Here is a 57671-nt window from a genome sequence, read left to right on the forward strand (position 1 = left end):
CTCGGTTGCGCGGCGGATGGGCTTACGTCGTTCGCCGCTGCATCACCTCGTCGACGTCGCGCGCCCGGCGATCCGGTTGCGGGAGATCATCCGTACGACCGGGCTGCTCGGCTCGGAGTCCGCCGTCATCGAACGCGAGCTCCGCACCGTGCGTCGCGGGCTCGGGATGGAAGTTCACGCCGGGAAACGCCGTTGACCCGCTAACTTACTGCTGATAACTTAACGCCGTAAGTCGACCGAGGCGAGGGGGACGCACGGTGGTTCGATCGACACGGCTGATCATCGCGATGCCGAGGAGGGTGCTGCTCGGCGCCTTCGTGCTGATCGTGGTGTGCGGCGCGTACGGTGCGACCGCCGCCGAACATCTCCTGGCCGGTGGCTACAGCGCTCCGAACGCCGAATCCGCGAGAGCCGACAAGGTGCTCGCCGAGACGTTCAACCGCGGCGGTATCCAGGTCGTCCTCAAACTCGACGGTCCCGACGGCGTGGACATCTCGCGCGACCCGACCGCGAAAGCCCTGGCCGACAACATTATCCGTGAACTCGATGCGAACGAGCATGTGCAAGACCAGATCCTGTCGGTCTGGGCCGACCCGGCCCTCGACTCCGCGCTGGTCAGCCGCGACCGGACGTCGACGCTGATCATCGCCGCCCTCGAGGGCGGCGAGGACCTGGCCCCCGCCCGGGCCGCGCAGATCGAAGAGGAGTTCACCGGGGAACGCGACGGGTTCTCGATCCGGGTCGGCGGCCAGGCGCTCGTCTACTCCCAGGTCAACGAGCAGACCTCGTCCGACCTGTTGATGGCCGAGGCGATCGCCATCCCCATCACCTTCCTCGTGCTGATCTTCGTGTTCGGCGGACTGATCGCGGCGGCCCTGCCCGTCGGCATCGGGATCATCTCGATCATCCTGACGTTCGCGCTGCTGCGGGCGATCGGATCGGTCACCGACGTCTCGGTGTTCGCGCTGAACCTGACCACCGCACTGGGTCTCGCGTTGGCCATCGACTACACGTTGCTGCTGCTCACGCGCTACCGGGAGGAGGTCGACCGGGGACTCGAACGTCCCGACGCGATCGTCCGTACTCTCGCGACCGCCGGTCGGACCGTGGCGTTCTCGGCCGTGACCGTGGCGCTCTCGCTCAGTGCGCTGGTGTTGTTCCCGCAGTACTTCCTGCGTTCCTTCGCCTTCGCCGGCCTGGGAGTCGTGGCCGTGGCGGCGTTCTCCGCGCTCATCATCACCCCGGCCGTGCTGATGGTCCTCGGGGATCGGATCGACGCTCTCGACGCACGGAAACCCGTGCGTCGGCTGCTGCGTCTGCCGCCGCCGCAGCCGCGCGAGCCGGAGGACACCAGGTGGTACCGCCTCGTCCAGTGGGTGCTGCGCCATGCATTGCCGGTCGCCGCGGTGGTCACCATCTTCCTGCTGGTCCTCGGCGCACCGTTCCTCTCACTCCGGATGGGCTTCCCCGACGACCGCGTGCTCCCGGAGTCCGCCAGTTCGCACGCCATCCAGCAGGAGATCCGCGACGACTACGAGGACGACCTCTCCTCGGCCATCACCATTGTCGTGCAGGGGCCGGCGGGGCCGGAATCGCTCGCCGCGTACACGAGAGCGCTGTCGCAGGTCGACGACGTCAACTCGGCCGGTTCGTCGGCGGGGACCTTCGTCCGCGGCGAGCCGCTCGCGCCCGGCAGTCCCGACGAGAGCCGCGGCGACGTGCACGTCGTCAACGTGTCCACCGATCGCGACCCGACGAGCGATGCAGGCATGGCTCAGCTCGACGCGTTGCGTGCGGTACCCGCACCCGAGAGAACCGACACCCTGTTCACCGGTCTGGCGGCGACCACCGATGACACCGTCAGTTCGATCTTCGCCCACACGCCCTGGGTGCTGGCCATCATCGCCGTCGCCACATTCGTGCTGCTGTTCCTCTTCACCGGCAGCGTTGTCCTCCCACTGAAGGCACTGGCGCTCAACATCCTCTCGTTGTCGGCGACCTTCGGTGCGATGGTCTGGTTCTTCCAGGAGGGTCACCTCGACGGCCTGGGCACGACGGCGACCGGGACACTCAACGCGACCGTGCCTGTCCTGCTGTTCTGCGTGGCGTTCGGTCTGTCCATGGACTACGAGATGTTCCTGCTCGGACGCGTGCGAGAGGAATGGCTGAAATCCGACCGCACCCGCGGGGCGAACGACCACGCGGTCGCGTTAGGCCTCGCGCGTACCGGCCGGGTGATCACCGCGGCGGCCCTGTTGATGAGTATCGTCTTCGCCGCGATCGCGGCCTCCCAGGTGTCGTTCATGCGTATGTTCGGAGTGGGGCTGGCGCTGGCCGTGGTGATGGACGCGACCCTGGTCAGGATGTTCCTGGTGCCGGCATTCATGCGCCTCGTCGGACGCGCCAACTGGTGGGCGCCGCCCCCGCTGCGGAAGCTCCACGACCGCTTCGGGTTGTCCGAGGAAGTTGCCGAAGACCTCCCGGGGGACGACACATCCCGTCGGTACCGGACTCAGGAGAAGGATCGAGCGCAGGAGAACAGTGACGACACGCAGACGGGCGAGGTCGCCTCGCGGGGCAGGTGAGATCCTCGCCGAGGAGATCATCGAGGCCGCGGGTGACCTCCTGGTCGAGCACGGAGACGACACCGCCATGTCGATCCGGGCGGTCGCCACTCGCGTCGGGGTGACCCCGCCGTCGATCTACCTGCACTTCGCCGACAAGGGCGCGTTGCTCGACGCCGTGTGCGCCCGATACTTCGAGCGACTCGACGCCCAGCTCGACGCCGCCACCGAGGACATCACCGACCCGTTGGACCGTGCGCTGCAACTCGGGCTCGCCTACATCCGATTCGCCGTCGCGACCCCGGTGCTCTACCGGGTCGCCTTTGGGAAGCCCGCCGACGCCGCACATCCCTCCAAGGTCGACCAGGTGCTGACCGCCAGCGCCTACACGCGGTTCGTGGACACGGTGACCGAGCTCGCCGACGAGGGCATGTTCGACCACGACGAGGTGAAGGACGTCGTCCTCGAACTCTGGGCCGCCGCGCATGGCATCGCCTCGCTGATGCTCGCCAAGCCCGGCCTGGGCTGGGGAGACCAGTTCGAGCGGGCCGAGTCGATGCTGAAGGCCGTGTGCCTGGGACGTGCGGTGATGACCGTGAACGCAGGAACTCGGGACTCCGAAACCGCTCGGTCCTGGCTGATGACGCTCCGTTCCCGGCAGGACGGGGAGCGGTCGTGAACGACAGAATGGTCAAGAGCCGGTAAAGTCGCATTCGACACGGTCGTCTTGTGATCCCGTCAGGGAACTCACAGGAATGACCCGACGTTGAGACGGTATACATCCGTACCGATTAAGGAGCGCTTCGTGCGAGAGAGCAGCAATCCGGTGATGCGCGGTGTGGTCCGCGACAATCAATCCGGGTACGCGGGATTCGGGGCCGGCATGGCCGGCGCCGGCGTCTCGATGAACAAATACGGTCAGGCCACTGATCCGTACAGCCCGCAGGCACCGTCGGCCACCCGCCAGCTCACGATCGACGACGTGGTCACCAAGACCGCGATCACCCTGGGTGTCCTCACGGTTGTCGCGATCGCGACCTACTTCGGCATCTCCAGCCGGGCCACCGAGGCCGCTCAGACGAGCCTCGCGCTGCCGCTGATGATGGTCGGCGCGATCGGCGGCCTCGTCCTCGTCCTGGTGGCGACCTTCGGTCGCAAGCAGGACAACCCGGCCATCGTGCTCGCCTACGCGGCATTCGAGGGTCTGTTCGTCGGTTCGATCTCGTTCGTCTTCGCGAACCTGGTCGTCGGCGGTGACATCTCGGCCGGAGCCCTGATCGGGCAGGCGGTCCTCGGTACGTTCGGCGTGTTCTTCGGCATGCTGTTCGTCTACAAGATCGGCGCCATCCGCGTCACGCCGCGCTTCACCCGCATGCTGTTCGCCGGCATGATCGGCGTGCTCGTGCTGATGCTGGGCAACCTGGTCATCGGCCTGTTCACCGGTGAGGCCGGCATCCTGCGCGACGGCGGCCCGATCGCGATCATCTTCTCGCTGGTCTGCATCGCGCTGGCGGCGTTCAGCTTCCTGCTCGACTTCGACTCGGCGGATCGCCTGATCCGCGCCGGCGCACCCGACCGCGCCGCCTGGGGCGTCGCCCTCGGTCTGACCGTCACCCTGGTCTGGCTGTACGTCGAGATCCTGCGTCTGCTGAGCTACTTCAACTCGGACTAGTTCCCGACGCGGCGACGGCCGCACCGGACCCGACGACGAACCCCGCACTCTCGAGTGCGGGGTTCGTTGTCATCTGAGCGGGGGAAATCGTCGTCAAGCGCACCTCGGCGAACCGGAAACATGCCGACCATCGAGCATGGTCTGGTTCCTGTTTCAGTTGGCGCTGATGGTCGTCGGCGCGATCGTGCACATACTGGTGGACCGGTCGGCGCGGAGACGCACCACCGGCCGCGTGGCAGAACTGGTGCTGCTGTGGATTCTCGTACCCGGCGGCGTCTTCGGCGTCCTCGCCGGCGTCGGCCATGTCGGCCCCAACGCTGCGGAGCTCGCCAAGGACATCGGACCCGACTACGTTCCCGGCATGTTCCAATGGGAACTCGGCTGGAACGACATCGCGATCGGGCTGCTGTGCGTGCTGACCTTCCGGGTCCGCAACCGCGGCGGATGGCTCGACGCCGCGGTCTGGGCGCTGGCCATCAGCTACGGCGGCGACCTCGCCGGCCACATCTCGCAGTACTACCTCCACGACAACCACGCGACGAACAACGCGTGGGCGATCCCGGCGGAGATCTACATCGTCGGCGTCACGGTCATCGCGTGGGCGATCTACCGACGAACAACCCCCCGCAGCGTTGCGATCCTGGGACCGAACGCGGCGAGGGGCGTCGAAGAAGGAGTCGAGACTCGCGTCAGCTGAGGCGCTCGAGCACCATGGCCATACCCTGACCGCCGCCGACACACATCGACTCGATGCCGAAGGTCTTGTCGTGGGTGCGGAGGTTGTTGAGCAGGGTCGTGGTGATCCGCGCGCCGGTCATACCGAACGGGTGGCCGAGGGCGATGGCGCCGCCCGACACGTTCAGCTTGTCGTGGTCGATGCCGAGCTCGTTCGCCGAGCCGAGCACCTGGACGGCGAAGGCCTCGTTGATCTCCACGAGGTCGATGTCGGACAGCGACATCCCGGAGACCTTGAGCACCTTGCGGATCGCCTCGATCGGGCCCAGGCCCATGATCTCCGGCGACAGGCCGGTGGCGGCGGTGGCGACGACCCGGGCGAGCGGGGTCAGGCCCAGCTCCTTGGCCTTGGTGTCGCTCATGATGACCAGTGCGGCGGCGCCGTCGTTGAGCGGGCAGGCGTTACCCGCGGTGATGGTGCCGTCGGGGCGGAAGACGGGCTTCAGCTGCGAGATCTTCTCGTACGTCGTACCGGCGCGCGGGCCGTCGTCGGTGGTGACCTGCGTACCGTCGGGCAGGGTGACCGGGTCGATCTCGCGCTCGAAGAAGCCGGACTTGATGGCCTCCTCCGCACGGTTCTGGCTGAGGACGCCCCAGCGGTCCTGGTCCTCACGCGAGATGCCGGTGAAGGTGGCGACGTTCTCGGCGGTCTGGCCCATCGCGATGTAGACGTCCGGGATGAGTCCGTCCTGGCGGGGGTCGTGCCAGATTCCGGCGTCGCCGGCGGCGGAGAGTTCGGTGCGCGCCATCGCGTCGTCGAACAGCGGGTTCTTGGAGTTCGGGGCGCCGTCGGCACCGCCGGAGACGCCGAAGCTCGACACGCTCTCGACGCCGCCGGAGATGATGACGTCGGCCTCTCCCGCCTTGATGGCGTGCAGCGCCATGCGGGTGGTCTGCAGCGACGACGAGCAGTAACGGTTGACCGTCACGCCGGGGACGTGGTCGTAACCGAGTTCGACGGCGATCACGCGGGCAATGTTGTAACCGCCCTGTCCGCCGGGCTGGCCGATGCCCCAGTGGATGTCCTCGATGTCAGCCGGGTCGAGTTCGGGCACCTTCGCGAGGGCCGCTTCGACCATCTGACGGGACAGTTCGTCGGGACGGACGTCTTTGAGGGATCCCTTGGCGGCGCGGCCGATCGGGGAGCGGGCGGTGGATACGATAACTGCTTCAGCCATGCGCTCACGCTACCCAACCAAGCAGATGCTTGGTCGCATTGGGTGGGAGATCACACCTGCTTGAGCAGGCGGCGGAGCCCGGTGGCCACTCGCGTCTCCTCCACGGCGGGAGATTCCTCCGGGGGCTCGGGCAGTGGGGCCGAGCCCCATTCGCCGATGGCGTCGAGGACCGGCGGCAGCAGGATCTCGGCGGCGAGCGCATACCCCGCCGCCGACGGGTGGTACTGATCCGGCGACAGCATGAAATCGTGTTGGGCCCGGAATTCCTTGGCCATCAGATCGGCGAGCGGAACCGGGTGTCCACCTGCGGCGCGGACCGCCGAGCGCTGCAGGGCTGCGAGTCGAAGGCCCCACTGCCGCAACACGGTTCGCAACGGTTGGGGGATGGCCGTGATCACCCCGAAGTCGGGACAGGTGCCGACGACGACCTTCGCGCCGCCGCCGACGAGCAGGCGCACGGCGTCACCGAGCCGACGGGCTGACGCACGGATGCCGTTGCGGGAGGTCACATCGTTCGCGCCGATCAGGATGATCGCGACGTCCGGTCGTTCGCGCGCGATGAACATCGCGTCGATCTGGGCGGCCAGACCCTTCGACGTCGCACCGACGATGGCCTTGTTGGCGTAGCGGACCGTCCTGCCGGTCTCGGCCGCGACGCGCCGAGCGACCTGGACGCCGGGTGTCTCGTCGGCGGTGTCGACGCCGAGCCCGGCCGCGGTGGAATCGCCGAAGACGGTCAGGAACAGGTCGATCGGGGTGTCGCGGGTGTAGCGCGTGACCCGGCCGTCCGGGTGGTAGACGCCGTCGCCGTCGGGTGCGTTGTCGGTGCGGTGGGGGATCACCGTGCGGGCGGTCGCGGCCTGGCCGATGAGGTAGTTCCACACCGCCCAGCCGGCGCCTGCTCCAGCCGCGGTGGCTGCCGCCGTGGCCCCGACGTCGCGGGCGACCCGACCCCAGAATCGACCGTCGGTACCGACCCTGCGACTCAAACCGGACACGGCCGCCAGTCTAGAGGGAACGGCAGGCCGGCAGAGGGACCCGCGGGTTGACGACGGCCGAGTGACGGGGACGACGGCGGTTCTGGGACCATGGAGACATGCGCATCGCCAATCACGTTGTGGACCTGGTGGGCAACACCCCTCTGGTCAAGCTGAACTCTGTCACCACGCCCGGATCCGGGCTGGTCGCGGCCAAGGTGGAATACCTCAATCCCGGCGGGAGCAGCAAGGACCGCATCGCGGTCCGGATGATCGACGCCGCGGAGGCCTCCGGCGAACTGAAGCCCGGCGGCACCATCATCGAGCCGACGTCCGGCAACACCGGGGTTGGCCTCGCGCTCGTCGCGCAGCAGCGCGGTTACAAATGCGTGTTCGTCTGCCCCGACAAGGTGGGCGAGGACAAGCGTAACGTGCTGCGTGCCTACGGTGCCGAGGTCGTCGTCTGCCCGACCGCCGTGCCGCCGGAGCACCCGGACAGCTACTACAGCGTTTCTGATCGCCTGGTGCGCGAGATCGAGGGTGGGTGGAAGCCCAACCAGTACGCGAACCCCGCCGGTCCGCAGAGCCACTACGAGACCACCGGCCCGGAGATCTGGGCGGACACCGACGGCAAGGTCACCCACTTCGTGGCCGGCGTCGGAACCGGTGGCACCATCACCGGCACCGGGCGTTACCTCAAGGAGGTCTCCAACGGCGCGGTGAAGGTCGTCGGTGTCGACCCCGAGGGTTCGGTGTACTCCGGCGGGACCGGACGCCCGTACCTCGTCGAGGGTGTCGGTGAGGACTTCTGGCCGGCCGCCTACGACCCGAGCATCCCGGACGAGATCATCGCCGTTTCCGACGCCGACTCGTTCGACATGACGCGCCGCCTCGCCCGCGAGGAAGGACTTCTCGTCGGCGGTTCGTGCGGCATGGCCGTCGTGGCCGCCCTCCAGGTCGCCGAGCGTGAGGGACCGGATGCCGTCGTCGTCGTCCTGCTCCCGGACGGCGGACGCGGCTACATGGCGAAGATCTTCAACGACGAGTGGATGAGCAGCTACGGCTTCCTCCGCACGCCGCTGGACGCCAACACCAAGGAGTCGCTGGTCGGGGACGTGCTGCGCGGCAAGACCGGCGCCCTGCCCGACCTCGTCCACACCCACCCGCAGGAGACGCTGCGCGACGCCATCGAGATCCTCCGTGAATACGGGGTGTCGCAGATGCCGGTCGTCGGTGCCGAACCGCCGGTCATGGCCGGCGAGGTCGCCGGCGCGGTCACCGAACGCGATCTGCTCAGCGCCGTCTTCGAGGGCCGTGCCAGCCTGGCCGATCCCGTCTCGGCGCACATGGGAGATCCGTTCCCGCTCATCGGCTCCGGTGAGCCGGTCAGTGCCGCCACCAAGGCGCTCGGCGACAGCGATGCCCTGATGGTCGTAGAGGACGGCAAGCCCATCGGCGTCATCACGCGCCACGACCTGCTCGCGTTCGTCTCGAGCCACCCGATCGTCGGATAGGAGCACCACACTGTGAGTGAACGACGCAGCGCCGCGGATTCGGTTCGCTGGCAAGGTTTCTCGACCCGCGCCATCCACGCCGGCTACGATCCGGACCCTCAGACCGGCGCGGTGAACGTGCCGATCTACGCCAGCTCGACCTTCGCCCAGGACGGCGTCGGCGGACTGCGCGACGGCTTCGAGTACGCCCGCACCGGCAACCCGACGCGACGCGCGCTGGAGGCCAACCTCGCCGCCCTCGAGCACGGAACCTACGGCCGCGCCTTCGCGTCCGGCATGGCCGCCACCGACTGCCTGCTGCGTTCGACGCTGCGCCCTGGCGATCACCTGGTGATCCCCAACGACGCCTACGGCGGCACCTTCCGTCTCATCGACAAGGTGTTCACCCAGTGGGGCATCACCTACTCGGTGGCACCGGTGTCCGATGTCGCCGCCGTCCGTGACGCCATCCGTCCGGAGACCAAGCTCGTCTGGACCGAGACACCCACCAACCCGCTGCTCAACGTCGGCGACATCGAGACGATCGCCTCAATCGCGCACGAGGCCGGCGCGAAGCTCGTGGTGGACAACACCTTTGCCTCGCCGTACCTTCAGCAGCCGCTGACGCTGGGTGCCGACGTCGTCCTGCACTCGACCACCAAGTACCTCGGCGGTCACTCCGACGTCGTCGGCGGTGCGCTGGTCACCGACAGCGAAGAACTCGACGAGGCCTTCGCGTTCCTGCAGAACGGCGCAGGCGCGGTTCCCGGACCGTTCGACGGCTACCTGACGATGCGCGGCACCAAGACGCTCGCCGTCCGCATGGACCGTCACTGCGACAACGCCGAGAAGGTCGTCGAGTTCCTGAACTCGCACGACAAGATCGAGGCCGTCCTGTACCCGGGACTCGAGAACCACCCGGGCCACGCGGTCGCGGCGAAGCAGATGAAGCGCTACGGCGGGATGGTGTCGGTCCTGGTCAAGGGCGGCATCGAAGAGGCCAAGGCTTTCTGCGCCCGCACCGAGGTGTTCACGCTCGCGGAGTCGCTGGGTGGCATCGAGTCGCTGATCGAACACCCCGGCGCGATGACCCACGCGTCGACGGCCGGTTCGCTGCTGGAGGTCCCCGCCAACCTGGTCCGCCTGTCGGTCGGAATCGAGGACATCGACGACATCCTGGGTGACCTGGAGAACGCGCTGCGCTGAGCGCCATGCTGCTGACCCCGGCTGACATCGAGAAGGCGACCACCGAGCTGTCCGGCGTCGTCCGGCGGACGCCGATGGTCGCGTCCCGTGTGCTATCCGAGCGGAGCGGGGCTGACGTCTTGCTCAAGTGCGAGAACCTGCAACGGACCGGCTCGTTCAAGCCGCGGGGTGCCTATCTGCGGATCTCTCGGCTGACGGCCGAGGAACGTGCCCGCGGCGAGCGCCGGCAATCACGCGCAGGGTGTCGCCTGGTCGGCGACCGAGCTGGGGATCACCGCACGCGTGTACATGCCGACCGGCGCGTCGTTGCCGAAGATCGCGGCGACGAAAGCCTATGGCGCCGAAGTGGTTCTGGCCGGTGAGACGGTGGACGATTCCCTCGTCGAAGCCCAGCGGTACGCCGATCAGACCGGTGCGGTGCTGATCCATCCGTTCGATCACCTCGACATCGTCGCCGGTCAGGCGACGGTCGGGGTCGAGATCCTCGAGCAGATGCCCGACGTCAGCACCATCATCGCACCGCTCGGCGGCGGCGGTCTGCTCGCCGGAGTCGCCGCGGCGGTACAGGCGTCGAGGCCGGACGTCCGCGTCATCGGTGTGCAGGCAGCGCAGGCCGCGGCCTGGCCGACGTCGCTCGCCGCGACGCGTCCGGTACCTGCGGGGTCGATGAACACCATGGCCGACGGTATTGCCGTGGCCCGGCCGGGTGACGTCCCGTTCGCCCACGTCACCGAGTACGTCGACGAGGTCGTCACGGTCAGCGAGGAAGAACTCAGCACTGCGCTGCTGCTGATGCTCGAACGGGCGAAGATGGTCGTCGAACCCGCCGGTGCAGCAGGCGTTGCCGCGGCGGTCGGCGGCACCCTCGACCTGTCGGGGAAAGTCTGTGTCGTGTTGTCCGGCGGCAACATCGACCCCTTGCTGCTGCGCCACGTCACGACCCACGGCCTCACCGCGGCCGGCCGGTTCCTGACCTTCACCGCCACCGTCTCCGACCGCCCGGGCGGGCTCCTCGCACTACTGGAGCTGCTCCGCGATCTCGGCGCCAGCGTCATCGACATCGTGCACTCACGCGTCGCCGACGACCTCTACCTCGGCGAGGTGCAGGTGACGGTCAGCGTCGAGACCCGCGGCCCCGACCATCAGCACGACGTCCGTCGCGCGTTGAGCGAGGCAGGGTTTCTGCGGGAGGTGTGACCGTCAGGTTGTGGACGGAGCGGTCACCTGTGCAGTCTTCTGGTCGTCGGGCGTCGGTACGCACATATCTTGCCGTGCATGGGAAGACGTTCACACTCAACCGAGTCGGCCTGGGGACCTGAGCATGCGGAGCGGATTCGGGAGGATCTCAGAGGATGGTGGAACCATGTATTGACCTCTACCAGTGGTCTGGTCGAAGAGGTCGGTCGGGAAGTGTCGAACAGCGCTGTCACCGAAGCGGATCTGAAGAGATTGTCCGTCGACGAACTGTTGGCGAACCTCAAGCGGTGGTCTCATCTACGGAAGACCTCGGAGGAGGTCTATGCGTTGACTCTCAATTCCTTTCGCGCACGGCGTGAGGTTGCATCGATGCCGCTCGCATGGGTGACCGACTCCGCACTGGACGTCGTCGCAGGGTTACTCGACTGCTATGACTTCGATGATCTGGTCTTCATGTTCGGGCCCAAGAGGGCCAAGCAAGGTGGACTTGCACTGTTCGAATCGTCCGTCGGTCGATATCAGGCTGGGGACGTCCATCTCGGGCTCCGACAACGCGAGGTCTCCATCGATGGACTCCTCTGGCTTCGGCGCGAGGCAACGGACGCCGAAATGTGTGAGTACTACGACGATTTGAATGACGAATACGATGATCTCGAGTTGGAGGACGAGTTCGGCGTCCTCGTGATTCACGTTCTGACGAGACATCGAGCGTTCCGGCGTTCGGTTGAGCGTGGGTTGAACGGATTGTCTGTCGTCGACGCCGGAACGGTGACCCTGCCGCTCACATCCGTTGATTCCAGGCTGCGGCGCAGTCAGTTGCCAGTACAGCTCTTGGCAGGTCTCGTCGGTGAGCTCGACGTTGATCGGTTCTCATCGCTGAGGGTCGAGACGATCGATCGTCACACCTCAATCGTCTCCGCTGCGTGATCCTGGCAGCGGCGTCTAGGTAGCAGGTAACAGATTCGCGAAGTACTTGAGTGTGTCTGCCTCGATGGTCTTGTACACGGTCGACGACGCCGGACCCGAGAAAGCGGTGACGATCTTGGAGTCGGTGGGCAGCTCGAGAGCGAAGGTCCACCGGAGGCGGCAGCCGACGTCGGCGGGGTCGATCTGGGTGGCCTCGCCGAATCGTCGGATACCCGGCACATTGGCGCTCCTGACCCGGAAGGCGTTGTGAAACCTGCCCGCTTCGGGTTCCTCGGTCCAGTGGAAGAAGTCCTCTTCAAGCGTCACGTAGCCGGGACCGAGCACCGCCTTCCGAGTCGCGCCCGCACCGTAGGGCGGGGGAGAGGTGAACTCGATCTTCTTGATCGCGCGACACCAGTCCAGGGTGTTCTGGCGGGTGAACTCCGTCCAGGCGCGCTGCGGCGTGACCGGCAACCGGACGTCGATCACGTGGCGCACCGGTGCGTCGTCGAAGAAGTCGAGGTCGAAGGTCTCCAGCGAATAGGAACGTCCCATGGGGCCCATTGAAGCATCGACCCGTCGGTCCCACAGGCGCTTCCGCGATGGGACCGGCGAACCTCAGCTCGACTCACAGACTTCGATCGAGGTCTGCCTGCCGAGTTGAGGTTCGCCGGTCAGGACGCCGGCCGCTCGGCGAATACGAGTGAACCGATTGCGGCTGTGCTGCGTCCAAGAGATATGACTGTTTTCCCGACCGACCGGCACGGACTCATCCGACGCGAGGCGACCCTCAGGCTGGGCATATCCGACGATGTCGTCGCAGGTGCGGTCCGACGAGGTGAACTCGTCCGGCTTGCTCCCGGCGTATGTGCGGTGCCGGTGCCGGAATCCGACACCGCCGACGACGAGCTGTACCGCCTGAAGTCGATCGCTGTCGCGACCTCTGCACGCGACGGAGACACGTCGACGCTCAGTCATGACTCGGCGGCAGCCGTGCTCGGACTGTCGCAGCTCGATCCGGAGCGCGAGCTCATCCATCTGACGAAGACACATGTGCGCGGCGGATTCGTGCGTGGCCACCGCATCGTCCACGCCGGCCCGTTGTCGCCCGACGACATCACCGACGTCGACGGTGTTCCGGTCACCACCCTCGAGCGCACCGCCGTCGATGTCGCGATGGCCGGCGACTTCGAACGAGCTCTGGTCGTCTTCGACCGAGCACTCGCACTGAAAGCCGACCGCGCAGCAATGACGACGATCCTCGAGTTGCGGGGCCGATGGCGGGGCGTGGGTACCGCACGACGCGCACTCTTGCTTGCCGACGCCGCGTCGGAGAGCGTCGGTGAATCATGGAGCCGGGCCCAGATGATTGCGGCCGGGATGCCGATTCCTCGTCTGCAGAACACGTTTCAGACGAGCGATGGACCTGCGCGCGCCGATTTCGATTGGGAGGGAAAGCTTGTCGGCGAGTTCGACGGTCTGCAGAAGTACGGACGGTTGCTGCGTCCGGGGGAGAGTCCGCGCGACGCGCTGATCCGCGAGAAGCGACGGGAGGATGCCCTTCGAGCGCAAGGGATCATGGTCGTCCGTTGGACGTGGGCGACGCTCGAGCGTGGCGAGCTGGTGGGGCTGCTTCGTCCGTGGCTGGAGACGCTCGCTGCCTGACCGGCGAACCTCGGTCCCGACGTGCAGACTTCGATGGACGTCTGCACGTCGGGACGAAGTCGGCCTGATTGCCGGTCGGACCGGAATCATCTGATCGGATGACACTGTGCGCCAACGTTTTTGTCGTACCCCCGTGACACCTTGCTCTCAGACGCGGTTCCACTTCCCGGAACCGTGAGCAGAGAAGGAAAACCGATGAGCAACCCCCAGAAGAAGAGATGGCCGTGGGCGGCAGGCGTCCTGGCGGCGTTCGTGGTGATGATCGGGGTCGTGGCCGGCTTCGGCACGAATGTCTCCTCACAGGCATCGCCGAGCGTGCAGGCTCCCGCGATCAAGCTCGTGTGGGAGAAGTCGAACGCGGTCGCGAAGGCGAGGGAATACCTCGAGTACACCAGTTTCTCGAAGTCGGGACTGGTCGACCAGCTGGAGTTCGAGGGCTTCTCATACTCCGACGCGTCCGCGGCCGTCGATCAGCTCGAGGCCGACGGTGAGGTGAACTGGTTTGTACAGGCCACCGACAAGGCCCGTCAGTATCGGGAGTACTCCCCGTTCTCGCGACAGGGCCTGATCGAGCAGCTGGAGTTCGAGGGTTTCACCCACGAACAGGCCGTGCACGGGGCCGACCACAGTTAGCCAGAAGTGCCTGGCCCTACGACTCCGTCGTTACCGAAATGTCTCGGGAATGACTGTGATCGTCGCGATCTTGGGCGCGATTCGACTGAGTAAACGACGTGTCGGATGCGTCAGACCTGTTGTGCAGGAAAATATTTGAGCGGACCGCTTCCCGGTCCGCAGGTGAAAGAGGAACGAAATGACCCATCCCCAGAATCCTCAGGCCGGACAGGCCTACCCGGGACAGCCCCAGGCGGGACAGGCCCCCTATCCCGGACAGCCCTATGCGCAGCAGCCCCAGTACGGAGTCCCCGGTCCGTACGGTGCACCGCCGGCGTACCAGGCGCCGATCCAGCCGCCGAAGAAGAAAAAGAAGTGGCCGTGGATCGTCGGCATCCTGGTGGCACTCATCGTGATCATCGCCGCCGTGGCCGGCGGTGGAGACGATTCATCCGACAAAACCGCGTCGTCGGGCAGCTCGAACTCCGGCGAGCAGGCCGACTCGGGTGGCGACAACGGCGACAAGAAGGCCGACGAGCAGGCTGCCGGCCTGAACACGCCGGTGCGCGACGGCAAGTTCGAGTTCGTCGTCACCAACGTCGAGTCGGGTCTGTCGTCGGTCGGCGACAACGAGTTCCTCACGGCGGAGGCCCAGGGGCAGTTCGTGGTGGTCACCATGACGGTGAACAACACCAGCAAGGAGCCGAAGGACTTCTCGCCCACCAACCAGAAGCTCGTCGACACCGAGGGCCGTAGCTTCGAGCCCGATACCACCGCGCAGATCTACCTCGGCGGGAGCGACATTCCCGTCTGGGACAACATCAATCCGGGTAACACGGTCGAGGTCAAGGTCGTCTACGACATGCCCGTTGACGCCAAGCCGGCCAGCATCGAGCTCCACGATTCGATGTTCTCCGGCGGGGTGAAGGTCAACCTCGGCTGACCGCACCCTCGGACCGGCGAACCTCGGTCCCGACCTGTAGACGTCGATCGAAGTCTGCACGTCGAAACGAGGTTCATCAGACGAAGCGAGCCCGGGACGACCGTCGTCCCGGGCTCGCTTCGTGGTCTGGATCAGCCGTGGTACGGCTCCGCACTGACGAGGGTCACCTTGACGGTCGCGCCGCTGGGGACGGAGTACTCGCGGGTCTCGCCGACCTTGGCGTCGATGAGGGCCGAACCCAGGGGCGAGCTGGGTGAGTAGGTCTCGAGCTTGCCGCCCGAGGCGCCTTCTTCGCGGGTCGCGATGAGGAAGGTCTCGGTGTCCTTCTCGTCGCCGTCGTAGTAGACGGTGACGACGGAACCGGGAAGTGCGACGCCGGACTGGGTCGGGGCCTCGCCGACCTTCGCGTTGTTCAGCAGTTCCTGCAGCTGGCGAATGCGCGCTTCCTGCTGGCCCTGCTCTTCGCGGGCGGCGTGGTAGCCACCGTTCTCCTTGAGGTCGCCCTCTTCGCGTCGCTCATTGATCTCGGCAGCAATGACCGGACGATTGGCGATCAATGAGTCGAGTTCGCTCTTGAGGCGATCGTGCGACTCTTGGGTCAACCAGGTCACCTGGGTGTCGGTCATCGGTCACTCCTTCGTGTTGTCCGCGCCGCGATGCGACTCTTTCACCGCGCGGCATATGGACTGCTATAAATGCAGCAACACGACCCCTCGCGGAGCCGTGTATCCGATCATCGTACCAGCCGATGAGACCTATGGCACATCCGTTGTTCCAGCCGTTGCCGCGTCGAGTGCTTCCTGATAGGTGGGTTCGGCTCGTTTCAACCATCCCACAACGAAATACGTCACCGGCATGATGACGATCTCCACCAGGGTCTTCCAGACAAATCCGACAATCGTGTAGTTGACGAAATCTCCCCAGGTGGAGATACCGAGGGCGGTTGCCGCGATCGAACAGAAGACGAGGGTGTCCGCGAATTCGCCGACGATGGTCGATCCCAGAAGGCGTGCCCAGAGATGGCGCTCACCGGCGCGCTCTTTCATTTTGACCAACACGAATGAATTCAGGAATTCGCCCACCACATATCCGGCAAGTCCGGCGAGCAGGAATTGCGGAACGACGCCGGCGACGGTTGCGAAAGCCTCCTGGCCTTCGTAGAAATCGGCGGCGGGTAGATGAATGGTCAGCCAGAAGCACAGCGAGGCCAGGATGAGCACGGCGAAGCCCGCCAGGATCGTGCGGCGCATCGCGCGGAAGCCGTACACCTCGCTGATCACATCGCCCAGGACATAGGCGAGCGGGAACAGGAAGAAGGCACCGTCGGTGACCAGGCCCTGCATGTGTATGGGCCCCAGGTCGAGGTTGAGCCAGTCGTCGAACAGCACGACACCCTTGGTGCCGGTGACGTTGCTGATCAGCATCACACCGACGAACAGTGCGACGAGGAGCGGGAAATGGCGGCTGCCGATGGAGGCGAACGCGGCGCGGGGTGCGGCGGCGTCGCCCGGTGCGGTCTGCCGCGTGCTCACGACTCGGGCTGGAGGTAGGCGGGCACGTCGACGGTGCAGCCGAAGACCTCACCGATGACCGGAGGCTTGGAGGTGGTGACCTCGGTGCGGACGCCGATCCGTTCGACGGAGCCGGCCGGGATCAGGATCTCGCGACGACCGGTCTCGCTGCCGTCCTTCGATCGTCCGCGCACCACACAGGCCGCGGGCTTGCCCGGGTCGGAGCGGTCGACGGTGAACTGCACGGCGACGGTGTTGTCGTCGAGGATCTCGTAACCGGTCGCCTCGCCGGAGACATCGGCGGTGCCGAACTTGCTGTAACCGATCGCCGCCAGCGTGACGCCGGCCACGACTACGAGTATCGACAGGGCGCGAAACCAGCGCCGACGGGTCTGTGCGGACGCGGAATCCTCCGGGTAGGTCGCGCGCGGGCCGCTGCGAGGGCGCTCCGCGGCGCCCCCATCCGAACTGTTCACGCGTCAATACCTACCATGGGAGCAGTAGCGATCCGAAGGTGAGGAACTGTGACCGAATCCCACGCCGACGACCCGCAGCCGGGTGTGTTCCGTCTGATGGCGGTCCACGCGCACCCCGACGATGAGTCGAGCAAGGGTGCGGCCACGACCGCCAAGTATGCGGCCGAAGGCAACGAGGTGCTCGTCGTCACCCTGACAGGTGGCGAGCGCGGCGACATCCTGAACCCGGCGATGGACCGTCCCGGCATCAAAGAACGTATGACCGAGGTCCGCCGCGAGGAGATGGCCCGGGCCGCCGAGGCTCTCGGCGTGAAGCAGACCTGGCTTGGCTTCGTCGACTCCGGACTCCCCGAAGGGGACCCGCTGCCGCCGCTGCCGGAGGGCTCGTTCGCGACAGTCCCGCTGGAGGAGGCCACCGAGTCCCTCGTCCGACTGGTCCGTGAGTTCCGCCCGCACGTGATGATCACCTACGACGAGCACGGCGGATACCCGCATCCGGATCACATCCGGTGCCACGAGGTGTCGGTCGCGGCCTACGACCAGTCCGGCGACCCCGACGCGTTCCCGGGAACCGGTGAGCCGTGGATGGTGTCGAAGCTCTACTACACACACGGTTTCATCCGCGACCGGATGGTGCTCTTCTCCGACGAGTTCGAGTGCCACGGCCAGGAGAGCCCGTTCACCGAGTGGCTCAGCAAGTGGGACCCGAGCCGAGGTGACCTGATGGGTCGGGTGACCACCCAGATCGAGTGCGCCAAGTACTTCCCACAGCGTGACGACGCACTGCGCGCGCATGCGACGCAGATCGATCCCAACGGCATGTTCTTCGCCGTACCGTTGGAATGGCAGCAGCGACTGTGGCCGACCGAGGAGTTCGAGCTGGCCAAGACCCGCGTGAAGACCGCCCTCCCCGAAACCGATCTGTTCACCGGAATCGAGACGTGATGAACATCGACATCGTCAACACCGTGATGGTCGTCGCGGCCGAGGAGCCGCAGGGACCGGAATTCGGCAAGTCGTCCCCGCTCGGGCTCCTGGTGATCCTGTTGCTGCTGGTCGGGACCGCGTTCCTGATCTGGTCGATGAGTCGTCAGCTCAAGAAACTGCCGGAGTCCTTCGACACCGAGCACCCCGAGGCGGATCAGGCCTTCGACGAGGGCACCGACCCATCGGGGCCGATCGCTGCCACCGACGACGCTGCACCCGGAAGCCAGGACGCGACGAGCACGACCGGGACCGATGAGCGACGCCCGGCGGACACCTGACGGTTCGTCGAACATGCTGGGCTCGGCGACGAGCCCATATCTCCGGCAGCACGCCGACAATCCGGTCCACTGGCAGGAGTGGTCCGACGCCGCGTTGAACCTGGCACGCGAACGCGACGTGCCAGTGCTGCTGTCGGTCGGCTACGCGGCCTGTCACTGGTGTCACGTGATGGCGCACGAGTCCTTCGAGGACGACGCGACCGCGGCCCAGATGAACCGCGACTTCGTCTGCATCAAGGTCGATCGGGAGGAACGTCCCGACATCGACGCCATCTACATGAGCGCCACCGTCGCGATGACCGGGCAGGGTGGTTGGCCCATGACCTGCTTCCTCACCCCGGACGGCGACCCGTTCTACACCGGCACCTACTACCCGCCGCGGCCGCGCGGGCAGATCCCCTCCTTCCGTCAGGTGCTGACCGCGGTCACCGAGGCGTGGACGCAGCGTCGCGCCGACCTCGACGACACCGCCGCGAAGGTGCGCGAGCACATCGTGGTGAACACCTCCCCGTTGCCGGCGGGCACCGTCGCCGTCGACGACCGACTGCTCGCGCACGGCGTCCGCACCGTGCTCGACGACGAGGATCGTGAATTCGGCGGATTCGGCGGCGCACCCAAATTCCCGCCCTCGGCGCTCCTCGAAGCGCTGATCCGGCACACCGAACGCACCGGCGACACCGCTGCGATCGAGACCGCCGCCCGAACCATGGACGCGATGGGCCGGGGCGGCATCTACGACCAGCTCGCCGGTGGTTTCGCCCGGTACTCGGTCGACGCCGGCTGGGTGGTACCCCACTTCGAGAAGATGCTCTACGACAACGCGCAACTGCTGCGGGCCTACGCACATCTGGCACGGCGGACCGGAGATCCGTTGGCACGCCGCGTCGTCGAGGAGACGGTCACGTTCCTCCGGCGGGACCTGCGGGTGCCGGGCGGATTCGCCTCGTCTCTCGACGCCGATGCCGACGGCGTGGAGGGGTCCACCTACGTGTGGACGCCGGACGAACTCGCCGAGGTCCTCGGACCGGAGACCGGACGCTGGGCCGCCGAGCTGTTCGTCGTGACCGAGCGGGGCACCTTCGAACACGGTCGCTCGACGCTGCAGCTCCCGACCGACCCGGACGACCGCGAGCGCTTCGCTGCCGTGTGTGCCGCGCTCCTCGAGGCGCGGGGTAGGCGTGTCCAGCCCACCCGCGACGACAAGGTCGTCACCGCGTGGAATGCCATGACGAGCACCGCACTCGCCGAGGCCGGTGCCGGGCTGGGTGACACCGGCTACGTCGACGAGGGAGTTCGTTGCGCCGACGAGTTGCTGAGCAACCACCTGGTCGGTGGGCGGCTCCGTCGTTCCTCGCTCGGCGGACACGTGGGCGAGACCGACGGCGGGCTCGACGACCACGCGACGCTGAGCACGGCTCTGCTGACGCTGTTCCAGGTCACCGGTGAAACCCGGTTTTTGGGAGCGGGAGCGGGAGTGCTCGACACCGCGATCGAACTGTTCGCGGATCAGGAGGCGCCCGGCGCCTGGTTCGACGCCACCGGTGAAGGGCTCATCGCCCGGCCCCGTGATCCGATCGACGGTGCCACCCCGGCGGGGGCGTCGCTCATGGCCGAGGCGCTGCTCACCGCATCCATGCTCGCCGACCCGGCCAAGGCGGTCGGTTATGCAGAACTGCTGGAGCACAGTCTGTCCCGCGCATCGGTGATCGTCGCCAAGCTGCCGCGATCGGCCGGGCACTGGATGTCGGTGATGTCGGCGCGGGTCGCCGGGCCGGTGCAGATAGCCGTGGCAGAAGGGTCGGCGTCGAACCATGCGCTGACCCGGGCGGCGTGGTCGCACGTCCCCGGCGGAGCGGTCGTCGTTGCCGGCGAACAGGATTCACACCCGCTGCTCGTCGCGCGGGGCCCGATCGACGGACGCGACGCCGCCTACGTGTGCCGGGGAACGGTCTGCGGGCTGCCGGTCACGGACGAGGAATCGCTCGTCGCGCAGCTGGGGTGAGGCCGGCAGACCACGCAGGTGTCGGATCCGTCCGGACGGGTATTGATGAGTATGCGCATCTCCACTCTGATCGGGACCTCGCTCGCCACCGCCGCAGCCGGTGCCATCGGCAGCGTGGTGACCAAACCCGCTGTCGAGACCTGGTATCCGCGGCTGAAGAAGCCGTCGTTCGTGCCGCCGACCTGGGTGTTCCCGGTGGCCTGGACCGCCCTCTATGCCGACATCGCGGTCACCTCCGCCACCGCGATCGACGGTTTGGGCGAGTCGCCGGCCCGAGAAGAGAAGCAGGCGTACCTCGCCGCGCTCGGTGCCAATCTCGCTCTCAACGGGGCGTGGAGCTGGATCTACTTCGGCAGAGGGGCGCTGGGTACCGCGTCGGTGGCCGCCGCGGCCCTCACGGTCAGCAGCGCCGACCTGGCCCGGCGTACCGCGGCCGTGAATCCGCCGGCCGGGGCCGCGCTCGCCGCCTACCCGGCGTGGTGCGCCTTCGCCACGGTCCTGTCGACGTCGACCTGGTGGCTCAACCGCGACCGTGAGCGCGTATCACACTGACCGGGATCGCAGCTCGTCCAGCGATTCGGCGAATCGTTCGATCGCCCAGTCGATCTCCTGAACGGTGATGACGAGGGGAGGCGCGAGCCGAAGCGTCGATCCATGGGTGTCCTTGGCCAGGACGCCGTGCTCGGCGAGGCGGAGGCAGAAGTCCTTGCCGGTGCCGAGCACCGGATCGAGATCGATACCAGCCCAGAGTCCCAGACCGCGGGTCGCGACGATGCCGCGGCCGACGAACTCCCTCAGCCGCGTGTGTAAGTGGTCGCCGAGGTCGGTGGCGCGTTCCTGCCAGGTGCCGTCGGCGAGCATGTCGACGACGGTGTGGCCGATCGCCGCGGCGAGGGGGTTCCCGCCGAAGGTCGAGCCGTGCTGTCCGGGGTGGAGGACGCCGAGGACATCGCGGTTCGCCACCACCGCGCTGACCGGTACGATCCCGCCACCGAGCGCCTTGCCGAGCAGGTAGACATCGGGTACGACGCCCCAGTGTTCGACGGCGAAGGTACGTCCCGTGCGACCCAGGCCCGATTGGATCTCGTCGGCGATCAGCAGGACGTCGTTGTCGGTACACAGAGCACGTACCCGCGGGAGGTAGTCATCGGGCGGGACGATGATCCCGGCCTCGCCCTGGATGGGTTCGAGCAGGATGCCGACGGTCGTCTCGTCGATCGCGGCAGCGATCGCCTCGACGTCGCCGTACGGGACACGGACGAAACCCGGTGTGTACGGACCGAATCCGGCGCGAGCATCAGGGTCGTCGCTGAACGAGATGATCGTCGTGGTGCGGCCGTGGAAATTACCGCCGGCGACGACGATCGTCGCGCGGCCGTCGGGGACGCCCTTGACGTCGTAACCCCACTTTCGGGCGACCTTGATCGCAGACTCGACGGCCTCGGCGCCGGTGTTCATCGGCAGCACCATCTCCTTGCCGCACAGTTCCGCGAGTGCGGCGCAGAACGGTTCGAGACGATCCGAACGGAACGCACGACTGGTGAGGGTGACCCGTTCGATCTGTTCGAGTGCCGCGGCGACGATCCGCGGATGGCGATGTCCGAAGTTGACCGCCGAGTACGCGCCCAGACAGTCGAGGTGGCGCTTGCCGTCGACGTCGGTGATCCACACACCCTCGGCGGTCGCAGCGGTGACCGGGATCGGGGAGTAGTTGTGTGCCACATGCGGTTCGGCGTCGGTCGTGGAACCTGCAGAAGATGTCACACCGTGGGGGATGAGCGTGTCGGACATGAGCGTATCTCCTGGAGTTCCAATGTGCAGCACTTGACCCTGCCGCCGCCCTTGAGCAACTCGGAGAGATCGACGGTCACCGGCCGGAACCCGGCCTCGCGCAGCTCTGCCTCGAGATGCGGTGCGCGATCGGTCATCACGACGTCGAGTCCGTCGGAGACCAGGTTGAGGCCGAGCACGGCCGCGTCGGCGTCGGTGGCGATGATGGCGTCGGGGAACAGCTCGTCGCGCAGTCGGCGTGAGCGTGCGGAGAATGCGGCGGGGTGGTAGGCGATCGTGCGGTCGTCGAGGACGCCCAGCGCGGTGTCGAGGTGGTAGAACCGCGGGTCGACAAGTTCGAGGGTTCGTACACCGATCGCAGGGTGTGCCATTGGGCGAGGGCCCGGTCGGTGTCCACCGGAACCGAGGTGTCCATCCAGGGATTGATCGCATAGGACACCGTGAAGTGCACGGGCGGGGTCATCGCGTAGGTCCTTGGCCGCGCCTGGCGTACCGGGGGCGCGGCGATACCCGGGCTCGTCAGCGTCATGAATCGAGCGTATCGTCGGCAATCTATGCAAACAATCGCCGTGGATTGCGTATGAGTGCAACAAAACGTCACAGCACTAGAGGGGAGTGGTCATCCATTGCGTACGCTCGACGATCTGGATGAGAAGGTGATCGCCTGCCTCACCCGTGACGCCCGCGCGACCTATGCCCAGATCGGTGACGAGGTCGGGCTCTCCGCCCCCGCGGTCAAGCGTCGGGTCGACCGTCTACTCGACGACGGGGTGATCCGGGGATTCACCGCCATCGTCGATCCGCACGCGATGCAGTGGACGACCGAGGCCTATGTGCAGGTGTACTGCCGCGGCAACATCTCGCCGGACGAGCTCAAGGCGTCGTGGGAACCGATCCCGGAGGTGGTCAGCGCGGCGACCATCTCGGGTCAGGCCGACGCCATCCTGCGGGTGCGGGCCCGCGACGTGCGCCACCTCGAGCAGGCACTCGAACGCATCCGTGCCGCCGGTCCGGTGGACAAGTCCGAGTCGATCATCGTCCTCAGTGAACTGATAGACCGCGGTCACCCGTAGACCGCGTTGTGTTAGTGTTGTCGCCGTGATCAGCACCGTGCGCGCATATTGGCGCTTTATCGAGGCTCCGGGTGGGGCCACGATGAAGCGCTGACCAAGCGCGCGCACGTAACACCCGGAGCCCGAGCAGCGACCCTACGGTCGCTGCTCTTGTCGTTTTGAGCGGGGCTCCACCACTAGGCGTGCCCCGGTTGGACCACCGACAGGGCATGACCTCGAAAGGCACACACCGTGACCACTCTCCCGGATTCCACGCGTACGGCAGACAAGGCCGAATCGACCTCTGATCGTCGGATCAAGTCCTTCCGTCCGATCCCGTCTCCCGACACCGTCCGCGCCGAACTGCCCCTGACCGCGCGTCGTGCGCTCGCCGTTGCCCGCGACCGTGACGAGATCGCCGACATCCTCGCCGGCCGCGACGACCGTCTTCTCGTGATCGCCGGACCGTGCTCGGTGCACGATCCGATCGCCGCGATCGACTACGCACGGCGTCTGGCGCCGCTGGCCGAGGCCTACGCCGATCGTCTGAAGATCGTCATGCGGGTCTACTTCGAGAAGCCGCGCACCACGGTCGGGTGGAAGGGTCTGATCAACGACCCCGGCATGGACAACACCTTCGACGTCGAGCGCGGTCTGCGGACCGCCCGGTCGTTGCTGCTCGACATCATCGACCTCGGACTGCCCGTCGGCTGTGAGTTCCTCGAACCGACCAGCCCGCAGTACATCGCCGACGCCGTCGCGTGGGGCGCCATCGGCGCCCGCACCACCGAGTCGCAGGTGCACCGCCAGCTCGCGTCGGGCCTGTCGATGCCGATCGGCTTCAAGAACGGCACCGACGGAAACGTCCAGGTCGCCATCGACGGTGTGAAAGCCGCTGCGGCTGAACATGTCTTCTTCGGAGTCGACGACTTCGGCAACGGCGCGGTCGTCGAGACCGCGGGCAACGAGGACTGCCACATCATCCTGCGTGGCGGCACCCGCGGACCCAACTTCGACGCCGAGTCGATCGCGTCTGCGGCTGCGGCCCTGGACAAGGCCGGTCTGCCCGCACGCGTGATGATCGACTGCTCGCACGCCAACTCCGGTAAGGACCACATCCGCCAGGCGGAGGTCGCGACCGAGATCGCGGCGATCCTGCGTGCCACTCGCGAGGCCGGCGAGGCGTCGAACATCAGCGGCGTCATGCTGGAGAGCTTCCTCGAGCCCGGCGCGCAGTCGACCGACGCCACCCCGCTGGTCTACGGCAAGTCCGTCACCGACAAGTGCATGGGCTGGGAGGCCAGCGCCACCGTCCTCGACGCGCTCGCGCGCGCCTGACCCTTCGATACGCCCCTCCGCAAGCTCCGGGGCTACTCAGGGAGCGGATTGGCCTACGTCGACTTCGGGAGAGGCGTCGGGAATCGTGACGACGGCGCGTCGTCGCAATGAGCCGCGTGGTGACCGCACCGATGGCGCCACGCGGAACTCGGCCTCCCAGCGGTCGCGGTACACGCGATTGAGCAGGTAGCCGCGCTGGGAGTTGCCGAACCGCACGTGCGGCGAGGCGGCCTTCAATGCGCGGTCGCCGTCGTCGCTGTCCTCGCCGTCGCCGCCGGAGGTGATCGACGTCGTGGCTAGTTCGATTCCGCGGGTGGGGGAGTCGTCGACGTAGTCGGCCCGTAGGTCGGCGACGACACTCCGGTGGATGTCGCCGGCGAGGGAGACGAGGTTGTGTACGCCGCGGCGTGCCGCCCCGTCTAGGACGCGTCGTCGCGATGCCTCGTAGCCGCTCCACCCGTCCATGCTGACCGCCCGCGACCCGCCGCGCGCGAGGTCGGCCATCGGGACCTGCTGGGCGAGGACATCCCATCGGGCGTTACTCGACGCCAGGCCGTCGAGTAGCCAGCGTTCCTGCGCGTCACCGAGGATCGTCCGGGACGGATCCGCGGTGCGGGCGTTCTGCGGGGAGTCGTTGTCCCCGTTGGCCTGATCGTCGCGGTGGCTGCGGGTGTCGAGGACGTTGATCTCCGCGAGGTCGCCGAAGGCGAGACGCCGATGAGCGCGGATGACGGTGCCGTCGGGTCGTGCGGTGGTCCGCACCGGGGTGTTCTCCCACCATGCCCGCAATGCACTGGCGCGCCGGAGAGCGAACTGCGACATGGTGGTCTCATCCTCGGGAATCGTTGCGGCCCAGTTGTTGTCGACCTCATGGTCGTCGAAGGAGATCACGAACGGCGACATCGCGTGGGCCTGTTGCAGGTCAGGGTCGGACTTGTAGAGCGCGTACCGCTCCCGATAGTCGTCGAGGCCGACTGCCTCGTGGGTCGCCGATGCCGGCCGGGTCGCGCCGCGGCGGGCGTCGAGCGGGATCGGCTTCTCGTAGATGTAGTCGCCGAGGTGCAGCACCAGATCCGGTGCGTGCGCCGCCATGTCGGCGAAAGCGTGGTAGTAGCCGTCAGCCCAGTTCTGGCACGACGCCACGGCGATCGACAGCGCACCCGGCCGGGCGGTCGGGGCCGGCGCGGTGCGGGTCCGGCCGATCGGCGAGATCTCGCCGAGTGCCCGGAAGCGGTAGAAGTGGTCGGCGGCCGGGGCGAGTCCGCGCACATCGACGTGGATGCTGTGGCCCCATTCCGGCGTCGCGTGGGCGGTCCCCCGGCGCACGACACGCGTCATCGATGCGTTTGTCGCGATCTCCCAGTCGACGCGGACCGGACGTGAACCCATCCCTCCTCCTGGGGCGAATGGGTTGCGCGCCAGTCGCGTCCACAACACGATGCCGTCCGGCAGGGGATCGCCGGAGGCGACGCCGAGCGCGAACAATGATCCGGACGACCCCGGGGTGGGGGTCGCAGGTGGGGTGGCGCCGAGAAGCCCGGGGGTGAACGCGAGTCCCGTCACCAGTCCTGTTGCGGTGAGGAATCGTCGACGGGTGGCGCCGCTACGAAGAGTGAGGTCGGGGTCCACCCGTAGTGCGGCACCGGACGGACCACGATCAGTTCTCGTCACGGCCCCACCCGATCACCCACGGCTGACCTCCACGGCACCGGCAGGAATCGGGCACATGATGTTCGGGTGAAGAAGGGTTTGTGTGCGCGGCACAGGCGGCGGTGGGTACCTGGTCCCTCAGGGGGACGACGGTCGGCCCTACCGCCGGGCGCCGATCCGGGGTGGGATTACGAAGGGGGGGCCGCGGGGTTGGGGTCGCGGAGTGGTGGAGGGAGGCGAACCGAGATGATGGACCAGATGATGCAGATGTGTCACCACATGACGATGTGGATGCACGGTATGGGCATGATGCCGCCGATGCACATGTGAACCCTCGGTGCGGGTCGGCGAGCGGATACTACCCCGCGACGACCAGCCAGGCGGCGGCGTAGTGGAGTAGTGCGGCGACCGCGGTGCAGAGGTGGAAGACCTCGTGGTGACCGAAGGTTCGCGGCCACGGGTTGGGCCAGCGCACCGCGTACAGGACTCCGCCGACGCTGTAGAGGACGCCGCCGAGGGCCAGCAGGATCATGATCAGGTAGCCGGTCTGTTCGACCAGCGCCGGGGCGACCACGACGATGACCCAGCCGAGCAGGATATAGAGCGTGACGCCCAGCCAGCGCGGGGCGCCCGGCCAGAGGATCTTCAGCAGCGAGCCGCCGAGCGCACCCGCCCACACGATGCCGAGCACCCACCAGCTCACCGGCGACGGCAGGCCGAGGGCGCAGAACGGTGTGTAAGTGCCGGCGATGAAGAGAAAGATCATCGCGTGGTCGGCTCGCTTCATCCGGATGCGGGCACGCGCCGTCTTCCACGGGATGCGGTGATAGGTGGCGCTGACGGTGAAGAGTCCGACGACGGTGATCGCATAGATCCCACACGTCAGCGCGGCGACGGCGCCGTCGAGGATCGCGGCCCCGATGACCAGCGCGAGACCGGCGACCGCTGCCACATAGGCGGAGTAGTGGTGGATCACGCCGCGCAGGCGTGGTCGATCGGCCACGTCCGGGGGCGGGCTCGACAGTGTGTTCACAAACCTACGGTACCGTAAGTTACTCGACTGTAGGGAGGCTCGCGGAGGTCGGCGGGGTCATTCTGCTCGCATCGCGGCGCGTAAGGTGTCCCACGTGACACGAGGCCGCGAAGGATGAAGCTGCTGCCGGATCGGGTGCGCCGTCCAGCTCTCACCATCTACGAACGTCGACTCATCCAACTCCTCGACACCCAGCGCCTACCGCGGCATGTCGCGATCATCTGCGACGGCAATCGTCGCTGGGCGCGCGAGGCGGGATTCGACGACGTCAGTCACGGACACCGCGTGGGTGCCCAGCGCATCGCCGACATGCTCGGCTGGTGCGCGGGCCTGGGCATCGAGGCCGTCACCATCTATCTCCTCTCCACCGAGAACCTGAACCGCTCGTCGGACGAGCTCGACGCTCTGCTCGAGATCGTGCCCGACATCGTCGACGAGATCTCCTCGCCCGACGGCGACTGGTGCATCCGCATCGTCGGCACCCTCGACGCCCTGCCCGAGGCCGTCGCCGGGCGCCTGCGGGTCGCGGCCGAGCGCACCAGCGAACGAGACGGCATGAACGTCAACGTCGCCGTCGGGTACGGCGGACGGCAGGAGATCGTCGACGCGGTGCGGGCGTTGCTCGACGAGAAGCGTGCCGCCGGCGCCACTGCCGAGGAGATGATCGAGGCGGTCACCGTCGAGGCGATCGACGCCAACCTCTACACCAAGGGGCAGCCCGATCCCGACCTCGTGATCCGGACCTCCGGAGAACAGCGGCTGTCGGGATTCTTGCTGTGGCAGAGCGCCTACTCGGAGATCTGGTTCACCGACGCGTACTGGCCGGAGTTCCGCCGGGTCGACTTCCTGCGCGCGCTACGGGACTACTCGGCGCGCAGCAGGCGATTCGGCAAGTAGGTCGCGAAGGGCCTGCAGGTCGGCGGTGAAGGTCGACGCCGCAGGCGTACCGAACCCGACGACCAGACCGCCGTGCGGCAGGGGGTCGGCGTCCGGGTGACGGAACAGCGACAGTCCGACGAGCCCGATCCCTCGCCTGAACGCTTCGTGAACGAGTGCACCCTCGTCCGCGTGGTCGACGGGTATGACGGCATGCAGTCCGGCGGCGATGCCGGGTAGACCCAGACCGCACGCGGTGACGGCCTCGACGAGTGCGTCGCGGCGCTGTCGATACACCTGCCGGCTGCGGCGGATGTGTCGGTCGTACGCGCCGGAGTCGATCAGGTCGGCGAGGATCAGCTGGTCGACGATGCTCGCGTCGCCTTCTCGTACTCCCTTGGCGTTCATCACGACATCCATCAGATGAGGTGGCAGTGCGAGCCACCCGGCGCGCACGGCGGGGGAGAGGCTCTTGGACATCGAACCGGCGTGGATCACCACATCCGGGCCGAGTGCCTGCAGTGCACCGACCGGGTCGCGGTCGTAGCGGAACTCGCCGTCGTAGTCGTCCTCGACGATGACCGCGCCGGTGCGCCGAGCCCACTCGATCACCTGCATGCGTCGCGCCGGGGACAGTGGGACCCCGGTCGGGAACTGGTGGCTCGGGGACAGCAGGACCGCCGCGGCGCCACTGCGTTCGAGGTCGTCGATCACCATCCCCTCGTCGTCGACGGCGATCGGGACCACTCTGGTGCCGCCCCGTACGACTGCCTGCCAATGGAAGGGCAGGCCGTGACCCTCGACGGCGAGGACGTCGCCGAAGACAGTGCGTGACAACAGTTCCAATGCGGACTGGACCGCGGTGCCGAGCACGATCAGGTCGGCGGTGGTCCGGACGCCGCGCGTCCGGCTCAGGTACCCGCTGAGGGCGCGACGCAGTTCGGCCCGGCCCTGAGGGTGGGTCGGTGCAAACACCTCGTCCCCGGCACCGGTGAGAACCCGACGGGTTGCGCGAATCCAGTCGGTTCGCGGGAACATTCCCGCGCATGGTTGTCCGAGCGAGAAGTCGTGCGGGAAGCGGAAAGGCGAAGGCGTCGAGGGGCGTTCATCGGCTTTCCGGTTGCTCGCGGTCTCGGGATGTGCCGCGCCGTCGGCCACGCGTGTGGCGGAACCCTGGCGGGCGGTCAGCCAACCCTCCGCGATCAACTCCTGATACACGGCCGACACCGTGCCGCGGGCGAGGCCGAGGTCGGCGGCCAGCGAACGGTACGGCGGCAGTGCGGTTCCGGCGGGCAGGCGGCCGTCAAGGATGGCCGATCGCAGGGCCTCCGTGAGCGTTCGGCGCAGCGTCGCGCCGCGACCGCGTGCGCTGGCCCCCGGGTCCGGTTGCAGGTCGAGAAACAGATCGGCGCCGAGGCGCGCAGCCACCTCCGCCCACGGGTCGGTGGCGGTCGCGCTCGGATTGACCCTGTTTTCTTCCATCGGATTGGACCACTTTCTTGTGCTAATCCCGCACTAGCCTAAGTCCTGAAACCGAAGAACAGACAAGAGGCCGACGATGTCGGTGAGGAGGGGCGAGATGAAGATCGTGGTGATCGGGGCAAGCGGGGTACTGGGGAGCCGGGTGGCGGACCTGCTCGCCGAGCGCGGCAACGAGGTGGTGCGGGCGAACCGAGGCGCCGGGGTCGACGCCTACACCGGGGAGGGGCTGGCCCGGGCGATGTCCGGTGCCGATGTCGTGGTCGACTGCCTCAGTGTCGAGACGCTGAGCGCGAAGAAGGCCGTCGACTTCTTCCGGACGACGGCGCGCAACATCGGGCGAGCGGCGACCGCAGCCGCGGTCGGGCACGTCGTCTGCGTCTCGATCGTCAACGCGGACGATCCGACGGTGAACGCGAAATTCGGTTACTACCAGGGCAAGGCGGCTCAGGAAGCCGCCTACCGCGATGTCGTCGACCCGGCGACGCTGACCATCCTGGCGTCGGTGCAGTGGTTCGAACTCGCCGAACAGATGATGGGACGAATGGCTGTCGGTCCCGTCGCGATCGTGCCGAAGATGCGGTGTCGCCCCGCGGCCGCCGAGGACGTGGCGAAGGTGGTCGCGGACACCGCCACGGCGGGTCCGGTGACCGCCGACGCCGGCGGTGTTCGCAAGATCGAGGTCGCCGGGCCCGCCGAGATGAACCTCGTCGACGTGGCGAAAGCCGTTGCGGCGCAGCGAGGATCGCCGCGCTGGATCATCGGGGCGGCCGTAGGCGGATCGGCGATCCGAGGCGGGGGACTCGTGCCCGCGAATCCGGACGTGATCACCCCGACCACGCTCGAACAATGGCTCGCCCAGCGTTCCGGCGCGCACGCGGGTAGTGCGAGATGAGCGTGCGCCCGCGCCCGTCGACACGCATGTGGATCCCGCAGGACAATCCCGCCGTCTACAAGGCGCTCGTCGCGCTGCAGCGGGCGTCGTCGGCGGGTGTCGACGTCGAGATCGGCGAGCTGATCTCGATGCGGGTGTCGCAGCTGAACGGTTGTGCGTACTGCCTGCACATGCATGCCGGGGACGCGCTGGCCGCACAGATCGACCCGCACAAGCTGCTGATGCTCGCCACGTGGCGTGAGGCGGGGTCGCTGTTCTCGTCACGGGAGCGGGCGGTCCTCGCGCTCGCGGAACAACTCACGCGACTCGGCGAGGGTGGTGTCGACGACGCGGTGTTCGACGATGTACGAACATGTTTCGACGCGGCCACCACCGGCCAGCTGGTCGCGGCGATCGTGATGATCAACGCCTGGAACCGGATCGCCGTTGCCGGTGGGTACCCCGCGGGCCTGGACGAACGGCGTGTGTCGCAGGCCGCCGGCTGACCGCTGGTTGTCGCCGGCGGGTGTCCGCGGCGCTCCTCTCACCTCATCCGGCAGTGGGCTCATCATCCTGCGCTACGCGCATCAGCCGCGTTACACCATTGCGAACGGCGAGATCTCCATGCCGATCTCGAGAGAAGCGGCGATCTCCCGGATCTCGTCGTAATCGAAGACGACGTGGCCGGACAGGACGTCGACGTCTCGGCGCGCACGCTGCATCGGGTGGTCGAGGAAATGCACGCTTGCGCCCGATGCCTCGAGCAGGGTGCCGATCACCGCTCTCGATTCGTTCACGATCCGGGCCGCGGCGAGACGCGCCTGCGCACGCGTGCGGATGTCGACCGTCCCTCCGGCAGCGAGGATTTCGTCGATGGTCGCCGTGGTCTGCGCAAGCAGGCCCCGAAGAGCCTGTAGCCGGATTCGCGCGTCGCCCAGGCGAATCCGCGCTGCTGGCTTGTCCTTCTGCTTGACCATCTGGTAGGCGAGGACCCGTTCGGAGAGTCGTGCGGCGTACAGGTCGGCGACCCGCTCGGCCGTGCCCAGGGCGGGCATCGCGGCAAGCAGGGCGAGAGCGGGGACCATCGGCCAGCGATACGAGTAGTTGTCGTGCAGGGTCGCGCCAGGTGTCCTGCCCGCGTAGAGATCTCGAACTCGGACGGTGCGGTGCGCCGGTACGAAGGCGTTCTCGACGACCACGTCGTTGGACCCGGTCGCCCGCATGCCGTCGGTGTGCCAGACGTCCTCCACCCGCGCGTCGTCGATCGGCAGGAGCGCGAGGACGGCGTCGGGTCGGTCGCCGGTGACGATGGCACCCACCATCACCCAGTTGGCCTCCATGATGCCGGTCGCCCAGGACCAGCGCCCGGACACGGAGAAACCGCCATCCCGCGGCTCCGCGGTGCCGGTCGGTGCCAGAGGTGCCGGTGCGAGGTACGGGCGGTCGGCGAACGCCTCCTCCTGCGCCGCCTCGCTGAACAGTGCGGTGATCCAGCCGTGCAACGTATAGAAGCCCAGCGTCCAGGCGCTCGACGTGCAGCCGTGGGCCAGCCGCCGGACATGGTCGAGGATCTCGGGGAAGGGTGCCTCGAGTCCGCCGAACCTACTGGGGATCAACAGATCCAAGAGGCCGGAGTCGGTCGCGTCGCGGATGGTCTCGGCGGGCAGTTGCCGAAGTTCCTCCGCCCGGCCCGCGCGCTCGGCCAGGGAGGCGATGAATTCGTCGGTGATCAGCACCGTGCCGGATGTCGGGGTGTCCACGGATCGGAACGTAACATACAAAAAAGTATGGGGTGTCTGGTTCGGGCCAGAACCGCGGTTAGGGTGAGGGAATGGGGCGAGCGCAGGAGGGTGGCGGCGGCCACCTGTCGGCCGACGACTGGATCGAGCTCGGGTACGCGATCCTGGCCGAGGACGGATTCAAGCAGATCAAGATCGACACCGTCTGCAAACGCATGGGAGTCACCAAGGGCAGTTTCTACTGGCACTTCAAGGACATCGCGGCCTATCGTTCGGCGCTGGTCGCACGGTGGGGCGAGTGGAACGACGAGGAACACCAGAACTTCGCGGCCCTGGCCGACCTACCGCCGCGCGACCGCCTGCTGGGCTTGATCGCCCAACTGACGAGCCCGAGGCACTGGATGATCGAACGGGCGATGCGGGAATGGGCACGCTCGGATCCGAATGCCGAGGCGAGTATCCGGACGTCCGATCGTCGTGCGCGAGAAGCGGTGCGCCGGTGTCTCCTCGACCATGGAATGGATCCGAAGACCGCGTCGGTCCGGTCCAACTGGATCTTCGCGATGGGCATCGGGGCGCTGCACCTGTCCTACTCCGAGGAGGACCGCGCGTCCGCCGGACGCCACAGCGCGGAACTGGTGGACCTGATGCTCACACCGACATGATGGTCACGTCGGCCTGATGCTCACAGTTTGCGCAGGCGTACCCGGTTGATGGCGTGGTCGACGTCCTTGCGGAGCACCAGCGAGGCCCGCGGGCGGGTGGGCAGGATGTTCTCGATGAGGTTCGGCCGGTTGATCGAGGTCCACAGGTCCCGCGCCGCGGCCGTGGCCTGCTCGTCGGTGAGCGAGGCGTAGGCGTGGAAGTGGGAGTCCGGGTTGGCGAACGACGTGGTCCGCATCTGCAGGAACCGGGAGATGTACCACTCCTCGATGTCCTCGATCTTGGCGTCGACGTAGATCGAGAAGTCGAAGAGATCCGACACCATCAGCGTCGGGCCGGTCTGCAGGACGTTCAATCCCTCGAGGATGAGGATGTCGGGTTGCCGCACATAGTGATAGACGCTCGGCACGATGTCGTAGGCGAGGTGCGAGTAGACCGGCGCGGCCACCTCGCGCGCACCCGACTTCACCTCGGTCACGAACCGGAGCAGCGCACGCCGGTCATACGACTCGGGAAAACCCTTGCGATGCAAGATCCCTCGACGCTGCATCTCCGCCGTCGGCAACAGGAAGCCGTCGGTGGTGATCAGGTCGACCTTCGGATGCGACTCCCACCGGGCGAGCAACGCCGCGAGCACGCGAGCCGTCGTCGACTTGCCGACTGCGACACTGCCGGCGATACCGATGACGAACGGGACCTGCCGGTTGACCTGACGCTCGCCGAGGAAGGTCGAGGTGGCCGCAAAGAGTCGTTGGCGCGCAGCGACTTGCAGATGGATCAGACGCGAGAGGGGCAGGTAGACGTCGGCGACCTCCTCGAGGTCGATCTGCTCACCGAGACCCACGAGTTCGGCGAGCTCGTCCTCGTTCAGCACGAGGGGCATCGACTCACGCAGTTCGCGCCACTGCCGGCGGTCGAGTTCCAGGTACAGACTGGGGTCCCGATCACTGGCATTGCGAGCCATCAGCGCAGCTCCGGGGTCATGGTGAGCGCGGCTGCCCGGGTCGTCATGCGTAACAGCTTAGGGCCCACCTCTCGCCGCGACGCGGTGGGTCCGCGCGGTGCGTCCGCTCGCGGTAACGTGCCCGGTATGCCGGCCGATCACGCGACCCCCGACCTCGTCACCGACTACCTGCGGCTGGGGTTGGCGTTCGATCGGCTCGAAGAAGGTTTCGTCGACGCGTTCACCGGCGACCCGGCACTGCGCGCCGAGATCGCCAACGGACCCGCACCCGACCCGGCGCACCTGGCCGCACAGGCGCGGGCCCTGCGCGCCGACCTCCCCGGTGATCTCCCCGCGGACCGGGCGGAGTTCATCGGGTCCCACCTGCGGGCGCTCGAGTGCTCGGCCCGCAAGTTCGCCGGCGACGACATCTCCTTCGTCGACGAGGTCAACGCCTACTTCGACGTCGACATCGCCCTCGCCGACCCCGACCGCTACCGGCAGGCCCACACCGAACTCGCCGACGCACTCGGTATCGCCGATGCCAGCGGCGAGGATCTCCGCGACGCCTACGCCGCTCATCGTCGGGCCGACGAGATCCCCGCCGACAAGGTCGACGAATGCGTCCGGGCGTTCAGTGGTGCCCTTCGCGAACGTGTCCGCGCGCAGTATCCGTTGCCGGACAACGAGATCGTCGACTTCGAGGTCGTCACCGACAAGCCGTGGTCGGGGTTCAACTACTACCTCGGCGACTACTGGTCGCGGGTCGCGATCAACGCCGATCTGACGCAGTACATGTCGTCGCTCCCACACCTGATCGCCCACGAGGCCTACCCCGGCCACCACACCGAGCACTGCCGCAAGGAACAACTGCTCGTGGGCGCCGGGCAGCACGAGCAGTCGATCTTCCTCGTCAACACCCCGCAATGCCTGATGGCCGAAGGGCTCGCGGACCATGCCCTGACCGCCATCATGGGCAAGGAGTGGGGCGGCTGGGCGCAGGAGATCTACGCCGACCTCGGCCTGCGCTTCGACGCCGACCGGGCGACGCGGGTGGGACGGGCGACCTCCGGGCTCCTCACCGTCCGTCAGGACGCGGCCCTGATGCTGCACGACCAGCACGCCGACGCCGACACCGTCGCCGACTTCCTCCAGACGTGGTTGCTCGCACCGCCCGAGCGTGCCCGGCAGATGCTGCGCTTCCTCACCTCGCCGCTGTGGCGGGCGTACATCAGCACCTACGTCGAGGGTTACCGACTGCTCGAGAGTTGGCTCGACGCCGCGGACGACCGTGCCGCGGCCTTCGGACGGCTGCTCGACGAACCGCTCATCCCGGCGAGCCTGCGCCGTGAGCTGGTAGCGGGTTAGGGGATCGCGGCGCAGGTCCCTAGACTTGTCGCCATGACCGCGAACTCGTCATCCGTGAACTCGATGTCCCTGGCGGAGCTCGACCCCGACGTCGCCGCCGCCATGAACGGCGAACTCAGCCGTCAGCGGGACACTCTCGAGATGATCGCCTCGGAGAACTTCGTGCCGCGCGCGGTGCTGCAGGCGCAAGGCAGCGTGCTCACCAACAAGTACGCCGAGGGTTACCCGGGACGTCGTTACTACGGCGGCTGCGAGTACGTCGACGTGGTCGAGGACATTGCCCGCAATCGCGCCAAGGAACTGTTCGGCGCCGACTTCGCCAACGTCCAGCCGCATTCGGGCGCGCAGGCCAACGCGGCCGTGTTGCAGGCGCTGATGGAGCCGGGGGAGACCATGCTCGGTCTCGATCTCGCCCACGGCGGTCACCTCACGCACGGCATGCGCCTGAACTTCTCCGGCAAGCTCTACGAGAACGCCTTCTACGGCGTGAGCAAGGAAGACTTCCGGATCGACATGGACGAGGTGCGCAAGATCGCCCTCGACGTGAAGCCGAAGGTCATCGTCGCCGGCTGGTCGGCCTACCCGCGGACCCTCGACTTCGAGGCGTTCCGCTCGATCGCCGACGAGGTGGGCGCACACCTGTGGGTCGACATGGCGCACTTCGCCGGGCTCGTCGCCGCGGGCCTGCACCCGTCGCCGGTGCCGCATGCCGACGTCGTCAGCTCGACCGTGCACAAGACCCTCGGCGGACCCCGCTCCGGCATCATCCTCGCCAAGCAGGAGTGGGCCAAGAAGCTCAACTCGGCCGTGTTCCCCGGCCAGCAGGGCGGACCGCTCATGCACGCGATCGCCGGCAAGGCCGTCGCGCTCAAGATCGCCGGTACCGAGGAGTTCGCCGAGCGGCAGCGCCGCACCCTGTCGGGCGCGAGCATCCTCGCCGAACGCCTCAACGGTGAGGACGTCGCCAAAGCCGGCGTCTCGGTCCTGACCGGCGGCACCGACGTCCACCTCGTGCTCGTCGACCTGCGCAACAGCGACCTCGACGGCCAGCAGGCCGAGGATCTGCTCCACCAGGTCGGGATCACGGTCAACCGGAACGCGGTGCCGTTCGACCCGCGTCCGCCGATGGTCACCTCGGGTCTGCGCATCGGCACCCCCGCGCTGGCCACCCGTGGCTTCGGCGACGAGGAGTTCACCGAGGTCGCCGACATCATCGCGACGGCGCTCGCCGCAGGTTCGTCGGCGGACGTCTCGGCCCTGCGTGGCCGGGTCTCCAAGCTCGCCCTCGACTTCCCGCTGTACGAGGGACTCGAGGAGTGGGGACTGATGAGCCGCATCTGAGCCGTGGCCGACCGCTCGGATGTGACCTGAATTGCCCCGCGCCGAGCGGCGTCCGTATCCTTGCAGCGATGAACGCACTCACTGAAGACGACCTGATCATCGCGCTCGAGAAGGCTCTTCCCGAGATCGCGGAAGACCACCAGTCGGCCGCCACTCCGTGGAACCCGCACGACTGGGTGCCGTGGGACGAGGGACGCAACTTCGCCTTCCTCGGCGGCGACGACTACGACCCGTCGCAGGCGACACTGTCGGACGAGGCGCGTGCCGGGCTGCTGGCTCTGCTCCTCACCAAGGACAACCTGCCGTCGTACCACCGCGTGCTGGCGAAGCACTTCCCGGCCTTCTCCGAGTGGCGTCAGCTGATCGGTGTCTGGACCGCGGAGGACAACCGGCACTCGATCGTCCTGCGCGACTACCTCGTCGTGCGCCGCGCGATCGATCCGGTGGATGCCGAGAACCGGCGACTCGTCCACGTCACCAAGGGTTACCGGCAGACCCCCGAGCAGGTCGACCCGCTCGGACCGCTCGATGTGCTCGCACTGATGGCGGTGCACGAGAACCAGTGCGTCAGCTTCATCAAGCGACTCAGCGCGATCGCCGCCGACGACGTCCTGGAGCAGATCCTCACCAAGATCGCCGCCGACGACCAGCAGCAGGCCAACACCTTCGGTGCGTTCCTCAACGCCGGCATCATCGCCGATCAGGACGCCACCGTCATCGCGATCGACTCGGCCCTGGCGCTGGGTCGGGCCGAGGCGATCGGCCACGACATCGATGATTTCGATGCGGAGCGGGCGCTCCTGGCCGACTACGAGAACGAGGACACGTGGCGCGAGATCGCCGCGACCCTCGCCGATGCGGTCAAGCTCGACTCCATCGAGGGTCTGGGCGACGAGGCCGAGGCGGCGCGTCAGCGCATCCTCTCCCGCGCCCGCGGCTAGACACCGGGACACTTTCCCTACACGCGCGCACGGCGCCATCAGGACGACAAATGTCCTGGTGGCGCCGTTTGCGTCCCTGGGTCAGACGATACTGCGGTTAACGCGAAATTCACGCCGACACACCTGACTCCGGCGCGCCGCCGGCGAGGTCTGCGCGTACGTTGACGGTACGGACCGCGGGGAAGCGGTTCGTCCGGGAGGTTCGATTCGTGTATTGCACCAGCAGCGCGAGGGGACCGGCCCCGGTCCTCGTCCACCTCGGCTGACGCCGAGGGCAACGGACTTCGACCCGGCCGGTCAACGGCGAGAACAGGTTTGTGCGGGCGCCGCACGAACGTAGGAGCTCCACGTGACCACACGCACCTACGTCCTCGATACTTCCGTGCTGCTGTCCGACCCCTGGGCGGTCATGCGCTTCGCGGAGCACTCAGTGGTGTTGCCACTGGTGGTCATCAGCGAACTCGAGGGCAAACGCCACCACCACGAGCTCGGCTGGTTCGCACGTGAGGCGTTGCGCATGCTCGACGACCTGCGGCTCGCGCACGGTCGGCTCGACCTACCGATCGAGATCGGCGAGGAGGGCGGCACCCTCCAGGTGGAGCTCAACCACACCGATCCGGCCGTCCTGCCGGCCGGTTTCCGCACCGACAGCAACGATTCCCGGATTCTGGCCTGTGCCCTCAACCTTCGTGCCGAGGGCAAGGACGTGACCCTGGTGTCCAAGGACACCCCGCTGCGTGTGAAGGCCGGCGCGGTCGGTCTGGCCGCCGACGAGTACCACGCGCAGGACGTCGTCGTCTCCGGCTGGTCGGGGATGACCGAACTCGACGTCGAGACCTCGGCGATCGACGCACTGTTCGCCGACGGCGCCATCGACCTGGACGAGGCGAGGGAGTTGCCCTGTCACACCGGCATTCGTCTGCTCAGTCCGTCGTCGAGCGCCCTCGGACGCGTCAACGCGGAGAAGCGTGTGCAACTGGTGCGGGGAGATCGTGAGGCCTTTGGCCTGCACGGCCGTTCCGCGGAGCAGCGGGTCGCCCTGGACCTGCTGCTCGACGACAGCGTCGGCATCGTCTCGCTCGGCGGCAAGGCGGGCACCGGCAAGTCGGCGCTGGCGCTGTGTGCGGGCCTCGAGGCGGTTCTCGAACGACGGACCCAGCGCAAGGTGGTCGTCTTCCGGCCGCTGTACGCGGTCGGCGGCCAGCAGCTCGGTTACCTCCCCGGAGGTGAGGCCGAGAAGATGGGCCCGTGGGCGCAGGCGGTGTTCGACACCCTCGAGGGGCTCGCCTCACCGGAGGTCATCGAGGAGGTGTTGAGCCGCGGGATGCTGGAGGTGTTGCCGCTGACGCACATCCGCGGCCGGTCGTTGCACGACTCGTTCGTGATCGTCGACGAGGCGCAGTCGCTGGAACGTAACGTCCTGCTGACGGTGCTGTCGCGCCTGGGCTCGGGTTCGCGTGTGGTGCTGACCCACGATGTCGCTCAGCGCGACAACCTCCGCGTCGGCCGGCACGACGGCGTCGCCGCGGTCATCGAGAAGCTGAAGGGGCATCCGCTCTTCGCGCACATCACGCTCACCCGCAGCGAGCGGTCGCCGATCGCGGCGTTGGTGACGGAGATGTTGGAGGAGTTCGGGCCTTCCGCGCCGGGAGCGTAGCGAGCGGGCGGGGTGTGTCCGCGCCGGGAGCGTAGCGAGCGGGCGGGGTGTGTCCGCGCCGGGAGCGTAGCGAGTGTTCAGAGGAGGAAGGCCGCGACGATTCGCTGAGGGGAGTGAATCGTCGCGGCCTTCCGTCACGGTGGCCCACTGCTGAGTCTGCTGCTCTCGCAACGGATTTCTCGGTGGTGGGCCGGTCTCAGGGGTCGGGTCAGGCGGCGGTGCCGCCGAGGTCGCTGAGCGCGTTGAGCAGGTCGACGAGTGCGGTGAGGACTTCGATGTTCTCGAGGGAACCCATTTCTCTCCTTTGTCGGTGACTTTCCGTTCGGCGAGGTCGCTGCTCGATCAACGCCGTTACCGACGCTAACGATTATGTTTCGTTTCCGCAAAGAAAAGGTCGGTGAATTCTGCGTGCCCGCAACGCGTCAACGCATTTTCGGGCCGTTGTCCTGCGCGTCGAACAATGGATCATTTCCGATTTTCCTTCGACAATCGACGGGTGATCCGGCGGTCGCGGACAGTCGGGCGGGTCGGAGCGCTTGATCCGATCCTCACTGCACCGTGACCATCACGTGACTTACGGGGTCTTGCGCGCTGTCACACTGTTGTGGTGCTGAAGTTACTGATGAGGCGAATGAGACTGCTGGGACTATTGGTGATTGCGGTGCTGGCCGCGTGCGCTGGTGGTGCGGGTCAGGCCCTCGCCGATCCGGAGACGACGACACCGATCACGCCACCGACCACCCCGGGCAGCCCGTCGCTGCCGGGAATGGGGGAGGGCCTCGGCATCCCACTGCTCGACGAGGTGCTCAACCAACTGTCGGGCGACAACGGTTCCGCGGATGCGCCCGGCGGCGTCGGGGGCGCCGGGGGCCCGACCGGTCAGATGATCGTCGTGACCGCGCCCAAGGCGTCGGACACCACCGCCACGCTCACGGCCTTCGAGAAGGGGAACGACGGCAGTTGGAAGCCGGTCCCCGGTCTCGGCCCGACCAAGGCATTCCTCGGCTCCCTGGGGATGGGCGAGCCGCAGGACAACGTGCCCCGCACCCCGGAGGGAACGTTCCCGCTCGACCAGGCCTTCGGTCGCCAGGAGAATCCGGGCACCAAGATGCCTTACCTCAAGGTCGATACGCAGGACTGGTGGGATTCCGATCCCAAGTCGCCGACCTACAACACCCACGTGCGTCAGCCCCAGAGTCCCGGTGGTGACAGCGAGAACCTGTACAACTCGGGTCCCGTCTACGACTACGCGGTCAACATCGCGCACAATCCGCAGCGCACGCCCGGCAAGGCGACGGCGATGTTCCTGCATGTGACCAACGACCAGCCGACGCTGGGCTGCGTCGCCATCGAGCGCGAGCTGATGAAGAAGATCCTCGTCTGGCTCGACCCCGCGAAGAGCCCGAAGATCACGATCGGCGTCAATCAGGGTGCGCCGACCGGCGAGGCGCCCGGAGCAACCCCTCAGACAACTCCGGGTGCCACGCCGTCGACTCCCGACGTGCCGGCCGCCGACATGCTGACCGGACTGCTCTCGCAGCTGGTCGGTGCGGTTCCCGCCCTGTTCGGGCAGTTCACGGGTCGCTGATCTCGGAGCGAGCGTGCCGGCAGGCGGGGCAGAAGGTCTCCTCGACCCCGATGTGCCAGCCGTTGACCCTTGGCCCACTGATCCCGATCGGGCTCGGCGAGTGGTCGTCGTAGGACGAAGCTGCGCCCGCAGCTGTCGCAGTTCCGGTCGGCCGAACCCTCGGTTTCGGCGAACAGCGGAGATATGACTGTCATGGCGGTGGACCTCTGGTGCTCGCTGTGTCGAATCGGTCCCGTCGGTTCGTCGGCGGACTCGGACGAGCGACCACCTCAGTGTCACCGGGTGTGACGTAGATCTCATAGGGCCGAATGGCACATGGTTCGGCGGACCGAGTGCAGGTCAGCGGTCGCGGGGTACCACCATCACCGGGCCTCGGGCCGAACGCAGGACCGAGAGGCTCGTCGAGCCCAGTCTCATGGCCGCGAAACCGCCGCGACCGCGCGCGCCCACGACGAGCAGTTGCGCAGCCTGGGCGTGGTCGAGCAAGGCGCGGGCAGGGCGGTCCCTGGTCACGGCACAGCGGACGGTGACCTGCGGATATCGGCGGCGCACCTCGTCGAGTTCGGCGTCGAGCCAGGCGTCGGCGCGGCTGCGGCGGCTCGGCCACTCGGACATCGTGCACGGCACGGACATGTCGGCGACATCGGTGTCGCACCAGGCGTGGACGACGGTGACCGGGACGCCGCGCAGGTCGGCCGCGGCGAACGCGGCGTCGACGGCGACTCGACCGCCCGGGGAGCCGTCGGTGCCGACCGCGATGCTCGCCTGGGACCAGTTCGACGTGGAGTCCCGGACGACCGTCAGCGGACATCTGCAGTGCTCGGCGAGTGCGGTGGTGATCGTGCCGAGGGCCACGCGGTGACCGGCCATGTGCCCGCGGTTGCCGACTACGAGCAGTCGGGCTCGATCCGATGCCTCGAGCAGGGCGGTGACCGGCGGGGAGTCGACGACCTGGGTCGTGATCTTCAGCGGGTCGGTTGAGTCGCTCGAGTCCTCGGCGACGCGGCGTGCCTCCGCCAGGGCGCGTTCGCATCGGGCTCGTAGCGGTTCGAGGACGTACGGATCGTCCGCCGAGAGATTCGCCGACGCGATCATCTCGATCTCCGACCGATGGAGGGCGGCGTCGCGCGCGGCCCAGCGGGCGGCGGCGCGGGCGGTGGCAGACCCGTCGACGCCGACGACGACAGGTCCGTCGGTGAATCTGGATGCGGTCACACGGCAGTCCCCCTGGAGGTCCACGCATCGGGTGCCGGGGTGCCGGCATCGCCCGTGTAATCCAGTAGATGCCCCGGCGAGGGGTGAGTCACCGGGTAAAGAGTCCCGTTGGATGGGGACCAATGACACGTGTCGTGCTCTAACCCGCGGGATATGGTACGCGAATCACTCGCGAGCCTCGACTCAGTGCGCGTGACCCCGTCGCGCCGCTTTGGTGGCGTACACCGCCGCCTGCGTACGGCGCTCCATGCCGAGTTTGCCCAGCAGCCGGGACACGTAGTTCTTCACGGTCTTCTCCGCGAGATGCATCCGGGCGGCGATCTGCCGATTGGTCAGGCCCTCGCCGAGGAGGGCGAGCAGGGTGCTCTCCTGCTCGCTCAATCCGTCGCCGGGCTTTTCCTCTTTCTCGCGTTGGGTGCGCAACCGGTCCATCAGGGCTGCGGCCGCGCGGTTGTCGAGCAACGACCGTCCGGCGCCGACATCGGTGATGGCGCGGGCGAGTTCCATGCCGGTGATGTCCTTGATGACGTACCCGCTGGCGCCGGCGAGGATCGCGTCCATCATGGCCTCGTCGTCGGTCATCGAGGTCAGGATCAGGCAGCGCAACCCGTCGACTCGGCTGAGCAAGTCGCGGCACAGTTCGATCCCGTTGCCGTCGGGTAGGCGGACGTCGAGGACCGCGACGTCCGGTTGCACGGTCGGTATGCGGGCGAGGGCCTGCGCGCAGGTCGCGGCCTCGCCGACGACCCGGACGTTGTCATCGTGGTCCAGGAGTTCGACGAGACCCCGCCGGACGATCTCGTGGTCATCGACGAGGAAAACCGAGAACATCGGCCACACCTCCCTCCGGCGCAGGTGCCGTGAGACGAATTGTAGGTCGACCCCCGACGTGTTTCACCCGGATTGCCCGGACTGGCGGATTTCCACCTATACCCGAAATGTCCGATTCAACGAGGAAAACGAGGTCACGGAAATCCGAATTGCTTTGCGGGGAGGATGATTCGAGGGCTTTCAGACTATCTGGCGAGAATTGGTCAACCCAATACTCAACGAAGCGGAGGGTATATCATTCGAAATATGGTCCGCGAATCCCGGGAACGCGGTGTGGGGTCTTTTGAGGTGCAGAATGAGTTGTCGCAGATGCGATTACGTGAGCTCCTTGATGAGGTCCGCGACCGGATAACGCAGATCGCCGATGTTCGTGACCGCATCGACGGTCTGCTCGAGGCCATGCTGATGGTCAGTTCCGATCTCGATCTGGAAACCACGCTCGAGGCCATCGTGTCTGCGGGCACACGATTGGTCGACGCCGAGTACGGGGCGGTCGGCGTCCTCGGCAGCGGACACGACCTGTCGGCCTTTCTGGCGCAGGGCATCGGCGAGGACGTCCGTGCCGAGATAGGGCACCTGCCGACAGGCCGCGGCGTGCTGGGGCAGCTCATCGACGACCCCCGGGTGTTACGGCTCACCGACCTGTCCGAGCATCCCGCGTCGGTGGGATTCCCGCCGAACCACCCGCCGATGACGAGCTTCCTGGGCGCCCCGATCCGGGTGCGCGACGAGATCTTCGGAAACCTGTACCTCACGGAGAAGAAGAACGGTGCCCTGTTCACCGAGGACGACGAACTCGTCATCCAGGCACTGGCGTCGGCGGCAGGTATCGCGATCGAGAACGCCCGGCTGTACGAACAGGCGCAGACCCAGCTCGCCTGGATCGAGGCGAATCGCGACGTGATCGCGGAGCTGTTGACCGGGGCCGATCAGCAGGACGTCCTCGAATCGATCGCCCGCAAGGTCCTCACGCTGGCCGACGCCGATCTGGTCTGCATTGCCGAACCCCACGACCACGAGATGCCGGCGGAATCGGTAGAGGAACTCGTCGTCACGGTCGCCGAAGGGGTCGACGCCGAGGTCTTCCGCGGACGAACGGTGCCGATCAAGGGGTCGACCTCGGGCGACGCCTTCGTTCGACGTCGGCCGGTCCTTCGCGAGGAGCTCGAGTACGACATCTCCGGGGATTCGTCCACGCAGCACGGCCCGGTGATGGTGGCGCCGCTGCGTACGGCGGAATCGACCCGCGGCGTGCTGATCGCCGTGCGGTCCAAAGGGCGCGACGGGTTCGCGGAGGACCTGCTGAGCCTGAGCGCGAACTTCGCCGACCAGGGGGCCCTGGCGCTGCAGCTGGCCAGCGCGACGAACCAGGCCCACGAGATGCGGGTCCTGGAGGATCGTGAACGGATCGCCCGTGACCTGCACGACCACGTGATCCAGCGGATCTTCGCCGAGGGGCTCACCCTGCAGGCGACGCTCCAACGCACCCAGTCGTCCGAGATCCGCGCGCGGCTGACGCGGTCCATCAACAATCTGCAGGACATCGTGCAGGACGTGCGTTCGACGATCTTCGACCTGCAGGCGGAGGAAACCGAGACCACCCGGCTCCGTCAGCGGGTGCAGGAGACGATCGACCAGCAGATCGACGACCTGCCCATACAGACCCATGTGCGGATGGCGGGCCCGCTGTCGATCGTCGAGCCGCGCCTCGCCGACCAAGTGGTCGCGGTGGTGCGTGAGGCCCTGAGCAACGCGGTCCGGTATGCCCACGCGACGACGGTGACGGTGGCGATCTCGGTCGGCGACGAGCTGGCCGTCGAGGTCACCGATGATGGAGTCGGGCTGCCCGAGGACGTCACGCCCAGTGGGCTGAAGAACCTCCGACACCGCGCGAAACAGTTGGGCGGGGCATTCGCCCTGAACACACCCGATTCGGGCCGCGGCCTGTCCGTGCGGTGGGCGGTACCGCTCTAGGGAGACAGCGCTGCCGGGTGAGGACGGTTCACGGACCGGTGCCCGGTTCGGCCGGCAGTCGCCAGGCCGAGGTCCGTTCGGTCACCCATGCCACGGCCTGCACTCCTGAAAGGAGGCCGAAGAGCACGATGAGCCAGATGGACAGGCCGACGAGCGCGCAGACCGCGAAGGCTGCGAGGAAAACGACGAGCACACCGGTGAGCGTGATGACCGGTCACCTCCCGACTGTCTCGGAGGGGACTCTCCCGGGCGTTCGAGAGACTGACCCCCCTACCTTCTCGTGTCGACGGCGTTTCCGGGAGGGCCCAAGGTCACAAGTCGACAGGGCCAACCTCGGGACCCTGCTGGTGTCCGGGCCGGTCAGCGGGTTCGCTTGAGCTCGAACCCGGCGACCCGTACGTCGTCCCGTGGCGCGGTCGCCCGGTCGATCTGGGCGCGGGCCTGATCGAGGACGGGCGTATCCGGGTCGAGGACCGACAGGTAGCGGTCGTGCGCGGCGAGGGACCGGACGGCCACTTCGAACTGCGCGTCGACGTCGACCGCATGGGTTGCCGCCGGCCCGTTCTCGAACAGCCACGCCGGAACCTCGCCGGAATGGGCCGTCAAGGCGTCGTAGGCGTCGAGCACCGCCGCGGCGAACTCCATGTGGTCGCGCTGGTTCGGTTGGCCGGGCGCCCACTCCGGTCCGCCGTAGAGCGACAGGATGACCTGCGGCGCAATGCGTTCGACGGTCTCGGTGATCTTCGCGCGCAGTTCGGGGGTGTTGCGGATGTCGCTGTCGGGGAAACCCCAGAACTCCACCTCGTCGACCCCGACGATCTTCGCCGACGCACGCTGTTCGGCTTCCCGGAGTGGGCCGCATTCCGCCGGTGTCATGCCCTCGATCCCGCGTTCGCCGCTGGAGGCGAGCGCGTAGACCACACGCTTGCCCTCGCCGGTCCAGCGCGCGACCGCGGCGGCCATGCCGTACTCCGGGTCGTCGGGATGGGCGACGAGGACGAGCGCTGTCTGCCAGTCCGTGGGGAAGGGCTCCGGTGAGGTCATGACCAGACGGTACTCAGCGTTCCCGGTCGAGGTTGGCCATCTTGAGCACATCGAGACGTGCGTCGAGTTCCTCCTCGCTGAGCTTGTCGCCCACGAGGCCGCGATCGATGACGGTCTGCCGGATCGTCTTGCCCTCCTTGAGCGCCTGCTTGGCGACCGCGGCGGCCTCCTCGTAGCCGATCGCGCTGTTCAGCGGTGTGACGATCGACGGGGAGCTCTCGGCGAGGGTGCGGAGGCGATCGACGTTGGCCTCCAACCCGGAGATGCAGCGGTCGGCGAACAGCCGGGACACGTTGGCCAGCAACTTGAGTGACTCGAGCACGTTACGGGCCATCATCGGGATGTAGACGTTGAGCTCGAAGGCGCCGTTGCCGCCGCCCCAGGTGACCGCCGCGTCGTTGCCGACGACCTGCGCGGCGACCTGCGTGACCGCTTCGGGCAGAACGGGATTGACCTTGCCCGGCATGATCGAGCTGCCCGGCTGGAGGTCGGGGAGCAGGATCTCGCCCAGGCCGGTCAGCGGTCCCGAGCCCATCCACCGGACGTCGTTGGCGATCTTGGTGAGCGATACCGCGATCGTCTTCAGCTGCCCGGACAGTTCGACGAGGCCGTCGCGGGCGGCCTGCGCCTCGAAGTTGTCCTTGGCGAGGGAGAGTTCCTCGACGCCGGTGCGGCGGACGAGTTCGGCGACCACCTTGGTGCCGAACCCGGCCGGGGCGTTGAGCCCGGTGCCGACCGCGGTGCCGCCGATGGGCAGTTCGCCGACACGCGGGAGGGTCGCGGTGACGCGCTCGATGCCCGCCTCGACCTGCCGTGCGTATCCGGCGAATTCCTGACCCAGGGTCACCGGCACCGCGTCCATCAGGTGGGTGCGGCCGCTCTTGACGACGTCACGCCACTCGGTCGCTTTGTCCGCCAGGGACTTCCGGAGATGCTCGAGTGCCGGGACGAGATCGGTGACGACCGCCTCGGTCGCCGCGACATGGGTGGCGGTGGGGAAGGTGTCGTTCGACGACTGCGACATGTTGACGTGATCGTTGGGGTGCACGTCGACGCCGTTGGCCTTCGCGATCGACGCGATGACCTCGTTGGTGTTCATGTTCGAACTCGTGCCCGATCCGGTCTGGAAGACGTCGATCGGGAACTGGTCGTCGTGTTTGCCGTCGGCGATCTCGGTGGCCGCCGCGATGATCGCGTCGGCCCGCTCCGCGTCGAGCAGTCCGAGATCGGAGTTGACCGTGGCACAGGCCGCCTTCAACAGGCCCATCGCGCGGATCTGCGTCCGTTCCAGCGGGCGGTGGCTGATGGGGAAGTTCTCCACCGCGCGCTGGGTCTGGGCGCGCCACAGAGCATCGATGGGGACCTGCACCTCGCCCATCGTGTCGTGCTCGGTGCGGAATTCCTGCTTGCCCTGTGCCTGGGTCATAGGTGTTCTACTCCTTCGATCGAATCCTTATGCCGCTCAGCGGGACGTTGACGGACCCGCTCGGGTCGGTGAAAAAGTCGTTGCCCTTGTCGTCAACAACGATGAAGGCCGGGAAATTCTCGACCTCGATCTTCCACACCGCTTCCATACCCAGTTCGGGGTACTCGATAATCTCCTGGCTCTTGATGCAGTCGAGCGCCAGACGGGCCGCCGGGCCGCCGATCGAGCCCAGGTAGAAGCCGCCGTGCGAGTTGCACGCCTCGGTGACCTGCTTGGATCGGTTGCCCTTGGCGAGCATGACCATGGAGCCGCCCGCGGCCTGGAACTGCTCGACGTAGGAGTCCATGCGGCCGGCGGTCGTGGGGCCGAACGAACCCGACGCCATGCCCTCGGGCGTCTTGGCCGGACCGGCGTAGTAGACGGGATGGTCGCGCAGGTAATCGGGCATCGGCTCGCCGGCGTCGAGGCGTTCCTTGATCTTGGCGTGGGCGATGTCGCGGGCCACCACCAGCGGGCCGGTCAGCGACAGGCGCGTCTTCACCGGGTACTGCGACAGCTGGGCCAGGATCTCCGACATCGGGCGGTTCAGGTCGACCTCGACCACCTCGCCGCCCGAGATGTCCTCGGCCACACCGGCAGCCGGCATGTACTTGGCCGGGTCGGTCTCGAGCTGCTCGAGGAACACGCCGTCGGCGGTGATCTTGCCGAGAGCCTGACGGTCGGCCGAGCACGAGACCGCGATGGCCACCGGGCACGACGCGCCGTGGCGCGGCAGGCGGACCACGCGGACGTCGTGGCAGAAGTACTTGCCGCCGAACTGGGCGCCGATACCGAAGGACTGGGTCAGTGTGAAGACCTCGTCCTCGAGTTCGAGGTCGCGGAAGCCGTGCGCCGACATCGAACCCTGCGTCGGCAGGTTGTCGAGGTAGTGCGCCGAGGCGTATTTCGCGGTCTTGAGTGCGAATTCGGCTGAGGTGCCACCGATCACGACGGCGAGGTGGTACGGCGGGCAGGCCGCGGTGCCCAGCGAGCGGATCTTCTCGTCGAGGAACTTCAGGATCGACTTCGGGTTCAGGATGGCCTTGGTCTCCTGGAACAGGAAGGACTTGTTGGCCGAACCGCCACCCTTGGCCATGAACAGGAACTTGTACTCCGGGCCCTTGGGTCCCTGTTCGGTGGCGTAGATCTCCACCTGGGCCGGGAGGTTGGTTCCCGTGTTCTTCTCCTCGTACGTGGTCAGCGGAGCGAGCTGCGAGTAGCGCAGGTTGAGTTGGGTATAGGCGTCGTAGACACCCTTCGAGATCGCCTCGGCGTCGTCGGTGCCGGTCAGCACGCCCTCGCTCTTCTTGCCCATCACGATCGCGGTGCCGGTGTCCTGGCACATCGGCAGCACGCCGCCTGCGGAGATGTTGACGTTCTTGAGCAGGTCGAGCGCCACGAAGCGGTCGTTGCCCGACGCGTCCGGGTCGTCGATGATCCTGCGGAGCTGCGCGAGATGAGCCGGACGCAGGTAGTGGCTGATGTCGTGCATCGCCTCGGCGGTGAGCTTGCGGATCGCCTCCGGCTCCACCTTGAGGAAGGTCTGTCCGCCGGCTTCGAACGTCGAGACGCCTTCGGTGGTGATGAGCCGGTAAGGGGTCTCGTCGGCGCCGACGGGGAGCAGATCAGAGTAGAGAAACTCGGGGGCTGAGGCTGGTTTACTCACGCACCGGATCGTATCGCCCCAGCAGAACGGCCCCACGTCAGAGGTGACCGGACTCGTGAGGTGGATCACGGTCACGGCTCCCCGACGCGGGGCCGGTGCTGGGTCTGAGACGAAGGTGTCAGAGATTGATGCGGGCGTACTCGCGCAGCTTCGCCGGCTTGTGGACGGCCTCGATGCGGCGGACGGTGCCCGACTTGGAGCGCATGACCAGCGAACGGGTCGTCGCACCGTTGGGGCGGTAGGTGACGCCGCGCAGCATGTCGCCGTTGGTCACGCCGGTCGCGCAGAAGAAGGAGTTCTCGCCGCTCACCAGGATGTCGTTGGTGAGGACGCGGTCGAGGTCGTGGCCGGCGTCGATGGCCTTCTGGCGCTCCTCGTCGTTGCGCGGCCACAGCTTGCCCTGGATCTCGCCGCCCATGCACTTCATCGCCACGGCGGTGATGATGCCCTCGGGGGTGCCGCCGACGCCCATGAGCATGTCGACGGTCGAGTAGTCGTCGGCGGCCGCGACCGCTCCGGCCACGTCGCCGTCGGAGATGAGGCGGATCTTGGCGCCGGCCTGGCGGATCTCGCCGATGAGGTCGGCGTGACGGGGGCGATCGAGGACGATGACGGTCAGGTCGGCCACGTCGATGCCCTTGGCCTTGGCGACCGAGTTGATGTTCCACTCGACCGACTCGTTGATGTTGATGGCGCCCTTGGCGTCGGGACCGACGGCGATCTTGTCCATGTAGAAGACGGCCGAAGGGTCGTACATGGTGCCGCGCTCGCTGACCGCGATCACCGAGATCGAGTTGGGCCGGCCCTCGGCCATCAGGGTGGTGCCGTCGATGGGGTCGACCGCGACGTCGCAGTCGGGGCCCTCGCCGTTGCCGACCTCCTCGCCGTTGTACAGCATCGGCGCCTCGTCCTTCTCGCCCTCGCCGATCACGACGACGCCGCGCATCGACACCGTCGAAAGGAGCTGACGCATCGCGTCGACCGCCGCGCCGTCGCCGCCGTTCTTGTCGCCGCGACCAACCCACCGGCCGGCAGCGAGTGCAGCCGACTCGGTCACGCGGACCAGTTCCATCGCGAGGTTGCGATCGGGTGCTTGGTGGCTGCTGGCTGTCATCGGCTTCGGCTCCTCAGGTGTGGCCCGGATCCCAGTGGGGCGCAGCCCTTGGGATCCGTGGGTGTGGCGGTGATCTCAGGGATCATCCTTGCATGTCACACCGGCCGTTCGGTGACTGACCCTGGTGGTGGGATACTCGGCCTCATGGCAGACAAACCGCGCATTCTCATCAACGGCAAGGACATGTTCTGGTCGTTGGTGCCGCTGCTCGCGCTCATCGCGTTGGTGGCGATCGCGTCGGGGAATTGCTCGGTCGGACTGAACCAGGACCCGGCGGACAGCAAGGTGCCCGCGTTCGACGTGGTCACCGCATTGGACGCCGACGCCCGACAGATGCCGTTCCCGATCCGCCGCCCGCCGACACCGGAGGGATGGAAGCCGAACTCCGGCTCGTCGGACGCGATCGAGGGACACCGGGTCAGCACGGTCGGCTGGCTCAGCGCGAGTAAGGCCTACGTGCAGCTGAGCCAGACCGACGCGTCGGAGGACCTGCTGGTGCCGTACCTCGGTGGCAGCGGGACCGACTACGGCGACGTCGGTGCAACCGGCACCCGCGAGGCGGGCGGCCGGCAATGGGTGACCTACGAGACCGCCGAGGGCAAGAAGTTCTGGATCACCGATTTCGGCAACGTGCGCGTGGGCGTGCTGTCCCGCGGACCCGACGCCGACATCGAGACGATCGCGGCGTCGGTGGCGACGCAGCAGCCGCTCGACGCCTGAGCGCGGAGAACCGCCCGCGGAAAGCGCCGCTGAGAACCGCCCCCCAAGAGCACCCTCCAGAGAGTCTCCGACGACGATATGTCGTCGGCGCTTCTGCACAGGGTGCTGTCCAGGGGCGGTTTGCAGTTGCGAGGGCGAGAGTCGCGTGATCGAGTAGCCGACTACTCGCGAGATCTCCTGCGTCCGGTCATAGCGTCTGGTTCGGGAGGCGCTCATGTCCGCGAGAATCTGGCACAGGTACATGTGGACACCGGCCTCGTCGCTGTCTGCCCACGCCGACGCATGGCTGTCGGTCGTGTGGGCACGGCTCGTTCTCGTCGCGGTTCTCGTCGCGCTGCTCGTGATCGTGGTCCCGGCGTACGGGGCCGGTGCGGCCGCTGCGACGACCGGCGGTCGGGTGATCAGCGTGCCGTGTGCGCGCGTCGACTCGCCGGCCGACCGGCGGGAATCGCTGCTGGTCGTCGGTCATCGCGCCGCGGAGGGTCGATTCCACGCGACCACCATCGACCGGCAGGCACTACTCGGATTCGGGTGACCTACTCGTTGTCGTCCGGATCGGCCGAATTCTTCTGCGCGATCACGGTTTCGATGCGTTCACGCGCCCCGCGGAGGTGTTCCTCGCAGCGCGTCGCGAGCGCCTCGCCCCGCTCCCACAGGGCCAGCGAGGTGTCGAGATCGAGGCCGCCGTGCTCGAGCGTGCCGACGATGTCGGCGAGCTCGTCGCGCGCCTCCTCGTAGCCGAGTTCGGCAACCGGCGTGTACTCCTCGCCGGTGTCGTCACTGTCGGTGCTCACGAATCTCCTTCGTCGTCAGGGGAAGTGGAGGTGTGTGCCTCGGTCGCGGTGACGGTGGCCCGCGCCGCGCCGTCGGCGACCCGGATACGCAATTCGGCGCCCGCGGGCAGATCGTCGAGCGTGCTGACCACGTGGGTCACGTCGGTGTCGGTGCGCTGCACCACGGCGTAACCGCGAGCGAGGGTCTGCGCCGGGCCCAGCGTCGACAGCCGGGCGGCCAGATGCTCGTGGCGGCGGTCCTCGGTGTCGACATGACGCAGGACGTCGCGCCGCAGCGCGCGCAGCAGCTCGGCTACGTTCACGGACTCCTGGTCGACGATCACACCGGGCCGGGCCAGAACCGGGCGTCGTCGGAGTCCGTCGATGACCCCGGTCTCGCGACGCACCCAGTTGCGTAACGCCTGTGCGCTGCGCCGGCGCAGTTCGTCGATCCCGGCGAGTTCGGCCTCGACGTCGGGAACCACTCGTTTGGCGGCGTCGGTCGGAGTCGCCGCACGCAGATCGGCGACGAGATCGAGCAGCGGGTTGTCTGGCTCGTGCCCGATCGCGCTGACCACCGGTGTGCGACACCGGGACACCGCGCGCAGCAATGCCTCGTCGGAGAACGGCAGCAGATCCTCGACGCTGCCGCCGCCGCGCGCGATGATGATGACCTCGACGTCGGGATGCGCGTCGAGGTCCGCGAGATGGGTGAGGATGCGCGCCACCGCCGTGGGCCCCTGGACGGGTGCCTCACGGACGTCGAAGCGGACCGCCGACCACCGGTCGGTGGCGACGCTGACCACGTCACGCTGCGCGGCGCTGGCCCGCCCGCTGATCAATCCGATCGAGCGCGGGAGGAACGGCAGCGGACGTTTGAGCCGGGCGTCGAACAGGCCCTCGGCGGCCAGCAACTGCCGGAGGCGTTCGATCCGCAGGAGCAGTTCACCGACGCCGACCGCACGGATGTCGCTGACCCGCAGCGACACCGTGCCCCGGCCGGTGTAGTAGCTCGGCCGGCCCAGTACGACGACGTGACTGCCGTCGGTCAGCGGAACCTCGGTGCGCGACAACAGGTCCGGGCTGCATGTCACCGAGATGGAGATGTCGGCAGCCGGGTCCCGCAGAGTGAGGAACGCCGTGCGGGTACCGGGGCGCCGGCTGATCTGGGTGACCTGACCCTCCACCCAGATCTGGCCCAACCGGTGAATCCAGTCGGCGATCTTGGTGTTGACCGTGCGTACCGGCCACGGATTCTCGGCCGAGTTCGGCGAGGTCCCGGTCACGCCTCGGTGGAGCGCTTGTTCTGCGAGGCGATCCGGTTCTCCAGCATCGTCACGAACGGCGCGCGGCCACGGTTGGCCTTCTCGTAGTCGACGAGGCTCTCGAGGTCGTCGGTGTCGACCGTCCGCAGACGTGCACGCAGCTGTGCCAGGGTCAGCGTGTCGTAGTCGATGAGGACGACGATCTCGGGTGCCGCCCCGTTCTTCGGCTTGTCCGCACGCGTCGCCGGCTTCTTCTCGGCGGCGTCCACGACGTCCTCGGGTGCCGAGCTGTACAGCGCGAAACGACCGGCGTCGGCGCGCGGCGGCGCGGCCAGGTCGGCGTCGGAGGCCTCCGCGTCGACCTCGGTGGTCTTGGTGGCACCGCCGGTCCTGGTGGCTTTGGTCACTTTTGCGGGCTTGGTGGACGTCACGGCCTCGCCGGGCTGGTCCCCCGGATCGTTGCCGTCGGCGGCGGCCTCGACCTCGTCGACGATGCTGGTGGGCTTCTCGATCGGTACGTCACCGGCGTGGGCGTCGGCGCCGGGTTCCGGGGTCTCGTCGTCCTCGTCGAAGCGGGCCCACGCGGGCTGCTCGCTGGGCTTGTCGAACAGCATCCCCAGGGCGGCGTCGCCCTTGATGGCGAGTTCGGCGATGTTCTGCTGCGCCCGCATACCTGCCTGCAGGGTCTGGCTGACCGCTGTCATCGGGAGGGTGACGAGCAGCGCGGGAAGCTTGCGCGTCTCCTCGAGGGCGGTGACGATCAGACCTGCGGCGATACGGGCCGGGTAGGGTGCGCGATCCATGCCAACACTCTGCCATCAAAGGGCACTCGTCTGTAACCCGTACCCTGGAGACATGTCTGAGACGAAGCGTGTCCTGCTCGCCGAACCCCGCGGTTACTGCGCGGGTGTCGACCGCGCGGTGGAGACGGTCGAGCGCGCCCTTGACAAGCACGGCGCTCCCGTCTACGTCCGCAAGGAGATCGTGCACAACCGGCACGTGGTCGAGACCCTTGCCGACCGCGGGGCGATCTTCGTGGGGGAGACCGACGAGGTGCCCGAGGGTGCGATCGTCGTGTTCTCGGCCCATGGCGTGTCGCCGCAGGTCCATGCGTCCGCCGCGGAACGGAATCTGAGGACCATCGACGCGACCTGCCCGCTGGTGACGAAGGTGCACCAGGAGGCCAAGCGATTCGCGCGGGACGACTACGACATCCTGCTGATCGGTCACGAGGGCCACGAAGAGGTCGAGGGGACGGCCGGTGAGGCCCCCCAGCACATCCAGCTCGTCGACGGCCCGGACAGCGTCGACTCGGTGACCGTGCGCGACGAGTCCAAGCTGGTCTGGCTGTCGCAGACGACGCTGTCGGTCGACGAGACCATGGAGACGGTGCGTCGCCTGCGGGAGAAGTTCCCGCTGCTCAACGATCCGCCCAGCGACGACATCTGCTACGCCACCCAGAACCGTCAGGTCGCCGTGAAGGCGATGGCGCCCGAGTGCGATCTCGTCATCGTGGTCGGTTCGCAGAACTCGTCGAACTCGGTTCGCCTGGTCGAGGTCGCCCTGCAGGCCGGTGCCAAGGCAGGTCATCTGGTCGACTATGCCCGTGAGATCGACGACACCTGGCTCGAGGGTGTGAACACCGTCGGCGTCACCTCCGGTGCATCGGTGCCCGAGGTCCTCGTCCGCGGCGTGCTCGACTACCTCGCCGAGCGCGGCTACGACACGGTGGAGACCGTCAACACGGCCAACGAGACCCTCACCTTCGCGCTGCCGCGCGAGCTGCGTCCCGCGCGGACATCCGGCTGAGAACCTCCCCGATCAGAACTCGTCGGGATCGAGCTTGCGCACCCGACGGTGGGGAAGAGCGACGGCCAGGACAGCCGCGATGACCGCGGCGCTGATCCCCGCTCCGGCGATGGCGATGTTGCGGGCGGTGTGATCCGGCGGCGTCGGCGGTGCGGGCGCGGCGATCGGGGCCGATTGCTGCCTGGCCTGTTCCTCGGCGGACAGCTCCGCGGTGAGGGCCGCGACCGGGTCGACGACGCCGTGGCCGATCCGCTGGTCGTGCCCGGTGCCCGGGGAGTGGGCGGTCGAGGTGATGCGATCCATCACCTCGCGAGCGCTCAGTCCGGGGAACCGTGCCCGAACGAGCGCCGCGGTGCCGGCGACGTAGGGCGCGGCGAAGCTCGTCCCGATCAGCGGCAGCGGACCCTCCTCGGCTGTCTGCGCCGACACCAGCCGGTTCGACCCCCTCGCGCTGTCGAGGCTCACGATGTCGGTGCCCGGCGCGGCCACCCCGACCCACGGCCCGTGCAGACTGAACTCGCTCGGTCTGCCACTGGCGGCGTCGACCGCGCCGACGGTCAGGACGTAGGGTGAGTACCACGCGGGACTCGCGACGGTCGAGACCGAACTCCAGTCGTCAGGATTGCCGGCTGCGGGCGCCGGATTCTGTGAACGGCAGGCGCCGTCCCGGGTGACGTTGCCGGCCGCCGCCACCACGACGACGTCACGGTCGTAGGCGTACCGGATCGCCGCCCCGAGAGCGCGGTCGTCGACCTTGGCCGCCGACGAAGCGCAGGCCACCTCGGAGATGTTGATCACCGTGGCCCGCAGGTCGACGGCGCGGACTATCGCGTGGGCGAGCGTGCGGACGGACCCGAAACCGGAGCCGACGGACGGTGCGGCATCGTCGCCGCGACGATTGTTCTTGGCCTTGAACGCACTGCTGGACTGGCGGATTGCGATGATCGACGCCGCGGGCGCGACCCCGGCGAAGGCGTCGGAGCTGCTCGGCCGCGCGGCGATGATCCCGGCGACCAGCGTGCCGTGGGCGTCGCAGTCCTCGAGTCCGCTGCCGCCGGAGACGTAGTCGCCGCCGGCGGTGACGCGTCCCAGACGTGGGTGCGGGGTGACGCCGGTGTCGATGACGGCCACCCGCTGCCCGGCGCCGCGACTGAAGCGCCAGGCCTCCTCGAGGTTCATCATCGACTGTGCAGCAGTCGGATTCGCGGTGCTGCGGGTGAGGGTCGCGGTGTTGCAGAGATGGCTCTGCTCGGTCGGTTCCGGCGGTGCCACCGGGGCCGACCGGATCAGCGCCGACGCGTCGACGCGCGGCGGGGTCACCGCGGCGGCGGGGGAGGAGGTCAACCCGAGCAGGGTCGCGGTCAGCGCCAGCGCGACGGGCGCCGCAGCCCGGGTCGTCGTCCGGGACATCAGATCTCCCGGACGATCCGGTACAGGTCGAGCAACCACAGCAGCAGCGGGACGATGAGCGCGACGAGGATGTACTCGCCGATCTCCGCCCAGCGGCGCATTACCGGGGAGAAATCCTGGTGCGGCGCAACGACTCCGAAGACGAGCGCGGCGACGAGGACGACGCCGCCCAGCGCGAAGGAGATGATCGGCCACCGGCCGTCCCCGAACGCCAGGCCCGCCAGCAGGGTGAGCACCACGAGCGAGCCGCCGATGATGAGGATCGCCGCCTGGAAGAGGTCGCTGTGGGAGCGACCGCGCAGACAGAGGACCACGCCGATGATCGCGGCGTAGGCGGCGCTCTTCCACTCGAAGCCGGCGAGGGGAGCGGCGGTGAGCACCGCCGAGATCGCCACGATGGCGGTGAGGCCGCCGACGATGCCCGTCAGGTACGCGTTGGCGATGTACGAGCGTCGTTCCAGCGCATCGGCCTTCGGCAGTGCCGTGGCCCCGATCGCGCCGATGCCTTCGATGGACGGCTGCGGCTCGATGTCCTTGATGTCGATGGCAGCTCCCGCGGTCGGCACCGGCGGCAGCGGCAGTTTGGCGAGCAGGATCGTCAGTCGGGGGGACAGTCCGATCAGCAGGAGTCCCACCGCCGCCATCACGGCCGCGACATCGGAGGTGTCGGCGTCGAGGAGCAGACGCGCACCGCATCCGAGTGCACCGAGGACAGCGGCGCCGGTCACCGCGCTGTGTGCGGTCGCGCCGACCGCGGTCATCCGGTAGGTGATGACGGCGGTGACCAGGGTGAGGGCGAATCCGAGTGTCAGATGCGCGGCACCGTAGGAACCGGGCGTGAGGATCATGCCGGTCACGAACGCCATCGGCGCCGCACAGACCGACAGGATCGTCGAGCTGAGCTGATCACGGTAGTAGCGCGCGACGATCGTTGCCGCGGTCACGAGACCGATCACGGCGAGGCCGGACAATCCCGAGAGCCACAGCGCGCCGCTGTCGATCCGGCTCGCGGCCAGCCCCGCCGCGGCAACGACCGCCGCGACGAGGGCCAGCGCGTGTCCCACGTATCGCGCCGACGTCGCGGTCCAACCCACGAACTGTGATTCGTTCAGCCGCGCAACGGCATCGACCACGTCGTCGAAGAGGACCGGCGACTCATCGGTGCGGGTCGAGGTCAGCAGGAGCAGGTCGCCGTCGCGGATCCCCGATTCCGACAGCGAGCGGTGCAGGGGCAGCGGTTCCTGCCCGACGAGCGCCAGGGTCCAGCGGTTCTGCCGGTCGTGCGGACGGCCGCGGCCGCGCGAATCGGCGTCGGGGTCGTCCGGGTCGTGCCGGGTTGGGTTGCGCGACTCGATCTGCGCGACGAGGTCACCGATGAGACCGGCGATCGGGATGCCGGCGGGTAGGCCGACGTCGAGCTGGGTGTTGCCGCCCAGCACCGACACGCGTACGAGTTGCGGCTCGATCGCGGTGTCCGAGCGTGACCGGTCACCGGCGGTGCCGTCCGCGGTGGTCGTCGGGTATCCCGGTGCGAATCCGTCCACAGGTGACATACAGGTCAATCCTCCCCCAGGGTTCAGCAGCTAACATAGCCAACTTCAGCGGGTTCGCCCGCCCGGGGATACACAGCTCGAGGGTGTCAGGGGGATC

General features: G+C 67.6%; 55 protein-coding genes and 1 pseudogene (1 of these 56 only partly in view). 31 read left to right on the forward strand and 25 right to left on the reverse strand.

The genetic code is table 11. The annotated features are described in order from the left end of the window. The 5 genes from GOALK_RS04855 to GOALK_RS04875 form a co-directional block, all read left to right on the forward strand. On the forward strand, positions 1–196 hold the end of the coding sequence (locus GOALK_RS04855; protein ID WP_006357687.1) for an oxygenase MpaB family protein. It extends 1022 nt beyond the left edge of the window; 196 of the gene's 1218 nt are visible here — the last part of the coding sequence; the start codon falls outside the window, past its left edge; it ends in the stop codon at positions 194–196. Positions 197–257: 61 nt separating this feature from the next. Continuing rightward, on the forward strand, positions 258–2585 hold the full coding sequence (locus GOALK_RS04860) for an MMPL family transporter (RefSeq protein ID WP_035750484.1): 2328 nt from the start codon (positions 258–260) through the stop codon (positions 2583–2585). Continuing rightward, positions 2542–3243, forward strand: coding sequence for a TetR/AcrR family transcriptional regulator (locus GOALK_RS04865; RefSeq protein ID WP_035750487.1), 702 nt, complete (start codon positions 2542–2544; stop codon positions 3241–3243). Before GOALK_RS04860 ends, GOALK_RS04865 begins: the two co-directional genes overlap by 44 nt. A 126-nt stretch (positions 3244–3369) precedes the next feature. Beyond that, the gene (locus tag GOALK_RS04870) at positions 3370–4236 is read left to right on the forward strand and encodes a Bax inhibitor-1/YccA family protein (RefSeq protein WP_006357690.1); all 867 of its coding nucleotides are present in this window, start codon (positions 3370–3372) and stop codon (positions 4234–4236) included. Between the two features lie 136 nt (positions 4237–4372). Further along, on the forward strand, positions 4373–4933 hold the full coding sequence (locus GOALK_RS04875; protein WP_006357691.1) for a DUF6790 family protein: 561 nt from the start codon (positions 4373–4375) through the stop codon (positions 4931–4933). Here the strand turns inward: GOALK_RS04875 and GOALK_RS04880 are convergent. Then, entirely contained in the window at positions 4926–6149 is a 1224-nt protein-coding gene (locus tag GOALK_RS04880; protein ID WP_006357692.1) for an acetyl-CoA C-acetyltransferase, read from the reverse strand. The two genes, GOALK_RS04875 and GOALK_RS04880, sit on opposite strands and share 8 nt — an antisense overlap. A gap of 50 nt (positions 6150–6199) precedes the next feature. Beyond that, positions 6200–7147, reverse strand: coding sequence for an SGNH/GDSL hydrolase family protein (locus GOALK_RS04885; RefSeq protein WP_196222036.1), 948 nt, complete (start codon positions 7145–7147; stop codon positions 6200–6202). 98 nt (positions 7148–7245) lie between these two features. Between GOALK_RS04885 and GOALK_RS04890 the strand changes: the two genes are divergently transcribed. From GOALK_RS04890 to GOALK_RS04905, 4 genes and pseudogenes are all read left to right on the forward strand, one after another. Then, a complete protein-coding gene (locus GOALK_RS04890) occupies positions 7246–8640 on the forward strand; it encodes a cystathionine beta-synthase (RefSeq protein WP_005195686.1) in 1395 nt (464 codons plus the stop codon). Between the two features lie 12 nt (positions 8641–8652). Beyond that, positions 8653–9825, forward strand: a complete 1173-nt coding sequence (locus GOALK_RS04895) for a cystathionine gamma-synthase (protein ID WP_005195687.1) — start codon at positions 8653–8655, stop codon at positions 9823–9825. Positions 9826–9830: 5 nt separating this feature from the next. Further along, a pseudogene (gene ilvA, locus GOALK_RS04900) lies at positions 9831–11022 on the forward strand (threonine ammonia-lyase). Positions 11023–11193: 171 nt separating this feature from the next. Continuing rightward, entirely contained in the window at positions 11194–11949 is a 756-nt protein-coding gene (locus tag GOALK_RS04905) for a hypothetical protein (RefSeq protein ID WP_157139136.1), read from the forward strand. Between the two features lie 15 nt (positions 11950–11964). On the opposite strand, the gene GOALK_RS04910 is transcribed toward GOALK_RS04905, so the two are convergent. Next, positions 11965–12483 carry an SRPBCC family protein gene (locus tag GOALK_RS04910; protein ID WP_039880046.1) on the reverse strand — a complete coding sequence of 173 codons (519 nt, stop codon included), beginning with the start codon at positions 12481–12483 and terminating at the stop codon, positions 11965–11967. Positions 12484–12666: 183 nt separating this feature from the next. Here GOALK_RS04910 and GOALK_RS04915 point away from each other — a divergent pair, with 183 nt between their 5' ends. From GOALK_RS04915 to GOALK_RS04925, 3 genes are all read left to right on the forward strand, one after another. Next, positions 12667–13593: a type IV toxin-antitoxin system AbiEi family antitoxin gene (locus tag GOALK_RS04915; RefSeq protein WP_006357697.1), complete on the forward strand. Its 927-nt coding sequence runs from the start codon at positions 12667–12669 to the stop codon at positions 13591–13593. Positions 13594–13788: 195 nt separating this feature from the next. Then, positions 13789–14226: an Ltp family lipoprotein gene (locus GOALK_RS04920; protein WP_006357698.1), complete on the forward strand. Its 438-nt coding sequence runs from the start codon at positions 13789–13791 to the stop codon at positions 14224–14226. Positions 14227–14404: 178 nt separating this feature from the next. Next, on the forward strand, positions 14405–15148 hold the full coding sequence (locus GOALK_RS04925) for a DUF4352 domain-containing protein (RefSeq protein WP_006357699.1): 744 nt from the start codon (positions 14405–14407) through the stop codon (positions 15146–15148). 131 nt (positions 15149–15279) lie between these two features. Here the strand turns inward: GOALK_RS04925 and greA are convergent, their stop codons facing one another. The 3 genes from greA to GOALK_RS04940 form a co-directional block, all read right to left on the reverse strand. Beyond that, entirely contained in the window at positions 15280–15774 is a 495-nt protein-coding gene (gene greA / locus GOALK_RS04930; RefSeq protein WP_005195705.1) for a transcription elongation factor GreA, read from the reverse strand. 129 nt (positions 15775–15903) lie between these two features. Further along, positions 15904–16680 (reverse strand): queuosine precursor transporter, encoded by a 777-nt coding sequence (locus tag GOALK_RS04935; RefSeq protein ID WP_006357700.1) that lies wholly within the window; start codon positions 16678–16680, stop codon positions 15904–15906. After that, entirely contained in the window at positions 16677–17135 is a 459-nt protein-coding gene (locus GOALK_RS04940) for a DUF4307 domain-containing protein (protein ID WP_006357701.1), read from the reverse strand. Before GOALK_RS04940 ends, GOALK_RS04935 begins: the two co-directional genes overlap by 4 nt. A gap of 48 nt (positions 17136–17183) precedes the next feature. On the opposite strand from GOALK_RS04940, the gene mca reads away from it, so the two are divergent. The 4 genes from mca to GOALK_RS04960 are packed head-to-tail and all read left to right on the forward strand — an operon-like array spanning position 17184 to position 20954. Then, positions 17184–18080, forward strand: a complete 897-nt coding sequence (gene mca, locus GOALK_RS04945) for a mycothiol conjugate amidase Mca (RefSeq protein WP_006357702.1) — start codon at positions 17184–17186, stop codon at positions 18078–18080. Then, a complete protein-coding gene (locus tag GOALK_RS04950) occupies positions 18080–18400 on the forward strand; it encodes a hypothetical protein (RefSeq protein ID WP_006357703.1) in 321 nt (106 codons plus the stop codon). Before mca ends, GOALK_RS04950 begins: the two co-directional genes overlap by 1 nt. Before the next feature lie 13 nt (positions 18401–18413). Further along, entirely contained in the window at positions 18414–20402 is a 1989-nt protein-coding gene (locus tag GOALK_RS04955; RefSeq protein WP_006357704.1) for a thioredoxin domain-containing protein, read from the forward strand. 51 nt (positions 20403–20453) lie between these two features. After that, on the forward strand, positions 20454–20954 hold the full coding sequence (locus GOALK_RS04960; RefSeq protein ID WP_006357705.1) for a TspO/MBR family protein: 501 nt from the start codon (positions 20454–20456) through the stop codon (positions 20952–20954). Here GOALK_RS04960 and rocD read toward each other — a convergent pair. Together rocD and GOALK_RS04970 are read right to left on the reverse strand one after the other, a co-directional pair. Beyond that, entirely contained in the window at positions 20946–22193 is a 1248-nt protein-coding gene (gene rocD, locus GOALK_RS04965) for an ornithine--oxo-acid transaminase (RefSeq protein WP_006357706.1), read from the reverse strand. The two genes, GOALK_RS04960 and rocD, sit on opposite strands and share 9 nt — an antisense overlap. Next, positions 22163–22564, reverse strand: coding sequence for a hypothetical protein (locus GOALK_RS04970; RefSeq protein WP_006357707.1), 402 nt, complete (start codon positions 22562–22564; stop codon positions 22163–22165). Before GOALK_RS04970 ends, rocD begins: the two co-directional genes overlap by 31 nt. A 255-nt stretch (positions 22565–22819) precedes the next feature. On the opposite strand from GOALK_RS04970, the gene GOALK_RS04975 reads away from it, so the two are divergent. Then, the gene (locus GOALK_RS04975; RefSeq protein ID WP_006357708.1) at positions 22820–23266 is read left to right on the forward strand and encodes an Lrp/AsnC family transcriptional regulator; all 447 of its coding nucleotides are present in this window, start codon (positions 22820–22822) and stop codon (positions 23264–23266) included. A 231-nt stretch (positions 23267–23497) separates the two neighbouring features. Beyond that, positions 23498–24583 carry a 3-deoxy-7-phosphoheptulonate synthase gene (locus GOALK_RS04980; protein ID WP_006357709.1) on the forward strand — a complete coding sequence of 362 codons (1086 nt, stop codon included), beginning with the start codon at positions 23498–23500 and terminating at the stop codon, positions 24581–24583. A gap of 36 nt (positions 24584–24619) precedes the next feature. Here GOALK_RS04980 and GOALK_RS04985 read toward each other — a convergent pair whose 3' ends face one another. Both GOALK_RS04985 and trhA read right to left on the reverse strand, forming a co-directional pair. Next, complete coding sequence (locus tag GOALK_RS04985; protein ID WP_035750507.1) at positions 24620–26254, reverse strand: alkaline phosphatase D family protein; 1635 nt, start codon at positions 26252–26254, stop codon at positions 24620–24622. 337 nt (positions 26255–26591) lie between these two features. After that, positions 26592–27266: a PAQR family membrane homeostasis protein TrhA gene (trhA, locus tag GOALK_RS04990; protein WP_006357711.1), complete on the reverse strand. Its 675-nt coding sequence runs from the start codon at positions 27264–27266 to the stop codon at positions 26592–26594. Positions 27267–27380: 114 nt separating this feature from the next. On the opposite strand from trhA, the gene GOALK_RS04995 reads away from it, so the two are divergent. Beyond that, positions 27381–28163: an isoprenyl transferase gene (locus tag GOALK_RS04995; protein WP_006357712.1), complete on the forward strand. Its 783-nt coding sequence runs from the start codon at positions 27381–27383 to the stop codon at positions 28161–28163. Here GOALK_RS04995 and pdxR read toward each other — a convergent pair. Beyond that, positions 28122–29624 (reverse strand): MocR-like pyridoxine biosynthesis transcription factor PdxR, encoded by a 1503-nt coding sequence (gene pdxR, locus GOALK_RS05000; RefSeq protein ID WP_006357713.1) that lies wholly within the window; start codon positions 29622–29624, stop codon positions 28122–28124. The two genes, GOALK_RS04995 and pdxR, sit on opposite strands and share 42 nt — an antisense overlap. 97 nt (positions 29625–29721) lie before the next feature. Here pdxR and GOALK_RS05005 point away from each other — a divergent pair, with 97 nt between their 5' ends. Both GOALK_RS05005 and GOALK_RS05010 read left to right on the forward strand, forming a co-directional pair. Further along, positions 29722–30516 (forward strand): SDR family oxidoreductase, encoded by a 795-nt coding sequence (locus tag GOALK_RS05005; protein WP_006357714.1) that lies wholly within the window; start codon positions 29722–29724, stop codon positions 30514–30516. Continuing rightward, positions 30513–31001 (forward strand): carboxymuconolactone decarboxylase family protein, encoded by a 489-nt coding sequence (locus tag GOALK_RS05010; protein ID WP_006357715.1) that lies wholly within the window; start codon positions 30513–30515, stop codon positions 30999–31001. Before GOALK_RS05005 ends, GOALK_RS05010 begins: the two co-directional genes overlap by 4 nt. Positions 31002–31091: 90 nt before the next feature. Here the strand turns inward: GOALK_RS05010 and GOALK_RS05015 are convergent, their stop codons facing one another. Continuing rightward, positions 31092–32255 (reverse strand): acyl-CoA dehydrogenase family protein, encoded by a 1164-nt coding sequence (locus tag GOALK_RS05015; protein ID WP_006357716.1) that lies wholly within the window; start codon positions 32253–32255, stop codon positions 31092–31094. Between the two features lie 71 nt (positions 32256–32326). Between GOALK_RS05015 and GOALK_RS05020 the strand changes: the two genes are divergently transcribed. Then, positions 32327–32899 carry a TetR/AcrR family transcriptional regulator gene (locus GOALK_RS05020; protein ID WP_006357717.1) on the forward strand — a complete coding sequence of 191 codons (573 nt, stop codon included), beginning with the start codon at positions 32327–32329 and terminating at the stop codon, positions 32897–32899. Positions 32900–32919: 20 nt separating this feature from the next. Here GOALK_RS05020 and coaA read toward each other — a convergent pair whose 3' ends face one another. Beyond that, positions 32920–33861 carry a type I pantothenate kinase gene (coaA, locus tag GOALK_RS05025; RefSeq protein ID WP_006357718.1) on the reverse strand — a complete coding sequence of 314 codons (942 nt, stop codon included), beginning with the start codon at positions 33859–33861 and terminating at the stop codon, positions 32920–32922. Positions 33862–33987: 126 nt separating this feature from the next. Here coaA and GOALK_RS05030 point away from each other — a divergent pair, with 126 nt between their 5' ends. The 5 genes from GOALK_RS05030 to GOALK_RS05050 all read left to right on the forward strand — a co-directional run bounded on the left by GOALK_RS05030 (position 33988) and on the right by GOALK_RS05050 (position 40735). Then, complete coding sequence (locus tag GOALK_RS05030) at positions 33988–35208, forward strand: hypothetical protein (protein WP_006357719.1); 1221 nt, start codon at positions 33988–33990, stop codon at positions 35206–35208. 33 nt (positions 35209–35241) lie between these two features. Beyond that, positions 35242–36549, forward strand: a complete 1308-nt coding sequence (gene glyA, locus GOALK_RS05035) for a serine hydroxymethyltransferase (RefSeq protein WP_035750511.1) — start codon at positions 35242–35244, stop codon at positions 36547–36549. A 68-nt stretch (positions 36550–36617) separates the two neighbouring features. Beyond that, positions 36618–37490 (forward strand): acyl-ACP desaturase, encoded by an 873-nt coding sequence (locus GOALK_RS05040; RefSeq protein ID WP_006357720.1) that lies wholly within the window; start codon positions 36618–36620, stop codon positions 37488–37490. A 349-nt stretch (positions 37491–37839) separates the two neighbouring features. Further along, a complete protein-coding gene (gene phoH2 / locus GOALK_RS05045) occupies positions 37840–39147 on the forward strand; it encodes an RNA 5'-3' helicase PhoH2 (RefSeq protein WP_006357721.1) in 1308 nt (435 codons plus the stop codon). Between the two features lie 631 nt (positions 39148–39778). Next, a complete protein-coding gene (locus GOALK_RS05050; RefSeq protein WP_035750513.1) occupies positions 39779–40735 on the forward strand; it encodes a L,D-transpeptidase family protein in 957 nt (318 codons plus the stop codon). Positions 40736–41074: 339 nt separating this feature from the next. Here GOALK_RS05050 and GOALK_RS05055 read toward each other — a convergent pair whose 3' ends face one another. Then, entirely contained in the window at positions 41075–41950 is an 876-nt protein-coding gene (locus GOALK_RS05055; RefSeq protein WP_035750519.1) for a universal stress protein, read from the reverse strand. 183 nt (positions 41951–42133) lie between these two features. Beyond that, on the reverse strand, positions 42134–42781 hold the full coding sequence (locus tag GOALK_RS05060; RefSeq protein WP_006357724.1) for a response regulator: 648 nt from the start codon (positions 42779–42781) through the stop codon (positions 42134–42136). A gap of 246 nt (positions 42782–43027) precedes the next feature. Between GOALK_RS05060 and GOALK_RS05065 the strand changes: the two genes are divergently transcribed. Then, positions 43028–44755, forward strand: coding sequence for a GAF domain-containing sensor histidine kinase (locus tag GOALK_RS05065; RefSeq protein ID WP_006357725.1), 1728 nt, complete (start codon positions 43028–43030; stop codon positions 44753–44755). Positions 44756–44783: 28 nt separating this feature from the next. Here GOALK_RS05065 and GOALK_RS23850 read toward each other — a convergent pair whose 3' ends face one another. From GOALK_RS23850 to glpX, 5 genes are all read right to left on the reverse strand, one after another. Further along, a complete protein-coding gene (locus GOALK_RS23850) occupies positions 44784–44948 on the reverse strand; it encodes a hypothetical protein (RefSeq protein ID WP_006357726.1) in 165 nt (54 codons plus the stop codon). A gap of 167 nt (positions 44949–45115) precedes the next feature. Beyond that, complete coding sequence (locus tag GOALK_RS05070; RefSeq protein WP_006357727.1) at positions 45116–45799, reverse strand: PIG-L deacetylase family protein; 684 nt, start codon at positions 45797–45799, stop codon at positions 45116–45118. Positions 45800–45812: 13 nt separating this feature from the next. Beyond that, positions 45813–47225 carry a class II fumarate hydratase gene (locus GOALK_RS05075; protein WP_006357728.1) on the reverse strand — a complete coding sequence of 471 codons (1413 nt, stop codon included), beginning with the start codon at positions 47223–47225 and terminating at the stop codon, positions 45813–45815. Positions 47226–47232: 7 nt separating this feature from the next. After that, positions 47233–48930 (reverse strand): fumarate hydratase, encoded by a 1698-nt coding sequence (locus tag GOALK_RS05080; RefSeq protein ID WP_006357729.1) that lies wholly within the window; start codon positions 48928–48930, stop codon positions 47233–47235. A gap of 118 nt (positions 48931–49048) precedes the next feature. After that, the gene (gene glpX / locus GOALK_RS05085) at positions 49049–50044 is read right to left on the reverse strand and encodes a class II fructose-bisphosphatase (protein WP_006357730.1); all 996 of its coding nucleotides are present in this window, start codon (positions 50042–50044) and stop codon (positions 49049–49051) included. A 144-nt stretch (positions 50045–50188) separates the two neighbouring features. Between glpX and GOALK_RS05090 the strand changes: the two genes are divergently transcribed. Both GOALK_RS05090 and GOALK_RS05095 read left to right on the forward strand, forming a co-directional pair. Next, positions 50189–50764, forward strand: coding sequence for a DUF4245 domain-containing protein (locus GOALK_RS05090; RefSeq protein WP_006357731.1), 576 nt, complete (start codon positions 50189–50191; stop codon positions 50762–50764). Positions 50765–50978: 214 nt separating this feature from the next. Then, complete coding sequence (locus tag GOALK_RS05095; protein ID WP_006357732.1) at positions 50979–51299, forward strand: hypothetical protein; 321 nt, start codon at positions 50979–50981, stop codon at positions 51297–51299. Position 51300: 1 nt separating this feature from the next. Here the strand turns inward: GOALK_RS05095 and GOALK_RS05100 are convergent, their stop codons facing one another. Genes GOALK_RS05100 through GOALK_RS05110 form a run of 3 tightly spaced genes read right to left on the reverse strand, consistent with a single transcriptional unit; the run spans position 51301 to position 53605 of the window. Then, the gene (locus GOALK_RS05100; protein ID WP_006357733.1) at positions 51301–51558 is read right to left on the reverse strand and encodes an exodeoxyribonuclease VII small subunit; all 258 of its coding nucleotides are present in this window, start codon (positions 51556–51558) and stop codon (positions 51301–51303) included. Beyond that, positions 51555–52823, reverse strand: coding sequence for an exodeoxyribonuclease VII large subunit (gene xseA, locus GOALK_RS05105; protein ID WP_006357734.1), 1269 nt, complete (start codon positions 52821–52823; stop codon positions 51555–51557). Before xseA ends, GOALK_RS05100 begins: the two co-directional genes overlap by 4 nt. Beyond that, positions 52820–53605 (reverse strand): lipid droplet-associated protein, encoded by a 786-nt coding sequence (locus GOALK_RS05110; RefSeq protein WP_006357735.1) that lies wholly within the window; start codon positions 53603–53605, stop codon positions 52820–52822. The genes xseA and GOALK_RS05110 overlap by 4 nt, the downstream gene beginning before the upstream one ends. A gap of 52 nt (positions 53606–53657) precedes the next feature. Here GOALK_RS05110 and GOALK_RS05115 point away from each other — a divergent pair, with 52 nt between their 5' ends. Next, the gene (locus GOALK_RS05115; protein ID WP_035750524.1) at positions 53658–54611 is read left to right on the forward strand and encodes a 4-hydroxy-3-methylbut-2-enyl diphosphate reductase; all 954 of its coding nucleotides are present in this window, start codon (positions 53658–53660) and stop codon (positions 54609–54611) included. Positions 54612–54623: 12 nt separating this feature from the next. Here the strand turns inward: GOALK_RS05115 and mycP are convergent, their stop codons facing one another. Together mycP and eccD are read right to left on the reverse strand one after the other, a co-directional pair. Further along, positions 54624–56021, reverse strand: coding sequence for a type VII secretion-associated serine protease mycosin (gene mycP / locus GOALK_RS05120; protein WP_006357737.1), 1398 nt, complete (start codon positions 56019–56021; stop codon positions 54624–54626). Then, entirely contained in the window at positions 56021–57574 is a 1554-nt protein-coding gene (gene eccD, locus GOALK_RS05125) for a type VII secretion integral membrane protein EccD (protein WP_035750527.1), read from the reverse strand. Before eccD ends, mycP begins: the two co-directional genes overlap by 1 nt. Positions 57575–57671 lie beyond the last annotated feature (97 nt).

It is taken from the genome of Gordonia alkanivorans NBRC 16433 (assembly GCF_000225505.1).
GTDB lineage: Bacteria > Actinomycetota > Actinomycetes > Mycobacteriales > Mycobacteriaceae > Gordonia > Gordonia alkanivorans.

Coding starts and splice junctions, on each gene's coding strand:
- GOALK_RS05065 (WP_006357725.1), top strand. CDS start 43,028: ATGGTCCGCGAATCCCGGGAACGCGGTGTGGGGTCTTTTGAGGTGCAG.
- GOALK_RS05070 (WP_006357727.1), bottom strand. CDS start 45,799: ATGACCTCACCGGAGCCCTTCCCCACGGACTGGCAGACAGCGCTCGTC.
- GOALK_RS04875 (WP_006357691.1), top strand. CDS start 4,373: ATGGTCTGGTTCCTGTTTCAGTTGGCGCTGATGGTCGTCGGCGCGATC.
- GOALK_RS05095 (WP_006357732.1), top strand. CDS start 50,979: ATGTCCGCGAGAATCTGGCACAGGTACATGTGGACACCGGCCTCGTCG.
- GOALK_RS04920 (WP_006357698.1), top strand. CDS start 13,789: ATGAGCAACCCCCAGAAGAAGAGATGGCCGTGGGCGGCAGGCGTCCTG.
- pdxR (WP_006357713.1), bottom strand. CDS start 29,624: ATGGAAGAAAACAGGGTCAATCCGAGCGCGACCGCCACCGACCCGTGG.
- GOALK_RS05060 (WP_006357724.1), bottom strand. CDS start 42,781: ATGTTCTCGGTTTTCCTCGTCGATGACCACGAGATCGTCCGGCGGGGT.
- GOALK_RS05075 (WP_006357728.1), bottom strand. CDS start 47,225: ATGACCCAGGCACAGGGCAAGCAGGAATTCCGCACCGAGCACGACACG.
- rocD (WP_006357706.1), bottom strand. CDS start 22,193: ATGTCCGACACGCTCATCCCCCACGGTGTGACATCTTCTGCAGGTTCC.
- GOALK_RS04950 (WP_006357703.1), top strand. CDS start 18,080: ATGAACATCGACATCGTCAACACCGTGATGGTCGTCGCGGCCGAGGAG.
- GOALK_RS04910 (WP_039880046.1), bottom strand. CDS start 12,483: ATGGGACGTTCCTATTCGCTGGAGACCTTCGACCTCGACTTCTTCGAC.
- GOALK_RS04970 (WP_006357707.1), bottom strand. CDS start 22,564: ATGGCACACCCTGCGATCGGTGTACGAACCCTCGAACTTGTCGACCCG.
- GOALK_RS05090 (WP_006357731.1), top strand. CDS start 50,189: ATGGCAGACAAACCGCGCATTCTCATCAACGGCAAGGACATGTTCTGG.
- GOALK_RS04925 (WP_006357699.1), top strand. CDS start 14,405: ATGACCCATCCCCAGAATCCTCAGGCCGGACAGGCCTACCCGGGACAG.
- GOALK_RS05050 (WP_035750513.1), top strand. CDS start 39,779: ATGAGACTGCTGGGACTATTGGTGATTGCGGTGCTGGCCGCGTGCGCT.
- coaA (WP_006357718.1), bottom strand. CDS start 33,861: ATGGCTCGCAATGCCAGTGATCGGGACCCCAGTCTGTACCTGGAACTC.
- GOALK_RS05010 (WP_006357715.1), top strand. CDS start 30,513: ATGAGCGTGCGCCCGCGCCCGTCGACACGCATGTGGATCCCGCAGGAC.
- eccD (WP_035750527.1), bottom strand. CDS start 57,574: ATGTCACCTGTGGACGGATTCGCACCGGGATACCCGACGACCACCGCG.
- GOALK_RS05030 (WP_006357719.1), top strand. CDS start 33,988: ATGCCGGCCGATCACGCGACCCCCGACCTCGTCACCGACTACCTGCGG.
- mycP (WP_006357737.1), bottom strand. CDS start 56,021: ATGTCCCGGACGACGACCCGGGCTGCGGCGCCCGTCGCGCTGGCGCTG.
- GOALK_RS04960 (WP_006357705.1), top strand. CDS start 20,454: ATGCGCATCTCCACTCTGATCGGGACCTCGCTCGCCACCGCCGCAGCC.
- GOALK_RS05110 (WP_006357735.1), bottom strand. CDS start 53,605: ATGGATCGCGCACCCTACCCGGCCCGTATCGCCGCAGGTCTGATCGTC.
- GOALK_RS05040 (WP_006357720.1), top strand. CDS start 36,618: ATGAACGCACTCACTGAAGACGACCTGATCATCGCGCTCGAGAAGGCT.
- glyA (WP_035750511.1), top strand. CDS start 35,242: ATGACCGCGAACTCGTCATCCGTGAACTCGATGTCCCTGGCGGAGCTC.
- GOALK_RS04915 (WP_006357697.1), top strand. CDS start 12,667: ATGACTGTTTTCCCGACCGACCGGCACGGACTCATCCGACGCGAGGCG.
- greA (WP_005195705.1), bottom strand. CDS start 15,774: ATGACCGACACCCAGGTGACCTGGTTGACCCAAGAGTCGCACGATCGC.
- GOALK_RS04955 (WP_006357704.1), top strand. CDS start 18,414: ATGCTGGGCTCGGCGACGAGCCCATATCTCCGGCAGCACGCCGACAAT.
- GOALK_RS05005 (WP_006357714.1), top strand. CDS start 29,722: ATGAAGATCGTGGTGATCGGGGCAAGCGGGGTACTGGGGAGCCGGGTG.
- GOALK_RS05115 (WP_035750524.1), top strand. CDS start 53,658: ATGTCTGAGACGAAGCGTGTCCTGCTCGCCGAACCCCGCGGTTACTGC.
- GOALK_RS04890 (WP_005195686.1), top strand. CDS start 7,246: ATGCGCATCGCCAATCACGTTGTGGACCTGGTGGGCAACACCCCTCTG.
- glpX (WP_006357730.1), bottom strand. CDS start 50,044: ATGACAGCCAGCAGCCACCAAGCACCCGATCGCAACCTCGCGATGGAA.
- GOALK_RS04880 (WP_006357692.1), bottom strand. CDS start 6,149: ATGGCTGAAGCAGTTATCGTATCCACCGCCCGCTCCCCGATCGGCCGC.
- GOALK_RS05020 (WP_006357717.1), top strand. CDS start 32,327: ATGGGGCGAGCGCAGGAGGGTGGCGGCGGCCACCTGTCGGCCGACGAC.
- GOALK_RS04995 (WP_006357712.1), top strand. CDS start 27,381: ATGAAGCTGCTGCCGGATCGGGTGCGCCGTCCAGCTCTCACCATCTAC.